General features: G+C 35.1%; 50 protein-coding genes and 1 riboswitch (1 of these 51 running past the window's edge). Of the genes, 15 read left to right on the top strand and 35 right to left on the bottom strand.

Annotation, left to right across the window (positions count from 1 at the left end):
• Positions 1-578: 578 nt before the first annotated feature.
• The 9 genes from J3U27_RS08695 to plsB all read right to left on the bottom strand — a co-directional run bounded on the left by J3U27_RS08695 (position 579) and on the right by plsB (position 13,129).
• On the bottom strand, positions 579-1,373 hold the full coding sequence (locus J3U27_RS08695) for an ABC transporter ATP-binding protein (RefSeq protein ID WP_065561755.1): 795 nt from the start codon (positions 1,371-1,373) through the stop codon (positions 579-581).
• Between the two features lie 2 nt (positions 1,374-1,375).
• On the bottom strand, positions 1,376-2,320 hold the full coding sequence (locus tag J3U27_RS08700) for an ABC transporter permease (protein WP_065561756.1): 945 nt from the start codon (positions 2,318-2,320) through the stop codon (positions 1,376-1,378).
• A 66-nt stretch (positions 2,321-2,386) separates the two neighbouring features.
• A complete protein-coding gene (locus J3U27_RS08705; protein ID WP_065561757.1) occupies positions 2,387-3,364 on the bottom strand; it encodes an ABC transporter substrate-binding protein in 978 nt (325 codons plus the stop codon).
• 251 nt (positions 3,365-3,615) lie between these two features.
• Entirely contained in the window at positions 3,616-4,581 is a 966-nt protein-coding gene (locus J3U27_RS08710; protein ID WP_267377273.1) for an ABC transporter substrate-binding protein, read from the bottom strand.
• A gap of 85 nt (positions 4,582-4,666) precedes the next feature.
• On the bottom strand, positions 4,667-5,560 hold the full coding sequence (gene fdhE / locus J3U27_RS08715; protein ID WP_065735257.1) for a formate dehydrogenase accessory protein FdhE: 894 nt from the start codon (positions 5,558-5,560) through the stop codon (positions 4,667-4,669).
• A gap of 88 nt (positions 5,561-5,648) precedes the next feature.
• On the bottom strand, positions 5,649-6,347 hold the full coding sequence (locus J3U27_RS08720; RefSeq protein WP_065561760.1) for a formate dehydrogenase subunit gamma: 699 nt from the start codon (positions 6,345-6,347) through the stop codon (positions 5,649-5,651).
• Positions 6,340-7,314, bottom strand: a complete 975-nt coding sequence (gene fdxH / locus J3U27_RS08725) for a formate dehydrogenase subunit beta (protein ID WP_081303434.1) — start codon at positions 7,312-7,314, stop codon at positions 6,340-6,342. The genes J3U27_RS08720 and fdxH overlap by 8 nt, the downstream gene beginning before the upstream one ends.
• Positions 7,315-7,329: 15 nt before the next feature.
• Positions 7,330-10,398: a formate dehydrogenase-N subunit alpha gene (gene fdnG, locus J3U27_RS08730; protein WP_267377274.1), complete on the bottom strand. Its 3,069-nt coding sequence runs from the start codon at positions 10,396-10,398 to the stop codon at positions 7,330-7,332.
• A 298-nt stretch (positions 10,399-10,696) separates the two neighbouring features.
• Complete coding sequence (plsB, locus tag J3U27_RS08735) at positions 10,697-13,129, bottom strand: glycerol-3-phosphate 1-O-acyltransferase PlsB (protein WP_267342583.1); 2,433 nt, start codon at positions 13,127-13,129, stop codon at positions 10,697-10,699.
• Positions 13,130-13,573: 444 nt separating this feature from the next.
• Between plsB and J3U27_RS08740 the strand changes: the two genes are divergently transcribed.
• Positions 13,574-14,917 carry a Na+/H+ antiporter family protein gene (locus J3U27_RS08740; protein WP_065561762.1) on the top strand — a complete coding sequence of 448 codons (1,344 nt, stop codon included), beginning with the start codon at positions 13,574-13,576 and terminating at the stop codon, positions 14,915-14,917.
• A gap of 35 nt (positions 14,918-14,952) precedes the next feature.
• Entirely contained in the window at positions 14,953-16,239 is a 1,287-nt protein-coding gene (gene rsmB / locus J3U27_RS08745; RefSeq protein ID WP_267337686.1) for a 16S rRNA (cytosine(967)-C(5))-methyltransferase RsmB, read from the top strand.
• A gap of 54 nt (positions 16,240-16,293) precedes the next feature.
• On the opposite strand, the gene J3U27_RS08750 is transcribed toward rsmB, so the two are convergent.
• Entirely contained in the window at positions 16,294-16,836 is a 543-nt protein-coding gene (locus J3U27_RS08750) for an NAD(P)H-dependent oxidoreductase (protein ID WP_065735254.1), read from the bottom strand.
• Positions 16,837-16,941: 105 nt separating this feature from the next.
• Here J3U27_RS08750 and J3U27_RS08755 point away from each other — a divergent pair, with 105 nt between their 5' ends.
• The 3 genes from J3U27_RS08755 to radA all read left to right on the top strand — a co-directional run bounded on the left by J3U27_RS08755 (position 16,942) and on the right by radA (position 19,836).
• Positions 16,942-17,283: a winged helix-turn-helix transcriptional regulator gene (locus J3U27_RS08755; protein ID WP_065735253.1), complete on the top strand. Its 342-nt coding sequence runs from the start codon at positions 16,942-16,944 to the stop codon at positions 17,281-17,283.
• 192 nt (positions 17,284-17,475) lie between these two features.
• Complete coding sequence (serB, locus tag J3U27_RS08760; protein ID WP_065561764.1) at positions 17,476-18,450, top strand: phosphoserine phosphatase; 975 nt, start codon at positions 17,476-17,478, stop codon at positions 18,448-18,450.
• A gap of 9 nt (positions 18,451-18,459) precedes the next feature.
• Positions 18,460-19,836, top strand: a complete 1,377-nt coding sequence (radA, locus tag J3U27_RS08765) for a DNA repair protein RadA (RefSeq protein ID WP_065735252.1) — start codon at positions 18,460-18,462, stop codon at positions 19,834-19,836.
• A gap of 73 nt (positions 19,837-19,909) precedes the next feature.
• On the opposite strand, the gene ppnN is transcribed toward radA, so the two are convergent.
• Entirely contained in the window at positions 19,910-21,286 is a 1,377-nt protein-coding gene (ppnN, locus tag J3U27_RS08770; protein WP_220225506.1) for a nucleotide 5'-monophosphate nucleosidase PpnN, read from the bottom strand.
• A gap of 434 nt (positions 21,287-21,720) precedes the next feature.
• Positions 21,721-21,840: riboswitch (molybdenum cofactor riboswitch) on the top strand.
• Between ppnN and moaA the strand changes: the two genes are divergently transcribed.
• Positions 21,833-22,807 carry a GTP 3',8-cyclase MoaA gene (gene moaA, locus J3U27_RS08775; RefSeq protein WP_220225508.1) on the top strand — a complete coding sequence of 325 codons (975 nt, stop codon included), beginning with the start codon at positions 21,833-21,835 and terminating at the stop codon, positions 22,805-22,807. It overlaps the preceding riboswitch by 8 nt.
• On the opposite strand, the gene gluQRS is transcribed toward moaA, so the two are convergent.
• The 3 genes from gluQRS to folK all read right to left on the bottom strand — a co-directional run bounded on the left by gluQRS (position 22,787) and on the right by folK (position 24,780).
• Positions 22,787-23,668, bottom strand: a complete 882-nt coding sequence (gene gluQRS / locus J3U27_RS08780) for a tRNA glutamyl-Q(34) synthetase GluQRS (RefSeq protein ID WP_267377275.1) — start codon at positions 23,666-23,668, stop codon at positions 22,787-22,789. The genes moaA and gluQRS overlap by 21 nt on opposite strands.
• 35 nt (positions 23,669-23,703) lie before the next feature.
• Complete coding sequence (gene dksA, locus J3U27_RS08785; protein WP_065561769.1) at positions 23,704-24,159, bottom strand: RNA polymerase-binding protein DksA; 456 nt, start codon at positions 24,157-24,159, stop codon at positions 23,704-23,706.
• 135 nt (positions 24,160-24,294) lie between these two features.
• Positions 24,295-24,780: a 2-amino-4-hydroxy-6-hydroxymethyldihydropteridine diphosphokinase gene (gene folK, locus J3U27_RS08790; RefSeq protein WP_267339183.1), complete on the bottom strand. Its 486-nt coding sequence runs from the start codon at positions 24,778-24,780 to the stop codon at positions 24,295-24,297.
• 186 nt (positions 24,781-24,966) lie between these two features.
• Here folK and J3U27_RS08795 point away from each other — a divergent pair, with 186 nt between their 5' ends.
• Positions 24,967-26,325: an MmgE/PrpD family protein gene (locus J3U27_RS08795; RefSeq protein WP_267339182.1), complete on the top strand. Its 1,359-nt coding sequence runs from the start codon at positions 24,967-24,969 to the stop codon at positions 26,323-26,325.
• 39 nt (positions 26,326-26,364) lie between these two features.
• Here J3U27_RS08795 and J3U27_RS08800 read toward each other — a convergent pair whose 3' ends face one another.
• From J3U27_RS08800 to syd, 8 genes are all read right to left on the bottom strand, one after another.
• Positions 26,365-27,117, bottom strand: a complete 753-nt coding sequence (locus J3U27_RS08800; RefSeq protein ID WP_065735247.1) for an amino acid ABC transporter ATP-binding protein — start codon at positions 27,115-27,117, stop codon at positions 26,365-26,367.
• A gap of 10 nt (positions 27,118-27,127) precedes the next feature.
• A complete protein-coding gene (locus tag J3U27_RS08805; RefSeq protein WP_065735246.1) occupies positions 27,128-27,799 on the bottom strand; it encodes an amino acid ABC transporter permease in 672 nt (223 codons plus the stop codon).
• Entirely contained in the window at positions 27,796-28,572 is a 777-nt protein-coding gene (locus tag J3U27_RS08810; RefSeq protein ID WP_141673889.1) for an amino acid ABC transporter substrate-binding protein, read from the bottom strand. Before J3U27_RS08810 ends, J3U27_RS08805 begins: the two co-directional genes overlap by 4 nt.
• On the bottom strand, positions 28,572-29,093 hold the full coding sequence (locus J3U27_RS08815) for a GNAT family N-acetyltransferase (RefSeq protein WP_267377276.1): 522 nt from the start codon (positions 29,091-29,093) through the stop codon (positions 28,572-28,574). The genes J3U27_RS08810 and J3U27_RS08815 overlap by 1 nt, the downstream gene beginning before the upstream one ends.
• Positions 29,090-30,451: an adenylosuccinate lyase gene (purB, locus tag J3U27_RS08820; protein ID WP_267377277.1), complete on the bottom strand. Its 1,362-nt coding sequence runs from the start codon at positions 30,449-30,451 to the stop codon at positions 29,090-29,092. Before purB ends, J3U27_RS08815 begins: the two co-directional genes overlap by 4 nt.
• Before the next feature lie 482 nt (positions 30,452-30,933).
• Positions 30,934-31,521 carry a hypothetical protein gene (locus tag J3U27_RS08825; RefSeq protein ID WP_267330995.1) on the bottom strand — a complete coding sequence of 196 codons (588 nt, stop codon included), beginning with the start codon at positions 31,519-31,521 and terminating at the stop codon, positions 30,934-30,936.
• Positions 31,522-31,620: 99 nt separating this feature from the next.
• The gene (locus tag J3U27_RS08830; RefSeq protein ID WP_267337678.1) at positions 31,621-32,796 is read right to left on the bottom strand and encodes an aromatic amino acid transaminase; all 1,176 of its coding nucleotides are present in this window, start codon (positions 32,794-32,796) and stop codon (positions 31,621-31,623) included.
• Positions 32,797-32,924: 128 nt separating this feature from the next.
• Complete coding sequence (syd, locus tag J3U27_RS08835; RefSeq protein WP_267337677.1) at positions 32,925-33,476, bottom strand: SecY-interacting protein; 552 nt, start codon at positions 33,474-33,476, stop codon at positions 32,925-32,927.
• 700 nt (positions 33,477-34,176) lie between these two features.
• On the opposite strand from syd, the gene rne reads away from it, so the two are divergent.
• From rne to metA, 6 genes are all read left to right on the top strand, one after another.
• Entirely contained in the window at positions 34,177-36,813 is a 2,637-nt protein-coding gene (gene rne / locus J3U27_RS08840; RefSeq protein WP_267337676.1) for a ribonuclease E, read from the top strand.
• A 62-nt stretch (positions 36,814-36,875) separates the two neighbouring features.
• Entirely contained in the window at positions 36,876-37,805 is a 930-nt protein-coding gene (locus J3U27_RS08845; RefSeq protein WP_267377278.1) for an ABC transporter permease subunit, read from the top strand.
• The gene (locus J3U27_RS08850; protein ID WP_065735240.1) at positions 37,798-38,658 is read left to right on the top strand and encodes an ABC transporter permease subunit; all 861 of its coding nucleotides are present in this window, start codon (positions 37,798-37,800) and stop codon (positions 38,656-38,658) included. The genes J3U27_RS08845 and J3U27_RS08850 overlap by 8 nt, the downstream gene beginning before the upstream one ends.
• A gap of 2 nt (positions 38,659-38,660) precedes the next feature.
• Entirely contained in the window at positions 38,661-39,650 is a 990-nt protein-coding gene (gene sapD, locus J3U27_RS08855) for a putrescine export ABC transporter ATP-binding protein SapD (RefSeq protein WP_065561781.1), read from the top strand.
• A 15-nt stretch (positions 39,651-39,665) separates the two neighbouring features.
• Positions 39,666-40,478, top strand: coding sequence for an ATP-binding cassette domain-containing protein (locus J3U27_RS08860; RefSeq protein ID WP_065561782.1), 813 nt, complete (start codon positions 39,666-39,668; stop codon positions 40,476-40,478).
• A gap of 208 nt (positions 40,479-40,686) precedes the next feature.
• Positions 40,687-41,619 (top strand): homoserine O-acetyltransferase MetA, encoded by a 933-nt coding sequence (gene metA / locus J3U27_RS08865; protein ID WP_267377279.1) that lies wholly within the window; start codon positions 40,687-40,689, stop codon positions 41,617-41,619.
• A gap of 625 nt (positions 41,620-42,244) precedes the next feature.
• On the opposite strand, the gene J3U27_RS08870 is transcribed toward metA, so the two are convergent.
• From J3U27_RS08870 to J3U27_RS08915, 10 genes are all read right to left on the bottom strand, one after another.
• Positions 42,245-42,478, bottom strand: coding sequence for a hypothetical protein (locus tag J3U27_RS08870; protein ID WP_267377282.1), 234 nt, complete (start codon positions 42,476-42,478; stop codon positions 42,245-42,247).
• A gap of 14 nt (positions 42,479-42,492) precedes the next feature.
• Positions 42,493-43,272: a class I SAM-dependent methyltransferase gene (locus tag J3U27_RS08875; RefSeq protein WP_065735237.1), complete on the bottom strand. Its 780-nt coding sequence runs from the start codon at positions 43,270-43,272 to the stop codon at positions 42,493-42,495.
• A gap of 15 nt (positions 43,273-43,287) precedes the next feature.
• Positions 43,288-43,965, bottom strand: coding sequence for a nickel pincer cofactor biosynthesis protein LarB (gene larB, locus J3U27_RS08880; protein WP_065735236.1), 678 nt, complete (start codon positions 43,963-43,965; stop codon positions 43,288-43,290).
• A 25-nt stretch (positions 43,966-43,990) separates the two neighbouring features.
• A complete protein-coding gene (locus tag J3U27_RS08885) occupies positions 43,991-44,812 on the bottom strand; it encodes a hypothetical protein (RefSeq protein ID WP_081303431.1) in 822 nt (273 codons plus the stop codon).
• Entirely contained in the window at positions 44,809-46,128 is a 1,320-nt protein-coding gene (locus J3U27_RS08890) for a LarC family nickel insertion protein (RefSeq protein WP_065735235.1), read from the bottom strand. The genes J3U27_RS08885 and J3U27_RS08890 overlap by 4 nt, the downstream gene beginning before the upstream one ends.
• Positions 46,129-46,254: 126 nt before the next feature.
• On the bottom strand, positions 46,255-47,532 hold the full coding sequence (locus tag J3U27_RS08895; protein WP_065735234.1) for an MFS transporter: 1,278 nt from the start codon (positions 47,530-47,532) through the stop codon (positions 46,255-46,257).
• Between the two features lie 80 nt (positions 47,533-47,612).
• Positions 47,613-48,911, bottom strand: a complete 1,299-nt coding sequence (locus J3U27_RS08900) for a lactate racemase domain-containing protein (protein ID WP_065735233.1) — start codon at positions 48,909-48,911, stop codon at positions 47,613-47,615.
• Between the two features lie 45 nt (positions 48,912-48,956).
• Positions 48,957-50,474, bottom strand: a complete 1,518-nt coding sequence (locus tag J3U27_RS08905; RefSeq protein WP_267377284.1) for a UxaA family hydrolase — start codon at positions 50,472-50,474, stop codon at positions 48,957-48,959.
• 51 nt (positions 50,475-50,525) lie between these two features.
• Positions 50,526-52,046, bottom strand: a complete 1,521-nt coding sequence (locus J3U27_RS08910) for a UxaA family hydrolase (protein ID WP_065735232.1) — start codon at positions 52,044-52,046, stop codon at positions 50,526-50,528.
• 33 nt (positions 52,047-52,079) lie between these two features.
• Positions 52,080-52,985, bottom strand: a complete 906-nt coding sequence (locus tag J3U27_RS08915) for a dihydrodipicolinate synthase family protein (RefSeq protein WP_065735231.1) — start codon at positions 52,983-52,985, stop codon at positions 52,080-52,082.
• Positions 52,986-53,206: 221 nt separating this feature from the next.
• On the opposite strand from J3U27_RS08915, the gene J3U27_RS08920 reads away from it, so the two are divergent.
• A complete protein-coding gene (locus J3U27_RS08920; RefSeq protein WP_267377285.1) occupies positions 53,207-54,349 on the top strand; it encodes an iron-containing alcohol dehydrogenase in 1,143 nt (380 codons plus the stop codon).
• 57 nt (positions 54,350-54,406) lie between these two features.
• Here the strand turns inward: J3U27_RS08920 and J3U27_RS08925 are convergent, their stop codons facing one another.
• On the bottom strand, positions 54,407-55,156 hold the full coding sequence (locus J3U27_RS08925) for an IclR family transcriptional regulator (RefSeq protein ID WP_065735229.1): 750 nt from the start codon (positions 55,154-55,156) through the stop codon (positions 54,407-54,409).
• 256 nt (positions 55,157-55,412) lie between these two features.
• Here J3U27_RS08925 and pgi point away from each other — a divergent pair, with 256 nt between their 5' ends.
• Positions 55,413-57,062 carry a glucose-6-phosphate isomerase gene (gene pgi / locus J3U27_RS08930; RefSeq protein WP_065735228.1) on the top strand — a complete coding sequence of 550 codons (1,650 nt, stop codon included), beginning with the start codon at positions 55,413-55,415 and terminating at the stop codon, positions 57,060-57,062.
• A 93-nt stretch (positions 57,063-57,155) separates the two neighbouring features.
• Here pgi and crr read toward each other — a convergent pair whose 3' ends face one another.
• Entirely contained in the window at positions 57,156-57,659 is a 504-nt protein-coding gene (gene crr, locus J3U27_RS08935) for a PTS glucose transporter subunit IIA (protein ID WP_065561785.1), read from the bottom strand.
• Between the two features lie 9 nt (positions 57,660-57,668).
• Positions 57,669-57,671, bottom strand: the 3' portion of a protein-coding gene (gene ptsI, locus J3U27_RS08940; RefSeq protein ID WP_220225519.1) for a phosphoenolpyruvate-protein phosphotransferase PtsI. Its footprint extends 1,725 nt past the window's final position; 3 of the gene's 1,728 nt are visible here — the last part of the coding sequence; the start codon falls outside the window, past its right edge; its stop codon occupies positions 57,669-57,671.

Here is a 57,671-nt window from a genome sequence, read left to right on the forward strand (position 1 = left end):
GGGTATTACCCATGTGAGAGTAGGGTGCCGCCAGACTTTTAAATTAGAGCGAAAGCCCAGCAGCAATGCTGGGCTTTTTTGCATTTAGGGATCAGTATTTTTAATACTATTGAGCAAATAAACTCCTATCTCTCTCTAATATTTTAAGCAACTTAATAATCAACGAAAATAAAAGAATAGAACAAAGCACTTTTTTTAAATGATTAATACGTTAAATGCTACTTGCCTATAACTTAAAAACATCATAATTTCTTTCATATTATCTTTAGTAACAAGATAATTTGGGGAAAAAGTAATTTTTTCTAAAATACTAAATACATCCAAATTAACAAAATTATTAAATTAATAATTGAAGGGTTTAATGACTTCATGATTGGATGAATAACGCTTAAATGAAACGAAAGTTAATTTAGTAGATAAAATATGGATTTTGAGATGAGAATGCTCACAAAATCAATAACCATTAATAGTGAGTGATAAAAGCTTGTTAGATTTTGTGTTAATGGAGATTGAATAAATGAACAATAGATTGAAAAAAGCAATATTCATTAAATAAATATTGCTTTAAATTTTTATTATTAGCCTAAAAGTAGGGCATCATCTGTTACTTTTTCACCGCGAGTTTTTTCGAACATCTCTAATAAATCATTGACGGTTAATTTATCTCGCTTTTCCCCTGAAACATCAAGCACCACTTGCCCTTGATGAAGCATGACTGTTCTTGTGCCGTATTCTAAAGCTTGTTTCATTGAATGGGTAACCATCATTGTGGTTAACTTATTTTTTAAAACAATTTCATTAGTGAGATCCAAAACGAATTGTGCTGTTTTGGGATCAAGTGCAGCAGTGTGTTCATCAAGTAATAAAATCTTAGATGGTTGTAATGTCGACATTAATAGACTTACTGCTTGTCTTTGTCCTCCTGATAATAATCCCATCATATCTGATAAGCGATTCTCAAGGCCTAAATTGAGTGTTGCTAGTTTTTCTTTAAATAAGGCCCTCAGCTTGCGATTTAATGCTGGTAGTAAAGTGAAACTATTACCTCGGTTATAAGCAATCGCTAAGTTTTCTTCAATAGTAAGATTTTCACATGTCCCTACCATAGGATCTTGGAATACTCGTGCAACCATACCGGCTCTTTTCCAAGCAGGCCAACGAGTCACATCTTTATTATTAATAATCACATGTCCCGAATCAGCAATCAAATCACCACTAATCACATTAAGTAAAGAACTCTTTCCTGCGCCATTACTACCGATTATAGTAACAAACTCACCTTCACTGATATTGAGATTTAAACCTCGTAATACATGATTTTCAATTGGTGTTCCTTGATTAAACGTCAATTGCAATTGCCCAACATTGATCATGCTTACTTCCCTCTTCTTTTTGAGTATTTTTTCAGTTGTTTTGGTAAGACTAAAGCTAAAACAACCAATATTGCCGTGATAAGATTTAAATCTTCTGTACCGACACCGATCTCTTGTAAAAATTCATTGCTAAGTGCAAAGGCAATAAATAAACGGTATAAGATAGCGCCGAAAATAACAGCAATCATAACCGCCCAAATGCGTTTTGTTGGGAAAATACTTTCACCTATAATGATTGATGCAAGGCCGATAACAATAGTTCCCACCCCAATAGTAATGTCAGCACCGCCTTGAGTTTGAACAAATAATGAACCACCAAGTGCGATTAATCCGTTTGAAATTGCCATACCTAAAATAGTGATACCACCTGTTGGAATTCCTTGGGATTTAGCCATTCGTTGGTTAGTACCAGTCGCTCTTAAAGCCAATCCGATTTGGGTATTTAAAAATAGGTTAAGTAGCAACCAAAATACAACAACAAAAGCTAAAACCATAAGTGGTTGTACTAAATATTGATTACTATAATCTTCATTAATAAATGGAGAGAAAATAGTTTTTGCATCGAGTAAAGATAGATTAGGCGAACCAGCCATTCTTGGTGTTTCATCCATGAGATAAGGTCCTAAACCTAAAATTCTTAGATTAATTGAATAAAGGCCTATCATCACGATAATACTTGATAGTAATTGTAATATGTTAAGTTTAACATATAACAGTCCAGTCATTGCACCGGCAATACAACCTGCAAACATACCTAGAAAAGTTGCAATCCATGGATCAATACCGACATACATACACAAACCACATACTGCCCCACCAAGTGGGAAACTCGCATCAGCGGTTAGATCGGGGAAGTCAAGTAGTCGAAACGATATAAACACGCCTAAGCTAACTAATGCGTAAATAAGTCCTATTCCAACTGAGCCTAATAAAAATTCAAATGACATGAAAATATCCACTAAAAAAAGCAACCGCCAAAGTAGGCGGTTTAGTTATTAAAACGGTTTAATAAATTATTTTTCAACAATTTTTGCTGCTGATTTTAAAACCTCTTCAGATAGAGTGACACCTTGGCGTTCAGCAGCCTTTTTATTAATAGTTAATTGTGTGATGTTACCAACTTGTGGTGGAATATCACCTGGTTTTTCACCATTAAGAATTCGAATAACAATTTTACCTGCTTGGCGACCAAGGTCATAATAACTCATTCCCAAAGCAGCAATTGCACCTCGTTCAGCTGAATCAGGATCTGATGCAAGAAGAGGAATTTTGTTTTCATTGGCAACCTTCGCTAATGCTTCATAAGCTGAAACGACGTTATTATCGGTTGTTGTGTAGATCAGATCAACTTTTCCTTTTAAACTTATTGCGGCGGTTGAAATATCAGATGTTCGTTGTGCTGGTGCAGCAATAATTTTCATGCCGCGTTTTCCAAGTGCAACTTGTAATTCTTTAAGCACAATTGTGGAATTTACTTCACTTGGGCTATAAACATAACCAATATTTTTTGCATCAGGTTTAATTTTTAACATCATATCGATTTGTGATTCTAAAGATAATGCATCTGATACACCAGTTACATTGGTTTTAGAAGCTTCCCAACTAGGTGTTAATTTAGCAGCAACGGGATCAGTGACAGCAGTGAATACAATAGGAATCGTTTTGGTTGTTGCCACTAAAGCTTGGGTGCTAGGTGTTGCAATACCAACGATAACATTGGGCTTATTAGCAACAAATTGTTTTGCTATTTGGGCAGCATTAGCGCTACTACCTTGAGCACTAGCAAACTGTAATTTTAAATTTTGACCAACAATATAGCCATTATCTTTTAATTCATCTTCAACACCTTTGCGAACATTATCTAATGCAGGATGTTCTACAATTGCTGTTATCGCGACATATTTTTGCTCAGATTTATTATCTGCTAATGAAAAAAATGTTACTACAGATAAACTAAGTAACATAAAAAGCTTGATGATTAAATTCCGCATGTGGTGCTCCTGTAATATTTATTTTACAACCAACCTAAATATACGTTTACTATAAAGCAAAAACAGATAATTTTCTAGATTTAATGAAAAGTATATGTGTAAATATTTTAATACACCTTATTGCAGGGAATTATGAATAAAATAGGCTTATCAATAATACTTTAAAAAATTTTGCGGTGAGGAACGGGGTTTTTGAACATTCTTTGCCCATTAAAATGGACAAAGAATTGATTTTATTTAGATATATGATTTTATTTTTGACCAATAACTTTATAGGCAGACCCGATAACGTCAGGAGGTAAAGAGATTCCTTGTTTTTTGGCTGCATCAGTATTGACTACAAGGCGTAATGTTTGTCCGATTTCGGGTTTAATATTGCCAGGATCTTCTCCATTTAAAACTCTTACCACCAGCTTACCTGATTGACGACCTACATCGTAATAGCTCATTCCATAAGCAGCAACAGCTCCTCGCTCAATGGCATCAGGAAACGATGCTAACAGTGGGATTTTATTTTCATTGGCAAATTTAACTAATGATTCATAAGCTGAAACAACGTTGTTATCTGTTGTGGTGTAGATCAGATCAACTTTTCCTTTCAATGTATTGGCTGCGGTTGAAATATCCGCTGTACGTTGGGCAGGCACCGCCACCAATGAAATATTTTGTTGGCTAAGTTCATTTTGAAGATTTTTTAACACTACAGTGGAATTAATTTCGCTAGGACTATAAATATAACCAACAGATTTTACATTAGGCACAACTTTTTTCATAAATTCAATTTGAGGGCCTATTTCTTGATAGTCTGAAACGCCAGTGACATTGTTATGAGAGGGATTCCAATCTTTAATTAATTTTGCTGCAATTGGATCAGTAATTCCTGCAAAAACAACGGGTATTTGTTTAGTTGCGGCAACTGTTGCTTGAGCACTTGGTGTTGCAATTGCAACGATGACGTCTGGTTTAGCTGCAACGAACTGTCTGGCAATTTGTGCGGCTGTTGCACTACTACCTTGGGCACTTCGATATTGGACATTTAAATTATCGTTTAACTTAAATCCATTTGCTGTTAACTCATCTTTTACTCCATCACGGATTTGGTCTAATGAAGGGTGTTCAACAATTGCTGTTATCGCAACATTTTTTACCGCATTAGCCAAACAGAAAAATGGCGTAATTACTAACATCAATATTAAAATTATAGCGCGTTTCATCATAAAGAACTCGTAAACTAGTACAGTGATATGATTCTAATCTCAATATTACAAAATGTTAAGTAATATTTTTAACTTTTGTAATTTCTTATTGGGCAAAGACAAAAGGATTTAACCCACTTTTTGCAAATCCTTCTTCTTCAGTCTTGATATCCAATATTAATGAGGCAATATCATCAGCAATGATTTCGATATGAGGATCTTTATCTTGGTCTAAGATTTTCAAATAGCTATGGCAAGCATCACAGCACTCGGTTTTTATTGCAGCTAATTCTTTATCCAAAGAGAAGTATTGAATATCTTGCATATTATCACAACAAGTACATTTCACTCGTGGTACATACCATTCGCTTTCACATAAGCTACAATGAAGGTATCTTAATCCATTATTTGCACCAAGCTGAATAATACTCGCAGCTGGCATACTATTACACACTGGGCATAGCCAGCTTTCATTGGTATTTTCAGCGACGGCTTTGCCTTTAATTTGACTAGCTAGTTGGCAATAATAGACTGATAAAGCTGACCAAATAAATATGGATTCATTACCGTCAACCAAAGTAAATTTACCATTGAGTAAGTTGAGTGCTTTCTCTTGAAGTTGATTGGAATCGTTTTGTTTTAATTGTTCAATAACAGATTGAATTTGATAGGTTGTATTTGAAAATGAATTTAATAATGTTAATAAATAATCTTGCCAAATATCATTTAATGGTAAGTTTTCCAAACTTAATGGCGGAAAATCATTATTAAGTGATGGAGAGATATCAATAGGTTTTTTGATTAAAATAGCCTGTTGCTCGACAATCTTAGCGCAGAAATTTAAATAATCACTTAAAGAATTGTTTCGTGCTAGCGTTTTTAAACGCTCGGCGCGATGAATATAAAGTGTTTTCGGTGATGGATAAAAGAGTAAGGGAATCTGTCTAATTACGGTGTTTTGTTGTTCAAGCTGCTCTCGTGGGATGATTTTTATACTCATTCTTGATTACCAATTTTGTTATTTTTTCCATCATTAATCTAATAGGCTAAGAATTCCGCTGATTTATATCAGCGGAGATTAATTATTCTTATAAAGCAGGTTTTTGTTCTGTTTGAGATGATGGCTCAATATCGTTCTTTTGATTGTCTTTAAGTTCTTGCTGATAGACTTTTTTCATTTCTTCTTCGTACCATGAGGAGTGGTTTTTAAATGCCCACGCTCGTGATACATATCCAGTTATCATTCCTTTTATAGACCCTTTAACCCAAATTGCCATATAAGCATGACCAATAGCCAGTAAAATAAGACAAATAGCAGCAAAAGAGTGGAAAAATATTGCGATTCGGACTATTTGAATAGGAAAATAATCAGATACATATCGGCGCCACATTATCAAGCCCGTAACGAATAGCACAAAGATTAAGCTCATAATGCACCAGAATAAAAACTTTTGGCCAACATTATATTTACCAATTGGGATACCTTCTTCTTTTCCCATAATCACGTTTTTAAAGTTTTTAATCCATAAAAGGTCATTTTTATTTGGAATATTGTGATGAGCTAATTTGATAAACATGAACATTAATAAAATGAATACCACACAACCAATTATAGGATGTAAAGCTCTCACCAATTGTGGTGTGCCAAGAAATAATCCAAATAACTTGATTGATGGAAAAAATAAAGATAAACCTGATAACGCAGTTAATATAAACAAACAGACCATACACCAATGACAGAAGCGTACAATAAGTGGTGTTCTTAATATCATTCCTTTCTTATTCATGACGAGCCTCCGATTGTGTTGAATTAGGACTATTTTTTCGACCTAAAATAGGTAATCCTAAACGTTTTCTTGCTTGTTTGTCCGCTTCTTTTTCGTGTTCAATATCTTCGTCATCGACTTCAACTGCACCTACCCCCATGTAGTGGAAGAGTAATCCGCCGAAAGTAGCAACAAAAGCAGCAGCTGATAGTGGTTTCCATGCGCCTTTCCAGAATTTAACGATTTCGCTAATTTGAGGATCTTTAGGTAATCCATGGTAAAGTTCAGGTTGATCAGCATGATGGAGTACATACATAACATGAGTACCGCCGACACCTTCTGGATTGTAGAGTCCTGCGTTTTCAAATCCACGTTTTTTTAAATCAACAATTCGGTGTTCGGCATGGCGAATCATATCTTGTTTGGTGCCAAAATGAATTGCTCCAGTAGGGCAGGTTTTTACGCAAGCAGGTTCTTGACCAACAGCAACTCGATCAACACATAATGTGCATTTATAAGAGTGGTTATCTTCTTTGCTAACACGTGGAATATTAAATGGACATCCTGCGACGCAATAACCACATCCAATACAGTGTTCTGATTGGAAATCGACAATCCCATTAGCATATTGAATGATTGCTCCTTCAGATGGGCACGCTTTTAAGCAACCAGGATCTGCACAATGCATACAACCATCTTTACGTATAAGCCATTCGAATTTGCCATTGATTTCAACTTCTGAATAACGCATTACGGTCCATGCTTTTGGTTCTAAGTCAGCTGGATTATCATAAACGCCGACGGTATTTCCTACTTCTGCTCGCAGATCATTCCATTCGCTACAAGCTACCTGACAAGCTTTACAACCGATACAGGTGGTCACGTCAATTAATTTAGCTACTTCCTGCTGATAATCTCTTGCCCTAGGTGCAGGTGTTAGGGCATTAGTTGCTGAGCGGCGAATAATATCTTGAGTTTGTAATGACATAATCTATCCTCCTTCTTATGCCGCTGTGGTAACTTTTTCGATGTTGACTAAGAAGGACTTGTATTCTGGGGTTTGTGAATTAGCATCACCTAAATGCGGTGTTAATTCATTAACCAAAAAGCCTTTTTTAGTTTGACCTGTGAATCCCCAAACAATTGGAATTCCTATGGTTTCGATCTCTTTACCATCAACTGTCAAAGTAGGTAAACGTTTTGTCACAACTGCTTTGGCTTTGATATAACCTCGATATGACGTTACTTTCACTGTATCGCCCAATTTTATGCCTTTTTTATTCGCAAGATTTTCACTAAGCTCAATGAATTGTTCTGGTTGTGTTATTGAAGCTAATCTTGCATGTTGCGTCCAAAAGTGGAAGTGCTCAGTAATACTGTATGTTGTACCAACATAAGGAAATTCATCTGCTTTACCTAAGCGAGCTAAATCTTCTTTAAATGCTCGAGCTACTGGACTATTTATTTGTTTAGGGTGCATTGGGTTATTTGAAATTGGTGTTTCAAATGGTTCATAATGTTCAGGAAATGGTCCATCAACTAAACGATTCAAACAGAACAGCCCACCTAATCCATCATTGTTCATGATGAAGGCTCCCGCTCCAGAATCAGGTGATAACGTGGCAGTAAAATCTGGTACGTCATTGCCGACCCAACTTGTTCCGTTCCATTTGATTAACATCCGATTTGGATCCCATGGTTTTCCATTTTCATCAGTAGAAGCACGATTATAGAGTACACGTCGATTCATCGGCCAAGCCCAAGCCCAGCCAGCATGAATACCCTTACCTGATGGGTCACTAGGATCTCGGCGAGCCATTTGGTTACCTTGTTCAGTCCAAGAACCACAAAATATCCAAATTCCAGATGAGGTCGTTCCGTCGGCTTTTAATTGAGAAAAACCACTTAATAGTTGGCCTTTTTTAAGGATGATGTTGCCATTAGTGTCCGTTATGTCAGCCAATGCTCGACCATTACACTCTTTTGCTAACTCTTCGGCTGCCGGACCTTCAGGATCTTGATAATCCCAAGTTAAATTATTAATTGGTTCGTGATAAGCGCCGCCTTCTTCTTCATAAAGCTCTTTAATTCTTAAATAGATTCGCGCAATAATCTCTGGGTCGTAAAGTGATTCATAAGGTGGTCTAGCTGCTGCCCAATGCCATTGTAATAAACGTGATGAGTTAACAATTGTCCCATTTTCCTCTGCAAAACAGTTGGTCGGAAGTCTAAAGACTTCTGTTTGTATTTTACTTGGATCAACATCATTTGATTCACCATGATTTTTCCAAAACTCGGCTGTTTCAGTTGGCAATGGATCGATATTTACCAAGAATTTGAGTTTGGATAATCCCTCACGAATACTATTTTTATCAGGTAAGGCAGCCAGTGGGTTAAACCCTTGGCAAATAAAACCATTAGCTTGTCCGTCACGCATCATTTTACTAAAACGTAAAATATCATAGGTTTTATCCCATTTTGGTAACCAATCAAATCCCCAATTATTATCCCCAGTTGCCTTATCACCATACATTGCTTTCATAAAACTAATAAAGAATTTAGGGTAATTACCCCAAAAATTAACCTCATTTGGACCAAGAGGTTTTGGTGTTTTTTCTGCTAAGTATTGTTCAAGCGATGTTTGAGAATCTTTTGGTAGATCAAGATAAGCAGGTAATCGATTAGACAGTAAACCTACATCAGTTAATCCTTGAATATTTGAGTGACCACGCAAAGCATTTATACCACCACCCATGACACCAATATTACCAAGAATCAGTTGAATCATTGCTGCAGTGCGGATGATTTGTGTACCATAAGTATGTTGAGTCCAACCTAATGCATATAGGAAAGTTGCCGCACGATCATTGGTTTTAGTACTGGCGAGTGAACGACAAACATGTAAAAAGCCATCTACAGGACTACCCGTTATTTTATTTACAATTTCTGGCGTATAGCGACTAACATGTTGTTTTAGTAAATTCCAAACACAGCGCGGATGACTTAATGTTTTATCTCTTAATGCAAAACCATTTTCATCTTTTTGATATGCCCAACTGGTTTGATCGTATTGACGGTTTTCTGCATCGTAACCACTAAACAATCCACTATTATTATCAAAGTTGAAATCGTCACGCACAATTAAGCTAGCATTAGAGTGTGTTATAAGATATTCAAAGTTGACTTCGTTATTAGTGATAAGGTAATTAATGATACCAAGTAGAAAAGCGATATCTGAACCTGCACGAATAGGTACATAATGATCAGCTACCGAAGCGGTTCGATGAAAGCGTGGATCAATCGCTATGAGTTCTGCACCGTTAGTAATTTTGGCTTCAATTGCCCATTTAAAACCAACTGGATGGGCTTCAGCTGCGTTACCGCCCATAACAATAACCACATTAGCATTTTTAATATCGTTCCAGTTATTGGTCATGGCGCCTCGACCAAAGGTCGCACCTAAACTAGATACTGAGGGCCCATGGCAAACTCTAGCTTGAGTTTCAAGGCTTAGCATTCCTAAAGAACGGGCAACTTTAAATGCTAACCAACCAGTTTCATTACTCGCAGCAGAAGTCACAAGCCAGCCAGTAGTTGTCCAGCGGTTAACCGTCGTTCCTTGTTCATTTTTTTCTTGAAAATTTTTATCACGGTCAGCTTTCATTAAGCGAGCTATGCGGTCAATTGCTTCATCCCAGCTGATTCGTTGCCATTTGTCAGAACCTGGCGCACGATACTCAGGGTATTTAACTCGTTGTTCGCTTTTAATATAGTCGAGTACGCCAGCACCTTTCGGACAAAGTGAACCACGACTAACAGGATGGTCAGGATCGCCTTCGATATGAAAAATAGACGATTCGGCATTCTTAGCGCCATCTCCTCGGCTATAAAGGAGCATTCCACATCCAACAGAACAGTAAGTACAATTATTTCGCGTTTCTTTTGATTTTAACAATTTATATTGGCGAGTTTGTGCAAGCGCTACATTCGGCATTAATCCTAAAGTAGCGACAGTTGTTCCTGCCATGCCACCAGCACAGATCTTAAAGAACTGTCTACGGTTAAATAGCATATGAACTCCTTAAAAAGCTGACATTACATTTTATTATCTAATTTTTTCGATGTTATAAACATCCTTACTAATTGTAATGATAATATTTAATTGAATGGAAATAAAGGTATACTTTCACAAAAGTTTGACATATGTCAAAAAAACAATAGTGCTATTTATTAAATTTGTTAATGAAGACTATAAAGAATAAAATTATTTAGAAAACAGTGATAAAGCATAAAAAAAGATACTTTATTTAATGATTGAAGTTTATTCGGCTTACCCAAAATAATCAAGTAAGCCCAAGATAATTTAATTTTTAAGGATTGATTTCATCAATTGTTTGCATTACACGGTTAGTAATTAATGGTTTAAGTATATTATTCATAGTTTCGATTTTCGGTAAATTTGCATCACCTTTATCATCTAAATAACCTTGTTCCCGAAGCGAAGCAACTAGTGTTGAAAAAACACCTTTATCAAAAAATTCAGGGGCATTTATACCATGTAATATTGAAAGCCGTTCTGCAATTAAACGTCCTTCTTTTTCTAAGGTTGCACGACTAATTGTCGGATCTTTTTGCAACAATGAAAATGCAATGACATAGCGTTGTAATGTATCTCTTGATGATGACGCTAACAACTGTAATCCTGACATTTTTAAGTAGTTCAATGTTAATTTATCAGGTGAATAACTTATTAGATTCAAATCAGCATAAGTTGCAATAATTTTATTAACATATTCAGTTAATTGATCTTCATTATGATATAAAAATAGCTCTGATTTTATTAAAGGGAAGAGCAATTTAACCTGCATAAGTACTTCATCAATTGAAATGCGATTATGTTTAAGTAAAATTCTAGCCACAATTGCTGGTATAATCAGTAAATGCTGAATATTATTGCGATAATAGGTCATCAATACTGCTTGTTCGGTCGTTAACCCCACCATTTCACCAACTTCATCAGTAGTAATGACAAATTTACCCATTTCTTTGGCATGTTCAAACATCTCTTCGGCAGTTTGATCGGGAATGGTAATCAAATCAGAGTAAGGAATGTTTTTCAATAATTTTAAAAGATAATCTAAATGCTCTAATAATTTTACTTTTGTTAATGTGCATTGATCAGCGGCTAATAATATTGAACAACATAAATTCATAGCATTAATCGCAGCCGAAGAATTGATGTGCTCCATAATTTGTTTCGCAAGCAAATTAGTTGTTGGTGTTAACCAATTAGGGCGCTGTGTTCCTGTAGGATCAATAGCATCTCGCCATTCAGGTATATGCTGATTTAAAAATTGATTTAAAGGTATTGGGCTACCAAAGTTAACGTAGCCAAAGCCTAGTTTTTTTAATTTGAAGAAGGCTTTAATTGTGCTCCACAAGCTTTCTTTTTCTTTTTTAGCGCCACGCAGCTCGTTAGCATAAGTGGCAACTTCTAAAACATGTTCATAACCAATATAGACCGGGACAATTGTGATTGGGCGTGTATCACCCCGTAATAAAGTTTGGATTGTCATCAACAACATTCCGGTTTTAGGGTCGAGTAGTCTTCCTGTGCGTGAGCGCCCACCTTCAATGAAATATTCGACGGCATAACCGCGGATAAATAACTCTGCTAAATACTCTCTAAATACGGCGGTATAGAGTTTGTTACCTTTAAATGAACGGCGGATAAAAAATGCCCCTAAGCGCCTAAAGATAGGGCCTGCTGGCCAGAAATTTAAATTGATACCAGCTGCAATATGTGGTGGAACTAATCCTTGCCGATAAAGTACATAAGACAATAACAAATAGTCCATATGACTTCGATGACATGGTGCATAAACGATTTCGTGTCCATTTTCAGCAAGCTCTCGAACTGGATCAGCGTTTGTTACTTTTAAACCTTGATAAAGTCTGTTCCAAGCCCAAGTAAGAACAAAGTCAGTCACTCTTAGCATGCGGTAAGAAAAATTAGCCGCGATTTCATTTAGAAGTGATAAAGCATTTTTCTTGGCTTTATCTAGCCCAATATGTTTACTTTTAGCTTCTTCTTGTATTGCCTCAGCAAGAGCTGGGTTAGTTAATAATTTATTAAGCATTTCCTGTCTAACAGGCAATTTAGGACCAACAGAAGCCGCTCTTTGTTTAGCAAAGTGAATACGTGCTACACGTGCAAGCTTATGAGCTAAAACAGAAATATCTTGTTTATCGTCGACTTTAATATCTTTAAAAGATACGGTCCGAGAAAATCGAGTATAGCAGTCACGACCAGAAATTAAGATTTTATAAAGTTTATAGGTAGCACCTAACACTTGCAGTGAAGGCATTTTTTTGCCTTCTTTATCTGGTTTACGACCAAACATGACAGATACAGGCAACATTTGAACATCAAGTTCATCATTTTGTTGATGCGCTGAAATGTATTCCCTTAAAATTTCGATAGATTTATTTTTTTGTTTACTTGAAGCAAAAATTCCTGGCCCTTTATCGATATAAATATAAGCAGGTACAGTTTTATCATTAATATCAATTCCTAATAAAGGATCTGGTAAATGATATTTTAGACAAAGCGACCTAACTACCATTAAATCAATTTGAGAGTTATAAGGAAGCACATACAAAATTGGACGATGGATATCGAGGTCCAGTTCAGTAATGGGATCGGTAGGAATTGGTTTACTTTTAACAAAAAGCTTAACAGGAATTTGAATTAGTGAAAAATAAATTTTTGTCCACCAAGAAAACATAAAAATAAACCTCATACTTTGTTGCTAACTATATACTTAAATCATTTTAAGTTATTTATTTACCAACCTAATAATGAATGTTTAAGCTGTAAATTGATATGATACTCTAATATAAAAAACATTAATCCAAGTATATATGCGTTACAGTATAGCAAATTTGCATAATCTTGTAGTGATTACATTATGATAATGACAACGTATTATAAAGGTTTATTTCTATCAGCACCATATCAGCATGAATTGAATATTACCGTTAATTAAAGCAAGTTATTCACACAATTTTCATTAAGGATACAAATCGGTTATTCTTTATTTGCAATGTTAGCATTAAATTTATTATAAGTTTTCTTTAGTCTTACCTAAAAAATAATTTACGCTAGTAAGCGTATACTAACAATTGCACTTTATATATCTATCGCCTAGAATAACTATCTTTATTTTGCTACGAAGAATCTATTTATGAATACTATTCTTGAGCTGTTTTCCTCGGTAAATGCAGTGGTTGTTGCAGTTATTTTAATGTTAGTCCTTTCGCTTTGCCGTGTTCATGTGGTGATTAGCTTAATCATTGGTGCTTTTGTCGGTGGTTTATGTAGCCATTTAACATTAAAAGAAACAATTGACGCTTTTAATACTGGGATTAGCAACGGGGCTAATATTGCGCTTTCTTATGCTATGCTTGGTGCGTTTGCAGTAGCAATTTCAAAATCAGGATTACCAGAATTGTTAGCTGACAAAGCCATTAAGCAGTTAACGACTAATGATGCTAAAACTCGAATTAAATGGTTGTTAATTATCATAATCGGGTTAGTTAGTATTTCCTCACAAAATATCATCCCAATTCATATTGCTTTTATACCGTTGTTAATTCCGCCACTATTATATGTAATGTCGAGATTGCAACTAGATAGACGAATGATTGCTTGTATCATGACATTTGGTTTGATTACACCATATATGTTTTTACCTGTCGGATTCGGTAATATTTTCTTAAATCAAATCTTATTAAAAAATATTATTTCATCGGGGATGGATGTTAGCCATGTTAATGTTATGCATGCTATGGCTATTCCGGCTTTTGGTATGTTTGTTGGTCTACTTTGGGCTATTTTCGTTAGTTATCGTAAACCGAGACAATATAAACTGATTCATGAAGAAAGCCATGCCGAAGAGTTTAGTAATGTAAGTACTCGTTCACTTGTCGTCTCATTATTAGCAATTATTCTCTCTTTTACTGTCCAACTTTATACTGGATCGATGATTTTAGGTGCTTTAATTGGCTTTATCTGTTTTATTGCTTCAGGCTCAATTAAATGGGGTGAGGCAGACGGAATCTTTACCGATGGTATCAAAATGATGGCGATGATCGGCTTTGTGATGATATCAGCTCAAGGCTTTGCTGAAGTATTAAAACAGACTCATGAAATAGAACCTTTAGTTGTTAATAGTGCCTCATTATTCGCGGGGAATAAAGTAGTAGCATCTTTTATGATGATGTTAGTTGGCTTGATCATTACACTTGGTATTGGTTCATCTTTCTCTACTGTACCAATTATTGCAGCTATCTATGTTCCTTTATGTGTTCAGTTGGGCTTTTCACCAATAGCAACCGTTTGTTTAATTGGTGCGTCAGGAGCGATTGGCGATGCAGGTTCACCTCCTTCAGATACTATTTTAGCAACATCTGCTGGTTTAAACAGTGATGGTCAGCATGATCATATAAGAGATAGTGTTATTCCAACCTTTACCCATTTTAATATTCCATTGTTTATAGCTGGTTGGGTGGGATCATTAATTTTATAAATATTTAGATTGATGAGTTAAGGTCATTATTGGTTATGAATAAAAAGTCACACTCAAATATTCGAGCTATTTGTGCTCAAGCGATTTTTAACGTACTTGAAGAGGGGCAATCGCTTAGTACGGCCTTAACGTTATTTAGCCATAAAGTAGCAGAAAAAGATCGCGCGCTAATGCAAGAAATCTGTTTTGGTGTGATGCGTGTTTTACCTGAACTTAATTTTTATATTCATACTTTGATGAATAAAGTTCTTACCGGGAAAAATCGAGTTCTACACTATTTATTGTTAGTGGGTATTTACCAAATTTTATATACCAGAATACCTGAACATGCAGCTGTAGGTGAAACAGTTAATGCAGTAAATGATTTAAAAAAATCAGCGCTCAAAGGATTAGTAAATGGCGTATTGCGTGAATTTTTACGCCAACAAGAATCATTACAACGAAAATTTGTACAGGATGATAAAGCACCTCAAACCTTGCATCCAAGTTGGTTAGTTAATCGTCTTACGCAAGCTTACCCCGAGAAATGGCAAGCAATCATTTCTGCCAATAACCAAAAACCACCAATGTGGTTACGCGTTAATCTTAATCACTATTCTGTTAGTGAGTATCAACAATTGTTAACTGAACGGCAAATTGAATCAGAAGCTTTTGCTGATTTGCCTTGTGCTATCAGGTTATTATCGCCTGTAAATGTAACGAAATTACCTTATTTTGCTGAAGGAGCCGTTACCGTACAGGACTTATCTGCTCAATATGCTGCATATTTGTTAGAACCCCAAAATGGTGAGCAAATTTTGGATATGTGTGCCGCTCCAGGTGGAAAAACAACCCATATCTTAGAAATTGCACCTAAAGCAAATTTATTAGCGGTAGATGTTGATGCAGGTCGTGCTAAACGTATTGAAGAAAATCTGGCTCGCCTAAAACAAGTAGCAGAAGTTAAAGTGGGTGATGGTCTTACACCTGAAAAATGGTGCTCGGGTAAACAATTTGACCGAATTTTGCTTGACGCACCATGCTCGGCAACAGGCGTAATTCGTCGCCATCCTGATATCAAGTGGTTACGGCGAGATAGTGATATTGCGCAACTCACTGAATTGCAACATGGAATCTTAACCAATATTTGGTCTTATTTAAAAACAGGTGGCACTTTAGTCTATGCTACCTGTTCAATCCTACCTGATGAAAATAGATTACAAATTGAGCGGTTTTTACAAGAAAACAGCAATGCCCAACTTGTGGGTGATACGAAACAATTTTTACCAACTGTACACGGTGGTGATGGTTTTTTCTATGCTGTTTTAAAAAAAAGTAGTTAGTACATTTTTACAATGCCAGCTCTGTTTAAAAATGATTAATGTATTAACATTGCGCTACTTACTGTAATTTTCAATCAATTGAACTAATTGCTGACTATGCTTTAATGCTTTTGCTTTTATTGTCGTTTTTTCTCCCTCAATAACAGGCGACACGCCATATAAAATGGCAGGGGAAAGGTATTTCATTTGCGTGTAGAGTGCTGAAGTTTTTACGGATTGAAGTAAATGATTCATTAATTCAGGGGAATATTTTTGAAAATTTTGCTCTGTTTGTCCTACAGTTAAACTTTGCAATAACTTTTTATCTTTTAATTTATCGCCTTTCGAGCCATAAGCAAATTGATAGGTTAATACCTCATCAAACCATATTTTAAGTATTGCTGGCATGTTGAACCAATACATAGGGTATTGTAGAACGATAAGATCATGTCTAAGTAAAGCAGCTTGTTCTTCTTGTACATTGATTTTGTAATCTGGATAAAGTTGGTGAATATTACGAATTTCAATATCCTTAACTTTATCTTGTAATGTTTCAATAATCGTTTTATTGGCAATTGATTGTTCAATATTAGGGTGACCTAAAATAATTAATGGCATAATTGTTCCTTTGTTTTTATACTATAAAAAATTTAGTTACTCTCTTTAGTTTAGTGATTAATATTTTTTCAGCAATATCTATCTAATTTGATAGTAGGAATGTGTATGCAAAGCAGTGAACATCGATCATCAATACGATATAAGAATAAAATCTATTATTGCCCAATAAGTTTAGCTATGGATTTAATCGGTGGAAAATGGAAAGGTGTTATCCTTTATTATTTGCTTTCTGGTGAAAAACGATTTAGTGAGTTAAAAGTGGTGATCCCTGAAATCACTGATATGACGCTGAGCATCCAGCTTAAAAAGTTGGAGGAAGATGAACTTATCACTCGTAGTGTATATGGTGAAAAACCACCACTTAAAGTGTTATACAAATTAACCCCTTTGGGTGAAAAAATTGGCCCAGCACTTGAACAGCTTTGTATGTGGGGACTATCTGTTTAGTCTTCTTTCTTCATTTCTAAACTGAAGCTAATTACTATTGATTAACAATGAAATTTCTTGCAAAAAAAGTTGAGGAACGGGGTTTTTGAGCCGTAAAATTTAAGAAATAACTTCTTATAATCCTTACTTGGACAATCTTTAGTAGATATGGTAAATTCCGAATCTGTTTTACATTTTTAAGACTTTCGATATATGGCTTATACATTAACCTATAATGATCTCCCAGAAAATATTCAATATTGGCAAGGTTTACCTTTGTCTTTAAATGGTTGTGAAGTTGTTCCATTGGATTACAATGCGGGTAAAACGGGTTGGATTATTTATGGGAAAAAGTTAAATAAAACACTACTTTCAAAATTTCAAAGACAGCTTGCAATGCCAATGGTTGTGGTTTCGTCTTGGAAAATTAAAACCTATCAAATAGTACGTATTGCTGGCGTAATGCCGAAAAAAGCCAAATCGATTTCGCTAACATTAGGTATTGATGTTTCACCAATTGATAATTTACCTACATTGCATTCCCCAGGTTTATTAGTCATGGATATGGACTCGACCGCAATTGGTATTGAGTGTATTGATGAACTAGCAAAATTACACGGTGTCGGAGAACAAGTTGCTGCAGTGACTGAGCTTGCTATGCGTGGTGAACTTGATTTTGCTACCAGCTTACGTAAACGAGTTGCTACATTAAAAGGCGCACAGCAAGATATTTTAGAACAAGTAAAAGAGAGTCTACCATTAACACCAGGATTAACTTATTTAGTTAAAGAGTTGCATAAAAAAAATTGGCATGTTGCCATTGTTTCGGGTGGATTTACCTATTTTGCAAATCATTTAAAACAGAAGTTAAAACTAATTGATGCTCACGCTAATGAATTAGAAATTAAAAACGGTAAGCTGACAGGTAAAGTTAATGGGCAAATTGTTGATGCTAAATATAAAGCGCGGATGTTACAACAATTAGCCACCTCTTTAGATATTCCTATTGAGCAAACTGTTGCGATTGGTGATGGGGCAAATGATTTAATGATGATTAGAATAGCGGGGCTTGGTGTTGCTTATCATGGAAAGCCTAAAGTCGTTGAAAAAGCAAGAATCAGCATCAATTATGCTGATTTAACCGGTTTATGGTGCATCTTATCTACCAGTTTATTAAGTGAAGGCTAGGAGAAGAATTTGGCAAAAACAGTAAAGCGCGCTTATGTCTGTAATGATTGTGGTGCTGACTATCCTCGTTGGCAAGGTCAATGTAGCGCTTGTCATGCATGGAATACTATTACTGAAGTTAGGTTAGCTAGTAGTTCATCACGCAATGACCGATTAACCGGCTATGCCGGTGGTGCAGGGCAAACTAAAATCCAAAAATTATCTGAAATTAGTCTGGAAGCCTTACCCAGATTTTCAACTGGATTTTCTGAATTTGACCGTGTGCTTGGTGGTGGTGTAGTACCAGGTAGTGCTATCTTAATTGGTGGTAACCCCGGTGCAGGTAAAAGTACTTTGCTACTGCAAACCATGAGTAAACTGTCAGCACAAATGAATACGCTTTATGTTACTGGTGAGGAATCATTACAACAAGTAGCGATGCGTGCACATCGTTTAGGTTTACCGACGGATAATATTAATATGTTGTCTGAAACCAGTATTGAGCAGATCTGTTTACTTGCTGAGCAGTCACAGCCAAAGTTAATGGTTATTGATTCAATTCAAGTTATGCATCTTGCTGATATTCAATCTTCGCCAGGTAGTGTGGCTCAAGTTCGTGAAACTGCAGCTTATTTAACGCGTTTTGCGAAAACCAAAGGCATAGCCATTATTATGGTTGGCCATGTGACTAAAGATGGGTCACTAGCTGGCCCTAAAGTACTTGAACACTGTATTGATTGCTCAATTTTACTTGATGGTGATGCTGACTCTCGATTTCGAACTTTACGTAGCCATAAAAATCGTTTTGGCGCAGTCAATGAGTTAGGTGTGTTTGCTATGACTGAACAAGGATTGAAAGAAGTCAGTAATCCATCTGCAATCTTTTTAAGTCGTGGTGAAGAGATGTTATCGGGCAGTTCGGTAATGGTGTTATGGGAAGGTACTCGTCCATTACTGGTTGAAATTCAAGCGTTAGTTGATCATTCTGTATATGGCAATCCAAGGCGAGTGACTGTCGGGCTTGATCAAAATCGGCTGGCACTTTTACTCGCGGTTTTGCATCGCCATGGTGGTTTACAAATGGCTGATCAGGATATTTTTGTTAACGTTGTTGGCGGGGTAAAAGTGACCGAAACTAGTGTCGATTTAGCATTGATTGCGGCATTGGTATCCAGTTTTCGAAATCGCCCTTTACCACAAGATGTGGTTATTTTTGGTGAAATAGGTCTAGGAGGAGAAATACGACCAGTACCAAGTGGTCAAGAGCGTATTTCTGAAGCCGCTAAACATGGTTTCAAAAAGGCAATAGTGCCTATAGCTAATATGCCAAAGAAAAAGCCAGAAAATATGCAGATCTTTGCTGTTAAGAAAGTGTCGGAAGCGTTAGATATTTTAAGTGATCTTTAGAGTGTTCAAATATTGCTAAATACTCCGCCGATTTTTGTATCGGCGAAGTATAACTGGCTAATATTAAGGTTAATTAATAACAAATTTCATAACAAGGTTGATAGGCACTACCGCCAGGAAGCTTCATGCGATCTTGTTTTACATAGCTAAGCAGTAAATTATCTAATTGCTTCATGATTTCAGGATCACCTTGCAATTTATAGCGACCATGTTCAGCAATTTGCTTCATACCAAACTCTTTAACATTACCAGCAACAATTCCAGAAAAAGCACGACGTAAATCAGCAGCTAATAATTCAACTGGCTGATCTTTATGTAGATTAAGTGATGCCATGTTTTCATGGGTTGGTTCAAATGGGTGCTGTAATGCTTCATCAATTTTGAGTAACCAGTTAAACCCATAAGCATCACCAGTTGCTAACCGTGATGATTTAACCTGTTTTACCCCATGTTTCATTATGCGAGCAACTTGTTCAGGTGAATCAATGATAATTTCATACAATTTAGTCGCTTCTTCGCCTAAAGTATTACGAATAAATTGATCAATCGCGTCAAAATAATCTTCACACTCTTTTGGGCCTGTTAAAATAATTGGTAAAGTCTGATTTTTATTAGCAGGATTGAGCATAATCCCCAAAATATAAAGTAATTCTTCAGCAGTACCAGGTCCGCCAGGAAAGATAACTATACCATGCGCCATTCGAACAAACGCTTCAAGTCGTTTTTCGATATCTGGCATAATGATAAGTTCATTAACTAATGCATTTGGTGGTTCGGCTGCAATTATCGATGGCTCAGTCATACCAATAAAGCGACTATCTTTTATACGTTGTTGTGCATGACCAACAGCAGCGCCTTTCATTGGTGCTTCCATTATTCCCGGACCGCAGCCTGTACAGATATTAAGTTCTCGTAATCCAAGTTGCATACCAACTTGACGAGCATAATAATATTCACTTTCGTTAATTGAATGTCCACCCCAACAAACAATTAGATTAGGCTCTTCGCCAACGTGTAGGGCATTGGCATTACGCAGAATAGAAAAAACAAGATTGGTGATGTAATAGGAGTGCTCTTTTTCAAGCTTCTCGTTAGGTACCAAGTGTTTAATTGCCGTAATTTGGCCATTTAAAAAAAGAATATCACGTAAAACCGCAAACAGATTGGCTTGTATGGAGCGAATAATGCGTTTGTCGACAAAAGCACTTTCAGGTGCATCAATAAGCTCTAATTTAACTCCACGCTCTTTACTGATAACGTTAATTTCGAACGATTTAAATCTATCTAGTAATTCTTTAGTGTTATCCGTTTTACTACCCGCATTAAGGGTAGCTAATGAGCAATTTCTAAATAATTGATAAAGTTCGCTATTTGCTGATTTTTTTAAAATATCAACTTCAGCCTGCGCAAGTAAATCCATTGATCCTAACGGGCTTATATGGGTAATCATCACAACCTCCATTTGACGGTTTTATCGACAAGGAAATCATTATATACTGAAATATGATGAATACTAAGCAAAGCTGTAGATAAGCTAAAAATATGAGGTAATAGGGTGAATTAAAAAATTTTTTCTAGTTATGAAATAAATACCTCATAATAAGAAAAAAAGATAAAAAATTAGAATATTATACAATCTTCAAGGAGTTTGTCAGGTTAGTGAGTTATCAATGAAAAAGGAATTTATTTGCTTAAAGGGGGAGGGCAGTAAGTTAAAAAAGAGAGAAAAGGGAGACCGAACGCTTTTATTAATCTTGTCGAAGGGAAACTTACTTAATTACATCACGGTTATTTATACTTAAAAGAACAATGATGAAATTGAATCATCTAATCAATCATCGAATAGTGATAATTGTCCGTAGTCAATAAATAGTGTCTATGCTAGACTTAAACAAACTCTGAAGCTTTTTCACCTAAGTGAGTTTCATATGGTGGACTAGCCGCGGTATAGCGCAGAAATGGCTATGCTTCCCGATTTGGATAAGGTGTTTGTGATATGCAATTAATGGATAATTTTCAGCGTCGATTTCAATATCTACGCTTGTCGATTACCGAGCAGTGTAATTTTCAGTGCCAATACTGTTTACCTAATGGTTATCGACCTAATAAAGATCATCGCTTTTTATCGTTAAATGAAATTGACAATGTTGTGTCAACGTTTACTGAACTTGGTGTACATAAAATTCGGCTAACGGGCGGTGAACCGACTTTGCGTCGAGACTTTATTGATATTTTGTCAATAATTTCTGCTTATCCCAGCATCAAACAACTCGCTATCACAACCAATGGTTCACGGTTATTAAAAAATGTGCATTATTGGCAACAAGCAGGACTTAATGCTATTAATATTAGTATTGATAGTTTTTCTCCTTACATTTTTAAACAAATAACAGGCCAAGATAAATTACGTGAGTTGATTCAAGGCGTTGAAAAATCATTAGAAGTAGGTATTAGGAAAGTTAAAATTAATACCGTTTTGATGAAAAATATGAACGACCATCTGGCTGATTATTTAACTTGGATTAAAGATCGTTCAGTTGAGTTACGTTTTATAGAATTGATGGAAACAACAGAAAGCCGTGAATTATTTAATCGTTATCATTTAGCTGGTCATGTGATGGAATCACAACTTATTGAACAAGGTTGGCAATTACAGTCAAAAGAGGCGTTCTCTGGACCTGCTAAAGTTTATGCGCATAGTGATTATCGAGGTAAGATTGGTCTGATTATGCCGTATTCAAAGGATTTTTGTAAAAGTTGCAATCGATTACGTGTCTCGTCGATCGGTAAATTACATTATTGCTTGTTTGGTGATGCAGCGGTTGATTTACGGGATTTACTACAAAGCTCTGAGCAAAAAGCGCAACTTAAAGCTAGAATTTTATCTTCACTATTAATAAAACCTGAAAAACATTTATTACATACCCACCATTTAGGTATCACACCTAATTTATCTTATATTGGTGGTTAACATACAGTCTTGTTTGGGAATATGATTAATGTCCCAGTGTGATATCGCCCAATCTAATAACGCTTTCTGTGTGGCATCTTGCCAATTTTTGGGTATTTGTTGACCTAAAAATTGTAATGCTTGCACCGTTAATAATTTGGTTTTTTTTATATCAATTGGAGAGGCATGATTTTGCTTCGAGAGTTTATGACCATGACTATCTAAAGCTAATGGTAAGTGACAGTAATTTGGGATTGTAAAATTAAATAATTGATAAAGTGAAATCTGTTTAGCGGTCACAGGTAATAGATCTGCACCACGAACAATTTCGGTTATTCCTTGATAATTATCATCTAATACAACAACTAGATTATAAGCAAATAATCCATCTTTTCGATGAATAATAAAATCTTCTAGTGCATTGATATGATCAATGCTTTGTTGACCTCGAATTTTATCATCAAAAGAGAAAATCGGATGATTCTGCTTTAAACGAATAGCAACGTTATTTAATGTTAAATGTCGCTCACGACAAAATCCATCATAAATATTGTTTTTAAGGCTATGGATCCGTTGTCTGGTACAATCACAATAGTAAGCTTTTTGCTCAGAAATTAATGATGCTAACACTGATCGATAACGTTCACTACAGTTAGACTGATATAAAACTTGATCATCCCAATAGAGATTAAAAGCTTCTAATGTTTTTAATATTAAAGATGATGCGCCTTTGACTTCCCTTGGGGGATCAATATCTTCAATACGAACAAGCCATTTACCATTGCTGGCCTTGGCTTGTAAGTAGCTACCAAGAGCTGTCACCAACGAACCAAAATGTAATGGTCCAGAAGGTGACGGAGCAAAACGACCAATATATTGCATGGGCGTATAGGATAGAAAGAATAGTTAAATGAGAATCACATACCCATTTGTTTTTCACGAAGTTCAGCTAATGTTTTACAATCGATACATAAATCAGCGGTAGGTCTTGCTTCTAAACGACGGATACCAATTTCAACACCACATGATTCACAATAGCCAAAATCATCGGTTTCAATTTTCTTTAATGTTTTTTCAATTTTTTTGATAAGTTTGCGTTCTCTATCACGCGCTCTTAGTTCTAAACTGAACTCTTCTTCTTGAGTTGCGCGGTCGGCTGGATCTGGGAAATTAGCAGCCTCATCTTGCATATGAGAGACAGTTTTACCCATTTCACCTTGTAATTGTGAAAGCCACGCTTCTAAGATTAGTTTAAAATGTTTCAATTGCTTAGGATTCATATACTCCTCACCTTTCGCCTCTTTATAAGGCTCAAGCCCAGCAATTGATAGCAGACTAAGAGAAGATGTATTTACTTTTTGTTCCTTTTTCACAGCAATCCCCTTAAATACACATTATTTTCAAGCGCTAAACTATAGCAATAAATTAGCCTTTGGCAAATTTTTTTTACTATTTTTTTTGTGCTAAAAGTGCAGAATATTACAACTATATGTTATTAATAAGATTAATTATTCATCCCATTTTTTTAAATTATTCAAAGGACATTTTTTAATTAAATCAAACAGCTTATCGTTATCAGGTAAGATGAGTTCTGGTGAAATATCAAATAAAGGATAGAGTACAAATTCTCTATTTTTCATATGATAATGAGGAATTGTTAGTCTATCGTTGTCTATTATTAAGTCATCGTATAATAATATATCTAAGTCTAATGTCCTTGCTCCCCATCGATTATCTTTGCGTACCCGACCTTGTGATTTTTCTATTGCTTGTAGTCCATCTAATAAAGCTATAGGTTTAAGTGAGGTGGTTAACTTTATAACTGCATTGAGGTAATCATTTTGATCTTGTGGACCGAGCGGTTTACTGCGATAAAATGGTGAAATGTCAGTAACTACGGTATAGGGTAATTGTTTTAGGGCTGCAATAGCTTGATTAGCTTGAGCTAGTGGATCGTTAAGATTACTGCCTAAGGCAATATAACATATTGACATAATTGGATGTATTTTTTCGTGATGTTTAAGCGTAGAGATATTTTAGCACATATAAAGTGTTATCAAGCTAGATTGCTAAATAATGATTATTTCTAGTTATTAAGATATAGCGATATAATCTTTTAAACGCATATGTAGCATCCACTATTTGCTCAATATTTATTGAGATTTGTATGAGAGTTTAGAATGCATCTAGGTCAACAATTGAGTTTGTTAATAAAAAATACGCCAATTATTGAGCAACAATCAGTCCTTGAATGTGCAATTAATGGTGTTATTGATTATTTTGCGAGTAGCTTACAGGCATCTAATGAAACTAATGTTCAGCAATTACTGGCTTGGATAAATGATGAAGGTGGCAACAATCGAGCTTGGCTTATTGGTCAAAAAAAGTTAGCAACCAGTCGGCAAGCAGCATTATTTAATGGTTTTCAAGCACATTGTTTAGATTATGATGATGTACATATTGATGTACGTGGTCATCCATCAGCGGTTATCTTATCAGCCTTATTTTCTAGTATCCGCTTAGATGATTCATTAACGCGTTTAGATGGTCGTCGTTTTTTAACTGCCTATGTAATAGGTATTGAAGTTATGGCCTTATTGGGACGATGTGTCAATCCTGAACATTATGAAAAAGGTTGGCATACAACAATCACTTTAGGTGGTATTGCCGCAACGGCTGCTATTTGTTATTTATATGATGAACCATTTCTTGTTCAAGCATTAACTTTAGCTGCGACGCAAGCGTCAGGTCTGCGATTAATGATGGGGACACCAATAAAATTTTTGCATGCGGGATTGGCTGCACAACATGCTATACAATCGGTTGAATGGTTAAGAGCTGGGATTTCAGCAGATAAGGATTTTCTTGATGATAACCTCGGTTTTTTATCAATATATGGACAAGGCAATGATAATTTAGATTTAACTGTCTGGGCTAAGCCATGGAAGATTGTTGAACCAGGGTTATGGTTTAAGACTTATTCATATTGTTCTGCCGCTTCATATATTGCTGATGCGGGTAAGTTAATTTATAAGCATCCTAAGTTTAATGTAGATAATATTGATTATATTACTCTTTTCTTTGCTCCAATTAATAGTGATGCAGCACTGATCTATAAAAAGCCATTATTAGCTGAGCAAGGACGTTTTTCAGCAGAATATATTTTGGCATTGATTTTACTCGGTATACCTATCGATTTTGAACAATTTGCTTCAAAGCCAATAGCTGACAATATCCTACAATTAATCCAAAAAATGCAGCGTAGTTATGATATACAATTAACCCCTCATCCTGATGCATATAATAAGCGCTATGTCGTTATTGAAATAGTATTAAATGATGGACAAAAAATTAGCCAACGACTGGATATTCCTAAAGGATCACCTAAAAATCCTTATAGCCAACAAGAATTGGCCGCTAAGTTATTTGGAGCATTGCAAAATGAAATTAAAGCACAACAATTATTGTCTGATATCTATGCTCTAGCCAATGGTATGGATATTAAACAATTACTCATATCGCATTGGAAAATGCTTTGATATCTACTATAAACAGTTAATTATTTTATAAATATAAGCTTAAATTTCAAAATCAATATCATCATTGAGTTGCCGTAAAAAGCGTTGAGTTAACTCGTGTTGTGGGTTATCAATTAATGATTTTGCTGGCCCTTCCTCAACAATAATACCATTAGCCATAAAGATGATGCGGTCGGCCACATACTTTGCAAACTCCATTTCATGGGTTACGATTAGCATAGTTATCTTTTCTTTGGCTAGTTTCAGCATCACTTGTAAAACTTCATGAACTCTCTCAGGATCTAACGCAGAAGTTGGTTCATCAAATAATAATACTTTTGGTCTTACAGCTAATGCCCTAGCAATTGCAACACGTTGTTGTTGCCCTCCCGATAATGTTACAGGATATTGATCAGCATAAGCTAACATTCCAACTCGCTCTAACAATGATATTCCGTACTGTTGTGCCTCACTTTTCTTCATTTTCTGTGCAACAATTAATGGATAAGTAATGTTTTCTAAAGCTGTTTTATTTCTAAATAAATTGTAGTGTTGAAAAACCATTGCTGATTGTTTGCGTAAATTGGTCTCTTGCTTATGGTTGTAATGTTCACTATTGAGTATTACTTTATCAATACGAATCGTTCCTGTATTAGGTTTTTCAAGTAAATTAAGACAACGCAATAAGGTTGATTTTCCCGATCCGGAAGGTCCAATAATGGCAACTACTTCACCTTCTTTGATATTAAGATTTATTTCTTTTAAAACTTCATTATTTCCAAATCGTTTTGATAAATGAGATACACTAATCATCATACTCTCCTTAACGATGATATGGTTTAGTTAGTTTACGTTCTAACTGCTTTTGTAACCATGAATAGGCGACAACAGTTAGCCAGTAAACAATACCGACGGCTAAGTAAGTTTCAAAATAGAGAAAAGAATTAGCAGTTAACATTTTTCCTGCTGCTAATAATTCTTGTACCCCGACAAAAAATGCTACAGAAGAGTCTTTGAGTAGTGAAATAAACATATTCCCCGCATTCGGTAAAGCATTAATCATCGCTTGAGGTAATATAATTCCTCGATAAACCTGAATTGTACTTAATCCTGAGGTTAATCCTGCTTCTTTTTGTCCAAGATCAACCGAAGTTAAGCCAGCACGAAATATCTCGGCTAAATAAGCTGAATATTTTAAACTAAAACAGATAATAGCCGCCGTGGTTGCGCCTACCTGTTTCATAATTGGAAATATTTGTGGTAGGCCATAGTAAATAATAAACAGTAAAACGACAGATGGAATTCCACGAAATAAAGAAATAAACAGCGCCAAAAAAGAATCAATTACAATAATTTTATTGTTTCTAATCAAAGCAATAGCAAGCCCTAATATAGTGGCAAACACAAATGATATAATGGCAATAAAAAGTGTAACTGGCAGATAAGGTAATATCTGCGGGAATACACTAAAGAAATAGTTTATATTAAAATTCATGAGGTAATATCTTCACCAAAATATTTAATTGAAAGATTTTTCAATGTTCCATTAACACGTAATTTTTCGATGGCTTGGTTAAATTTTTCTCGTAAAGCTTTACCTTTTTCATCCTTACTAAATGGGAAGGCAACTTGTTCAATAGTAATTGGTTCGCCCACTAATTTGAATGGTAGATTTTTTCGTTTAATTTCTGCCAATAAAATTGGTTTTGAATTGACATAACCATCGACTCTTTGAAATTCTGTATCATGCATTGCTCCATCTCGAGTTTCATAGGTTTTGATCGTAATTTCGTTATTAGGAAATGCTTTTTTAAGATTATTAATATGGTTTGAACCAAGTACCCCTGCAATAGTTTTACCATTAAAATCAGTTAACTGATTAATATTGTTATTATCTTTGTGTGTAACAATTTGACTACCATAAAAACTATACGGCTGAGAAAAATCATATTTAGCTTGACGAGTTGGTGTAACTGCCACTGCATTTGCTACCGTATCTAAACGACCTGAGTCAAATTGGCCCATTAATCCACCAAATTCAGCAATTACCCATTCAACTTTAAAACCTAACTCATTGGCAATTGCTTCTGTGACTTCGACATCAAATCCAACTAACTTTCCATCTTGTTTATAACCATTCGGGTAACTTTGACCGGTTGAGCCTACTTTTATAATGTTTTGTTCCGCCGCCTGATTGTTTGATTGATTATCACAACCACTCAGGGTAATTAATAAAATAGCAGAAAACCATGTTATTATTTTTTTCATTATTGATGACTCCTCTTTTTCCATTCGGAATAGTTTTTGTGATTTAATATTTTTTCAAAATAAAGGGTAGTGTGATCACTGGTTAAATTTACTTGCCCTATTTGTTGATATCCTTTTTTGCGATATATATTGGCTAACCATGGATGATTGGCTGCTGTACCTAAAGTTACGGCGGGAAGCTTAAGTTGGTTAATTAAAACTTCTTTTTCAACCCAATCCCATAAAGCATTACCATAGCCTTTTCCTTTATAAATTGGATCTGTTGCAAACCAGCCTAAATGTGGTAATCCATAAGGTCCTGGGTTATTTCCCCATGGAAAACGTATGCTTAAGGTTGATATTAATTTATTGTCCTTTTCTATTATATAAACTGCATTCGAATCAATATGATGAATTATTTCTTTAGGTTCGACAGTAGCTGCTGCAAAATGAATGCCTAACTGTGACGTAGCTTGATATGCTCGGTGCAATAATTGTTGATATGCTGGAATATCGGAACAGCTGATTAAGCGAAAATTCATAATAATACTCCGCTTTGCTCCGCATATTTGATTACTTGGTCGACTTTTTGTGGTGCAGACCCCAGATAATTAATTGGATTTAACCAATTATCAAGTTCAGACTCGGTAAATTGTTCACTTAAACGTGGATCATCCAATAGGAGTGATTTAAATGGCCGGTTTTGTTCAAATGCTTGCATAGCATTTTCATAAATTAAATGGTGAGCAGTTTGTTTTCCTAATCGCTTGCCAATTTCGAACATTATTTTTTCTGATAACAGTAAGCCATTTTGTTTTTTTAAATTAGCTAACATTTGATCAGCATTGACTTTTAGTCCTTTTAAAACAGCTAAAGCGGTTTGAAGTTGTGCTGAAATATAAAGATTAATTTCTGGCAGGGCAATCCATTCTGCCCGCCAGCTCATGGCATCGCGTTCATGTTCAACTTTCATTGATTCATGAATAAGTGCTACACTTTTTAATAAAGGAGCGGTAAGACTCGCTAAACCTTCTAAGGCGGCTGGGTTACGCTTATGTGGCATGGTAGTTGAGCCAATTTTACCATCTGAAAAGGGTTCTTCCACTTCATTAATTTCCGTTCGCATAAGGTTGTAAAATTCGTTACCAATTTTGCCAAGCGAACCGCTAATAAGAGCAATAATCGAAGCGTATTCGGAAAAACGATCACGCGCAGCTTGCCAGCCAATATTGGGTGTATTAAGTCCAAGTAAAGTTAATGCTCGCTTTTCTACTTCAGGGCCCAACTCTCCCATTGAAGCGTAAGTACAAACTGCGCCACTAATATTGCCGACTAATACCCGTTGTTTGATTTCAGATAAACGTTGTAAATGACGAACAAACTCGTCTAACCAAACCGCTAATTTAAAACCAAATGTCGTCGGTAATGCTTGCATACCATGGGTGCGGCCTACCATCGGTAAAAATTGATATTTTTTTGCTAACCGTTTGAGTTCATTTGCGATCAGTTTGGTATCACGTTCAATTATTGCAAATGATTGTTTTAGTTGTAAGACTGTCGCCGTATCAACAATATCTTGGGTCGTTGCACCATAATGAATAAATTGACCCGCTTCACCCACTTGTTTTTGCAGTGCATTAATGGTTGACATTAAGGAGTGTTTGGCTTTAGCTGCTTCATCGGCTATTTGTTCAATAGATAGTTGAGATGCATCGGCTTTTTCAATAATTGCATCGGCAACCTCGCGTGGAATCACACCTAGTTCACCTTGTGCTTGCGCTAGGGCAACCTCAACTTGTATTTGTTTTTCTAAACGATGTTGTTCTGACCAAATGGCGCGCATTTCACTCGTGCCAAAATTATTACCTAAAATCAAAAAATCTATAACGTGTGATGCCACTAAATCACCCTCAATAATTATTCTCTACTCTGTTTAATAATTATTCATAATAATTCAATCATCGTCTAATAATCAGTTTGTCTATTGATATAACAAAATGGAATAAAAACGTTGAGTTTTAGCTCATTTTGGTTTCAACCGAACCATTATTGCCAATTATTGATGAACTGATTGGATTTTGGGTTGATACTCCATATCAATTTATATATTTGCTATCAGACGACTACTTAAGTGGGGATTTATAAAAGTGAATAAAAATAAGAATTAGACTTTATATAATTAAAAGATAATCGATAATTATTTGTGTTAGCTCAGTATGTTTAAATTCATTTTGTTACACTTATTTATCTTTGCATTAAAATAATTTAGCACGGATAATATTCAGGCTACTGCTTGATGAATCGGTAAATAGTATGATTCACTGTTTTTGATGATGATTCTTGACAGCAATAGAATAGACGATATTGCTGTCATACTTAGTTCTATGGTGCAATATGCAATTCTAATTTTGCTTTCCAGTTTCTGGCATCATTGCCATTTTTTATCGGAATTGAAATTCTTGGCATATTAAAATCATTGGTAAAAAGTATTAAACTATAATATTCTTTTTCTTTATAATGCGTTTTTGCTGAATTTCTATTACCCTCTGTTTTAGCTACCGTTTTTGTCGTTACTTCCAGTTCAACATTTCTGAAAAAATCATGAGGAACGCTAGCATATATATTTGCAACTGGATTCACAAAATAAAAAGTCTTACTATTGGGATAATATATAACAGAAGTTGCATTTATTTTTCCTATAGTAAGATCAGGCGTCCAACTCATATTTAAATTTTTTGCTAAAAATTTTATTTTATTTGAGTTTTTTAGATTTATATAAATACTAAGTATGAAAGTCACGACAAAAATCACAAAGAAAAGATAACCGATATTCCTTAGTATATTTGAACTAACAAAGAGATTAACGAATAATATAATTAGAGAGATAAAAAAATAAAAAAATTTTGCGTTAATTAAACCAATAATTATCGAACCCGCATTTAAAACTGAGCGTAAATCTTTACTAATCATTTTACAATCCTTGATGCTTTAAATAAAAAATGCCTATATATCATGATACAGCCCTTGCAACTACAAATTAAATCGTCCAAAATTTTGCTAATAATATTTTTATAACACTTCAACTATTGATTCACAAAGTCTAGACATATTATCAATAGTCATTCCCGCAACATTGATACGACCTGAATTGACCATATAGATGCCATACTCATCACGCAATTTTATTACCTGTTCTTCACTTAAACCACTAAATGAGAACATACCATTTTGTTTAGCAATAAAGCTGAAGTCTTGGTTAGCACTTTTATCTTGTAGTGTTTTTACAAATAACTGTCGCATACGATGAATTCGTTGTCGCATACTGGTTAATTCGTCAATCCACTCTTCTTTTAGCTCATCATTATTTAAAATATAAGAGACAATTTTGGCGCCATGTGCTGGTGGATTAGAGTAATTGGCTCTAATAATAGTTTTTACTTGACTAAATGCTCGATCGGCAATTTCGCTATCAGCAGCAATTAAAGTAAATGCCCCAACACGTTCATTATAAAGTCCAAAGTTTTTTGAGTAAGAACTAGCAATTAGGAGTTCTGGTTGGTTATTGGCAAATAGTCTAAGTCCATATACATCTTCTTCTATTCCTTGTCCAAATCCTTGATAAGCTAAGTCGAATAGTGGTAACCAACCGTTTTTTAACGCTAATTCCGAAATAGCTTGCCATTGTTCAGGCGTTGGATCGATACCAGTTGGGTTGTGGCAGCAGCCATGAAATAGTACCGCATCACCAGCGACAACTTGACTTAAATCAGTCATTAAACCATCAAAATCTAGGTCTCGCGTTAATGGATTGTAGTAACGATATTCACGAACTTCTAAGCCTGCGGTTTGAAATACGCTACGATGATTAGGCCAAGATGGATTACTTATCCATACTCGTTTTACTTTGGTACGTCGAGATAAAAAATCAGCCATAATTCGTAATGCACCAGTGCCTCCAGGTGCTTGAGCTGTTCTAGCTCGTTGATTTTCAGTACCAAATAGTAGAATTTGGGTAGCATTATTAAATGAGTTAAGACCATCAATTGGTAAATAACTTTTTGTGATTTCATCATTTAAAATCAGATGCTCAGCTTTTTTTACACTTTCTAAAATAGGTGTTTTGGTCGTCTCGTCTTTATAAACACCAACACTTAAATTGATTTTGTTAGTGCGTTCGTCCTTGTTATAAAGATCCGCTAAACCTAAAATGGGATCTGCAGGCGCTGCTAATAAATATTCAAACATAATATACCTATTTCTTTTTTTGAGCTTCAATGCATTATATACACATTGTTTGGCAAGTTACAATTTCGTTAACAATCAGGCTTCGAAGCAATAATTTTACCACTATTGGTGTTTTCAAATACAAATTGTTAACTTTCAATTTCAAGTTTTTCAAGAAATGATTTTAAATCAGGTGCCAATGTGATTAATTGTCCTGTTATTAAATCTTCTTTAACAATTTCAGCAGTTAAATTATTTATTGCAATAATTTCAGTGTCCTTATTAGTTGAGCCAATAAAAAGAGTCGGATGGCGTTTTAATTTTTTTTGCTGTGATAAATGCGCAATTAAATTCTGCTCTAAATTAGAGAAGTCGTCATCACTCCATGGTTGAAGTAAAATTACATCAATATCGGCAAACTTTGCAGCCATATTAGCCGCATATTGTGTGCCATAATAAATATGAGCGCTTTGATGTATTTTTATATTAATTACTTGTTCAACGATGGTTAAATTTCTTGGTGGAATAAGTAAATAAGGCTGCCAATAAACAGTAAGATTTTCGGTTTTTGTAATACAAGGAGAAGGTAATGAATGTAACTCTTCACTTTTGGGTGCACCATCAAATTGAGCAATCCAACGATGGGTAAAATCAATTAAGGCAATTTTTTCAGGTAATTCCATAGATAAATATTCGTTCATTTTGTAAGCAAATCTAAATTATATTATACGGATAAAATTGGGATATGCACCTGTGTTAATGTTAGGTTTGTAAATTACTAAAATAGGTCATAAATCTATCAGTAATGATGTAGAAAATTTAGACAAAATCAAATTTAGAAAACTAGCGACTAATGCTGCATTTTATTATACTTTTAACCTATTTTATTGAGCGCTCAAAATTAATACTTAATTGTTTATAAAATAATCACTTTAATTTACTTGCTATCCTCTGCTGAAACGTGAATAATAGACAAGGATAATTTATCCTTGTAATGCAGCAATGGCGTTAGACATTACAGTTTGTCAAAATAAAATAGCGTAAGTAGAATTATTATAATTAATTAATATGTTTATTTTAAACAATCATATAAAGATTTAGTGGTTTGTTAAATTGTAGAAATTTGCAAACTCATCATTGAAATAATATCAATAATTGTATGTTTAGTGGTGTTCAAAAAGTATATAAGTGTTTTGAATGTAATATTACCTCTAAAAATGTATTGATGTTGTATATACGGATTTCACATAAAATAATAACAAAAATAACATAAATAAAATAATGAAATACTGTATACAAAATATTAAGTTAAGTACTATTGTTTATCATTGTTAAAATAAGCATTTATTAATAATAAGATTCTACCTACAGTTAATTTAGATTAATGAAGAGTGTAGAATAATGAAAAGAATGCTAATCAATGCAACCCAGCAAGAAGAGCTGCGAGTTGCCCTTGTTGATGGCCAACGCTTGTATGATTTAGATATCGAAAGCCTTGGTCACGAACAAAAAAAAGCCAATATTTATAAAGGCAAAATCACTAAAATCAATCCTAGTTTAGAAGCCGCTTTTGTTTCATATGGTGGTGAGCGAGATGGTTTTTTACCATTAAAAGAGATCGCAGAAAGCTATTTCCCTTCAAATATTTCTGGCCGGCGTAGTATTAAACATCTGCAAGAAGGCCAAGAAGTCCTTATCCAAATTGAAAAAGAGATTCGTGGTAAAAAAGGTGCTGCTTTAACGACTTATATTAGTTTAGCCGGTAGCTATTTAGTATTAATGCCAAATGACCCAAGAGCAGGTGGGGTTTCGCGCCGTATTGAGGGAGAAGAGCGTGCAGATCTAAAAAGAGTTATCGATGCGCTAGAAAAACCAAAGGGCATGGGTGTAATAGCTAGAACAGCGGGTGTGGGTAAAAGCCAAGAAGAGTTACAACAGGATTTAAATGCGTTAGTTAATTATTGGACAGCGATTCAAAATGAGTCAAAAAATCATCCAGCACCAAGCTTAATTCATAAAGAAAGTGACATTATTACTCGAGCATTTCGTGATTATTTACGTGATGATGTGGGTGATATTCTTATTGATAATCCTAAAGTACTGGAAATTGCAAAAAAACGATTAGCTGATTTAGGTCGTGTTGAGTATGTTAGTCGTCTTAAACTTTATGAAGGTGATGTACCATTATTTAATCATTTTCAAATCGAAGGTCAGATTGAATCGGCATTCCAACGGGAAGTTCGCTTACCATCTGGTGGTTCGATTGTTATTGATGCAACTGAAGCATTAACTGCGATCGATATTAACTCAGCTAAATCTATTCGTGGTAGCGATATTGAAGAGACTGCATTTAATACTAATCTTGAAGCGGCAGAAGAGATTGCTCGCCAATTGCGGTTACGTGATTTAGGTGGCTTAATTGTTATTGACTTTATTGATATGACGCCAATTCGTAATCAACGCGAAGTGGAAAATCGCTTAAAAGAAGCGATGAAAACCGATCGAGCAAGAATCCAAACCACTCGTATTTCCCGTTTTGGTTTGCTTGAAATGTCTCGTCAACGTTTAAGCCCATCTCTACGTGAAGCAACTCATCATATATGTCCTCGTTGTCAAGGAACGGGTACAGTTCGTGATAATAATTCATTATCGCTTTCAATTCTTCGCTTAATTCAAGAAGAGGCGATGAAAGATAATACGGTTCAAATTGATGTGATTGTGCCAGTACCAATTGCTAGTTATTTGCTTAATGAAAAGCGTCGTGCGATTAATAATATCGAAAGAATGCATCCGGATGTTAAAATCGTCATTGCTGGCGATGAAGAAATGGAAACACCACTTTATAAAGTGATTCGTAAACGTAGTGGTGAAGAGACAGATGTATTAAGCTACAATTTACCTAAACTAATCCGTGAGCTTGAAGAGGAAGAAGAAGATCAAGTCGCTGAATTAGTGGTAGAGCAAGCTGTATTATCAGGTCCTAAAGTAGAAGCGAGTAAAGCATCTAAAGCGAAAAGTGAACCGAAAAAAGTTGAAAAATCTAGTGGCTTATTTGGTGGTTTATTTAAGAAAATTCGTCAGTTATTTGTTTCCGAAAAGGTAGAACCTAAACCAGAAGTTAAGCCTCAATCAAATAAAAAACGAGATAATCAACGCTCAAATAATCGACGTCAGCGTAATAATCGTAACAATTCAGCTGCAAATAATAATGTTGCAACTGATGAAGTTAAAGAGACTACACGCTCTAATCGTCGTACAAAACAAAATAATAATTCATCTAATGCTGCGAATAATATAAAAGCTGATAAAGTCGTTAATGAGGCGGCACAACCACCTAAGCAAAAAGAAGCGAAACCAAGACGTCAACAGCGTGCATTAACGAAGAGTGTTCGTGTTAAAAATAGTGATGTACCTGCTCAAGCTGAAAAAGTGTGTATCCCTACTTTATTATTGCCGGTTATTGTTCCTGAAACAGGCGATAATGCTGTAACTAACGATTCACAACCGAAGCGTCAACGAAGAACATCTCGTCATTTGCGTATGAATACACCACGGACTAAACGACGCGGTAAAAATAGCGAATTAAAACAGTCTGCAATGCCATTGCAATTTGCTGCTGCGTCATTAGAGCTTGCATTAGGCCGTGTATCGGTTGATTATAGTCAAGTTAGCCATGATGAATCGCTTAATGCTGTTCCAGTGATCCCTTCACTTTTATTACCAATCGTAATTAAAGATGATGTAGACATCGCTAAAAACGTAGTTGCTAGTGAATCTCAATCAAATATCACAACTCAAGCAAATATTGAGAAATCACCTACAACTCAGGTAACAACAGAATCTACAGCAGATCCTGCAGCGGGTTATTCATCATCAATAATGACTAAGGCTCCAGCTCCGGACTATGTGGAATCTGATAGTGGAATAAAAACACGAGAAGAGTTGGATTATCGTTATGACGGTAAAGGTAATGCTGGTGGATTAAGTGCTCAAGATCATGCTTATGCCGCAGCAAGTAAACCGGTCATACCTGAATAGCTGATAACTAAAACAACAGTGATGGATATCACTGTTGTTTTTACTCATAATAAAGATAAACAATGATTATCTATATTTTAAAAAAAATAGTGACGTTTTCATTTATTATCTGCGTACTTGCTCAGATCAGCTTTTGTCTGGTCTATTTTGATCCTCAATCTATTTTTAGTGATTTAACTTTTGTTGATGCCTATAATGCTTTTTTTAAACAATTACTACAAGGTCAATTTAGGTTAGCATCAGGTGAAACTTTACCATTTTTAGATACCTTATTAACAACGTTTGAACTTTGTATTTTAGCATTGCTTGTAGCTTTACTTATTGGATTACCTTTGGGTATTTTTCTAGGTTTAAGTAATATAAATTGGTTGAATACTACCATTCGTTTAGGCTGTTTAATCTTTTATTCTTGCCCGATTGTTATGCTCGCAACAATTGTAATGTTTTATCTTTCCTCGACAATGCCGATTTCAATGAACTTTGATATCGCACCATCAGTAACCGGTAGTTCTTTGCTAGATATTTTAATTTCATCAAGGCCAGATAAATTCACTGCATTGTTAGATCAGCTTCACTATTTATTTTTGCCAACAATTATTTTAGCTATTCAACCAAGTATTATGACCATTCAACTAGTCAGTGAAAATGTCAAAAATACTTCAAGACAAAATTATATTAAAATGGCAATTATCCGTGAACGTTCACCGTTTAAAGTGTTACGTCGACATTTATTACCAAATTCAATTCCGGCAACAATTCCACAATTGACATATAACACCACGACTTTATTATTTTTAACTATGGTTATTGAAATTTTATTCAATCGAGTTGGTTTAGGCCAATGGGTGATGATGGCTTATCGTAACCATAATTATTTTATTATTGCGATAGCAATTCTTGCGTGTGGAACAGTAATTAGTTTATTAACTTTATTAGGTGAGATAACAGCTATCGCTATTTATCCATTACGTCATAAGGAACATAATGTCTAGGATAATTTTGTTAGGTAAGCGAATAAATTCATGTTTCCAAAGACTTCATAGCAATTTATACCTGATCATAAGTTTTTATGGGGTTTTAGCAATTGCTTTTATTGCATTATCAACCAAATGGCTTTTTCATGCTCACTTGAACCCTATCTATGCAACTTCATTGCCTCCTGCTTGGTGGCCTAATGGAGATATTAATCATATATTAGGAACAACTGATCAAGGGCAAGATATTTTTGATTACTTATTAATTGGTTATCGGTCAACCATTTCAATGACTTTAAAAGCGGTTTTTTATGTCATCATTATCGGTGGAGTGATTAACTATTTAATGTTTTTTGTTTCATTTATTAGGCCTTTTATTTTATTTATTTTTAGATTTTTTATGGTCGTTCCGCCATTACTTGGTGTAATTGTTATTAGCTTGTTATTGGAAGATGATATTACCAATATTTTAATTGTGATTGGTTTATCCTATTCACCGCGCTTCATTTATAATATCCATCAACGTGTTATTAAGGAATGGAATAAAACCTATATTACTGCGTATCGACTCGATGGATTATCCTCATTTTCTATCTTAAATCATTATATTATCCCTAATATTTTACCCGTTTATTTGGCTGAAATTGTTTCATTATTTGGTTCAGTTATTTTAGCGATAACAACAATTACCTTTTTGGGTTTTGCTAATGATTTTTCTCGGCCAGATTTAGGCATGATGATGTTTAAGATGAAAGATATGATGGATGTTAATTTGCTTGCTTTTTTAGCTCCGGGTATTGCTGTGTCTACTACAATTACTTTGGTTTATTTATTCAATTTTGGATTATTTGGCCAGCGAGTGGGACATTAATTATGGCATTATTAGACATTCGTAATTTAACTATTGAGTTTATTACTCCTGATGGCCTTTTACGCGCAATTGACCGCGTGAATTTGAAGCTGTCTGAAGGCGAAATTCGAGGTCTAGTTGGCGAGTCTGGTTCTGGTAAAAGCCTTATTGCTAAAGCTATATTGGGTGTGACAAATCATAATTGGAAAATATCTGCTGATCGTTTTCATTTTAATGATATCGATTTACTTAAATTGACACCAAAGCAACGTCGAAAAGTCATCAGTGACCATATTTCGATGATTTTCCAAGAACCGCAGTCTTGCTTGGATCCCTCAATGAAAATAGGGCAACAGTTAATCGAGGCTATCCCACGAAGAACCTTTAAAGGACATTGGTGGCAGCGTCTATTTTGGCGTAAACATCGAGCTGTTGAATTATTACATCGCGTTGGAATTAAAGATCATAAAGAAATCCTTAAATCATATCCTTTTGAATTAACGGAAGGTGAATGTCAAAAAGTGATGATTGCAATTGCATTAGCAAACCAACCTAAGTTACTTATTGCAGATGAACCAACTAATGCTATGGAAGCAACAACTGAAGCGCAAATCTTCAGGTTATTAGCGAGTATGAATCAGAATATGGGGACGACTATTTTACTTATTAGTCATGATTTACAAATGGTTACTCGCTGGACAGATCGTATCAATGTCCTTTATTGTGGACAAACCGTTGAGGTTGCGGATAGTGAAGATTTAATAAAATCGCCTTATCATCCTTATACTCAGGCATTGATTTATGCTATACCTGATTTTGGTAAAGCCATGCCACATAAAAGTCCATTGAACACGTTACCAGGGGTTATCCCTTCATTGGAGCATTTACCTATTGGTTGTCGATTAGGGCCACGTTGTCCTTATGCTCAAAAAAAATGTATTCAAGCACCTGAACTTATTCTGATAAAGGATCATTCTGTGGCTTGCCATTTTCCATTAAATACTGATGAGTAAATATAGGAATAGTTAATGAACCCAATATTAAAAGTCCGAAATTTATCAAAACGATTTAAAATTCCTAAAGGGCTCTTTGGTCATTTACAAATTGATGCAGTTAAACCATTGTCGTTCTCGCTCAACGAAGGTAAAACACTCGCCATTATAGGACAAAATGGTTCAGGAAAATCGACACTAGCCAAAATGCTGGTTGGTATGATAAAACCAGATAGTGGGGATATTTGGATTGACGGTAATAAAGTTGAATATGGTGATTTTGTCCATCGGTCACAACTTATTAGAATGATATTTCAACATGTTGAAAGCTCTTTTGACCCAAGACTTCGTATTGGTCAATTACTTGAAATTCCACTTAAACGCAATAGCAATTATAGCGCTCTTGAACGAGAAAAATTGATTAGTGATGTTTTAAAACAAGTAGGCTTACTGCCTGAACATGCTTCTTATTATCCATCAGTGATGGCAGCGGGGCAAAAACAACGCGTCGCATTGGCTAGGGCCTTAATTCTGAAACCCAAAGTTATTATTCTCGATGAAGCTTTAGCTGCGTTAGATATTTCAATGCGTTCACAGATTGTTAATTTGATGTTGTCTTTACAAGAAGAACAGAATATTTCTTATGTCTATGTAACACAAGATATTGGTATGATGAAACATATCAGTGACCAAATTTTAGTTATGCATAATGGTGATTTAGTTGAATATGGTAATACTGCTGAAGTCTTAGCTTCGCCATTAAGCGAAATCACACAAAAACTGATTAATAGCTATTTTGGTGAGGCTTTAACCGCAGATACTTGGCGGACCGATACTCGAATCATTTAAATTTTATTTTTACTATTTATATTACTATCATCACACTTATTTGTTAATTCATATAATCTGCTATTGTTCTGATTTTGTTTAAAATATTATATCTATTTTTTCTAACAAAACGCTCGACAATCTTTCTAAAAAACACTATATTTAGCTATATGGATTTCTAGACGTCTATTTAAAATGTTATAAAAAGTAATTAATAGGAGCTTTTAATATGCCTATATGTATTCCAGATTCATTACCGGCAGTAGATGTGTTACGTAATGAAAATGTATTTGTGATGACTTCAACTCGTGCTAATACTCAAGAAATTCGTCCACTAAAGCTTCTCTTCTTAAATTTAATGCCTAAAAAGATCGAAACTGAAAATCAGTTTTTACGTTTGCTTTCCAATTCATCTTTACAAGTCAATATTCAACTCTTGCGTATTGATCAACGTGAATCCAAAAATACCCCTGTAGAGCATTTAAATAGCTTTTATTGTGATTTTGAAGATATTCGTGAGCAGAATTTTGATGGTTTTATCATAACTGGAGCACCATTAGGTAAAGTCGCATTTTCAGATGTAGTGTATTGGCCAAAATTAGCTGAAATAATTACTTGGGCAAAAGATCATGTTACTTCAACAATGTTTGTTTGCTGGGCTGTACAAGCTGCATTAAATGTACTCTATGATATGCCAAAATTTACTCGCTCACAAAAATTGTCAGGCGTCTATCAACATCAAATCATACAACCTAATGCACTTTTAACTCGAGGTTTTGACGATACTTTTTTAGCGCCACATTCACGTAATGCTGATTTTCCAATAGATAAAATTAAAAGTTATACTGATTTGACGATTTTAGCTGAATCAGATTTAACCGGTCCATATTTGATGGCAACTGCGGATAAACGTATGGCTTTTGTAACAGGGCATCCAGAATATGACTCCTTCACCTTAGCTAATGAATATAATCGAGATTTGAAAGCTGGAATAAATCCGGAAATTCCTTACAACTATTTTCCTGAAAATAACCCAAATTTAACACCAAAAGCCACATGGCGAAGCCATGCTTATTTATTATTTAGTAACTGGCTCAATTATTATGTTTATCAATTAACACCATTTGATTTAACAACTCGCAATTTGACAATTGATGATTAAATGATGGGATAACTGACTTAGTAAATCTCCAAATTGAGCTTGAGTACCAAATTTATCTTTTATATTGAAATTATGTTAACCGTTACAAGCCTACTAAAATAGTGTGTTAAAATTCATTGAGTAGGCTTTTAGTGTAATCACTGGTACTTGTGATAGTTGCGTTGTAGGGATTTGTTTAATCAGCTCGTCTTGATATAAAAAGCATAGATTGACTAAGATAAGTTACAGCGTGTAGATCATGCGAGAGAAATAACTCAGTCAAAACTCTTGTAGTAGTGATTTCAGTAGATCTAAGCTCTTGAGTTGATGAACAACATCAAGGGAGCGGATAGGTTCATAAAGAACAATTAATGATGGATAGCTGTTAAATTCTACACCATTTAATTGTTTATTAAATAATGCGTTAATTATTGTATATAAACTACTTCGTTTGCTAGCGTGGTTAATACCTGTTTATATGATTGTTAGTGTAAATTATCATCTGGCGTAATGAATAAAGTTGAAATCCATTTATCCAACTTTTTTGGGGTAATCCAAGTTGGACATGATAATTAGCATAAGTAGGTACTCAAAATGGTGAAACATAAGATTGAGGGGCATAAGGTTTACTTCAAGATACAATATATTAAATATCAAAACCACTGGCGCGTTGCAAATCTAAGTAAATCTGTTTTTCTTCACCTTGTAATATAAGCTCAGCACCAATGGCTTTTAAATCAGTTTGTATTGCTTGAGACAAGGTTTTATTAATCGCATTTTTAATAATAAAATTAAGTGTAATTTGTAGTCTTTGTCCGTTTTTTTTCGCTATAAAGAGTATGAAGCATTTTATATAGTATGAATTAATAAAAATTTTCATAGTTATTATGCCTATTACTCTTTTTCTGCTCTGATCATAAACATTGGGGTAGAATGATAATTGATCTGCTCAATTTTATCCCAAACATTTTTTGATATATCAGTATCAATAAAGACTTTTTTATAACCAATTGACAGTAAGGTATTAACATCCCATTGCGGTCTAATCTCTTGGCTTAATGGTAGTAATCTTGCAATGCGTTCCATCTCTTCGGTATCTGTTTGTACATAATGATCGTCTATATCTTGATTAGCCGTATTACGTCTGTCTCGTTTATATTGAAAATAGCGGTATTTATCAAACAAAAATAGATACCAGTTCGCATCAAAATTAAGTAATCGACCTCCTGAATTTAATACCCGATACCACTCTTGATAAGCTAATGTAGGGTTATTTAAGTTCCATGTGACATTCCGTAATACAATTAAATCAAAACTATTATCCTCGAATGGCAAGCATTGTACATCAGATAACACAAAATTAACCTCCACGCCATATTGTGTGGCGTTGTTTTGTGCTTGAACTAACATAGCTTCAGTCACATCAACTGCCGTTACATTATGATCGGCTAACGCTAGTATGATAGCCAAAAAACCAGGACCAGTTCCTACATCTAAAATGCGTAATTTTTCTTTTTTAGGGGCATGAGTTAAAATTAAATTTTGCCAAATAGTTCTTTTTTGTGTTGCCAGTTCTTCTTGATTAGTTTGACTATATCCTAGGGCTCGATTGGTCCAATAAATGATAAGATCTTTTACAATGTCCTCATCGCTATTGTTATATGGTTGTAACACTCGCTTTTCTCGCTTCTATATATTGTTTTTAATTATTTTTTTGTAAATTTTGATTGCTGCACAAGCAGCACCATATCCATTATCGATATTCATTGTCATAATTCCTCCGGTACAACTTGATAAACAAGCGTTAAGAGCAACATGACCTCCTGCGGCAACACCATAACCAATAGAGGTAGGAACGGCAATAATAGGGGTATCAATTAAACCAGCTAAAACAGTAGGTAAAGCTGCCTCCATACCTGCAATAGCAATAATTATATTGTAGGTTTGTAATTGGGGTAATTGTTGTTGCAGGCGCCATAATCCCGCAACACCAATATCTTGAAATAGATCGACTTTTATTCCGTGATAATTTAACGTCAGTTTTGTTTCTTCACAAATTGGGGCATCAGATGAGCCGGCAGAAACAATGGCAATATGGGTTGATTCCTCTTCAATTAATGGTTTTGGTGAACCAAATACAGCACATTGACAATTTTCATGATAATTGATTTTTGCTTGCCAATTGGGTTTTAAACGCTGATATTTTTGACTCGTTAAACGAGTAAACAGTAATGATTGTTGATTTTGCTTAGCAAGTGATAATATCGTTTCGAGTTGTTCAACTGTTTTATACTGGCAAAATACAGCTTCTGAGATGCCACATCGTTGAGGACGCTCAAAGTCCATGATAATATCCGGTGTTTTCATTTTTTATTGCTTCCTTTAATAATTATTAGATATTTTTTACCCCGATAAAAGCACTACCTTTTTTATAGGTTGAAATTTGAACATTATGAGAGATAGCTAGAGGTTCTATAATCAGTTTTATTTTGTTAACCAGTGAATCTTTTTGATGATCGGATAACTGATTAAAAAGGAGGGGTTCTAGCTCAAGTTCAACTTTATCATTACGTATTCTAAAACGAACAAGATCCGTTTTTAGTTCTGAACGAACAAAGTTTTCAACGTGATCGACCGCTTGTAGATAATCCGGGTAGATTTTAATCCCTGTCTCAATTCGGCTTGATAGGCAAGGGGATGCTGGAATATCTTTTAAATCATTGAGTTGTAGATGCTCAACCATCTTACGTATCATTATTTTATCAATCTTGAGTTCAACATAAGGTTGTCTTACATTTTGTTCTTTAGCAGCAATTAAACCCGGTCGATAATCGCCTAAATCATCTTGATTGGTTCCAGTGATTAGCACTCCATGATGTAACTTTTTAAGACGATCAAACAAACAACTTTTACAGTAATAACACCGATTCACCGGATTGTTTTGGTAAGATTCATTATCTAGCTCCCCTGCTTTTATAAATTCGATATGCCAACGATATTTTTGTGCATAATTTCTAACTCGTTTAGCATCTAATGTTGGAACCGAAAGCGAAGTTGAATGTGCAATAAGTGCATTTTGTCCCAATGTATTGTGAGCAATATAAGCAAGTAACATACTATCTATACCACCACTGGTCGCAATGGTACATTTTTTTATTTTTTTAAACCATGATGTAAGAATTAAAATAGTTTCTTCAATATCTTGATTAGTCATGATTTGATATCCTTCTCATTCGGCTTTTCATGATGACTTAATTGCTTGGTATAGGTATTTAGCGCAGATTGTTCAAATTTATATTTTATATTTTGACGCTCGGCATAGGATGTTTCTAGTAATTGAATACAGTCAGACTCTAATTTTGCAGTGAAGTTGTGATTGGGTCGGGCAGCAATTTTAATCGGCCAGGATTGTTGATCTGCATTTATCGTGATTTGTTCTCTTGGTAGTTTAGAACGCTTAACTTGCCAATACCTTACACCTAGAGTTGTTGTTTCAGTAAATAGTTGAAGACATATATCAGTTAATTTATCTGGCTGGCACAGTATTTCTATTCTGCTCATCCAACGTCCTTTTTTGCCTTTTATTTGTTGACTGACTAAATCAAGTACCCCCGATGATAATCTTAATTTATCTTCAGATATTGCCAGGCTTTCAGCGGTCATATCATCAATATCACACTGAATAATATAGACACTATCATGTTCTAAATTTGTTTGGGGGTTAGTGGTAAAAACGTTTGCCCTCATTATATTAGGTTTTTGTTTAAAAGACCGATTACCACAACCATAACCACTTTTAATGAACGTACCATTTATAGGGCCAGGACAATGTTGCATAATCCAAGCTAGAATAGCAGCCCCAGTTGGTGTAATTCGTTCACCGATTTCATCATCATAAGTCCACTGAAAATTGGTGAGTATCTTTAAAGTTGCTGGCGCGGGTACAGGTAAAGTGCCATGTGAGCACTTTATTGTGCCTTGCCCCCAAGGTAGGGCAGAGCAAGACCAACTCGATACGTTGCTCTGAGTGATCAGAAATGCCGCTGCAATAATATCGATAATAGCATCATCCGCGCCGACTTCATGTAATCCTATATTTTCTAGTGTAATGCCGTGTACTTCGCTTTCAGCTTTAGCCAAAATGGTATAAATTGCTTTAGTGCATTGGTAAATCTTATCATTATCTTTAATTTGATCTAATTTTGTTAAAATCTCTTGCCAGCTATAATGTTCATGCTGATCGTTCATTAATAATCTATTTTTTATTATTGAGTGAGATTGATCGTTTAATGGCTTCAAAATGAGATGTTGGGTATCCTCGATTGCTTGTTGATTTTTCAAGATAATAAATTGTTTACCCAAGATCTCTTTTTGTCGTGTAGCCTTTATTTCGAGTTGATATTTTTTAAAAATAGCTAATGAAGATAAAAATGTACGTAATGGGGTTTCCAGTTCAGGAAATGCATCTAGCATTGCTGAACAGAACATATCTCCAGCTATACCGCCCACTATGTCTAGATGAATATGCATTATGTAACCTTTCAGATTTTTCTAAAATACAATGTACTTAACATTAATTCTAAATACATTGTATTAGTTATACTAGTTACTTCGATCGTATATTAATTAATTTATTGATTATTTTACTAATAGTTTCTACTCACTTGTACCCACATTTTTCGGTAAAATGAAAATCAGGATTGAACCAATTACCACAACTAGACCGATTGACAATAAACCAGCTGCAGGAGTACCTACAACATTTTCAGAGTGTTGTCTTAAAATAGGGGCTCCAAAACTAAACAGTGCACCAAACATATTGACAAATCCAATACCAGCAGCTAACGCGTTACCCGTTAAAATTGATGAAGGCATGATCCAGAAAATAGGTTGGCAGGCAAAATAAGCCGTACCGGCAATGCATAAGGCAATAATGGCTGGTATAGGGCCAACGTAAGCAGATAAACCTAATGCAACTCCGCCTACTAATAATGTGACTGCACAGGTATTACGTCTCTCTTGAACTCTATCTGAGTATCGAGGTATAAAAAATGTCCCTAATAATGCACATAACCATGGTAGTGAAGTGACGAGAGAAGTCATAAAGTTAACTTTACTTGACATAATACTGGCCACTTGGCTTGGTAAAAAGAAGATAAGTCCATATACACCACATTGAATACAACCATAAATAATAGCAAAGTGCCATATTCTTGGGTTTTTCAATGCATCCATAAGTTTAGCTGACGCTGCTTTTTTATTGTTCTCTTCTGATAGCATTTGATTAGCTAGTAAGGTTTTTTCTTCTTTAGAGAGGAATCTAGCGGTTGCAGGAGTGTCATCTAAATAGAAGAATGTCCAAATACCTGCAATAAATGCTAATGCACCTTCAATTACAAACATCCAAAACCATCCCGGATGACCAAGGAAACCATGTAATTCTAAAAGAGCACCAGAAAGCGGTGAACCAAATGCCATTGCCAAAGGCGCTCCCATATAAAACAATCCCATTACTGCTGCACGATTGGCTTGCGGGAACCATTGTGATGTTAAATAGATCATACCAGGAAAGAAACCAGCCTCGGTGATACCTAATAAAATACGAATGGTTAAGAATTTCGCTTCACTGTCGGCAAATCCCATACCAGCAGATAAAAGCCCCCAAGCTAAGGTTGTTGCACCGATCCAGTATCTGGCGCCAAACTTTTTTAAACATAAATTAGCTGGTGCACCTAAAAATGCGTATACTACGAAGAATAATCCAGCACCTAAAGCATAAGCTTCATTGCTTAAACCAATGTCAATTTGATAACTCTCTTTGGCGAAGCCGATATTTGAACGATCCAAAAATGCTAAGACGTAAAGTATTAACATAAAAGGAATTAAGCGAAGTTTTGTCTTTTTTATTACCGACAATAATGTAATATTACTCATAAGGGGACTCCCTAGCCTCGTTATATAGACTATATTAATTTTGTTATAATTTGATTGTTAAGCTGTTAGAAATTACATATCTATAAGTTAATTCCTATATCAGTTACATTGTTATTTTCATCAAATGCAATATATTCAGGCTCACTTAAAATCTCGATTTGTGCATTTGCTTTTGCATCTTCAAGCATATTTTCTGAGATATATAATTCATCGATATGTAAAGTGTTGGCAATCCTGATAATACGTGCTTCTTTTCGTCCATCTAAAATAATGCAGGTTTTAACAGCAGCTTGTATGGCTTGCTTATCATTAGCTAGTATTACCGGAACGTAACCGTCCTGGCTTAAGCGTGATGTAAGTACATTTGGGTATGTTTCAGGAAAATCGACTTTATCAAGTAAACGTTTTGTAGAGAAATCAGCAAATCCCATACCGGTTGCATTGCCGCCGCTTTTTTCATGAAGATCGAGTACCACTATTCTATCTGGGCGTATTGAGGCAATGGGTTGCATAAATGGTGTACAGGCTCTGCCTGTAACATGGCAATCCATACCTCCACCAGAGTAAATTTTACCCATTAAATCAACAATACAGATATCAACGTTATCAAACATTACTTTAGGAAAGTAAGTTTTTGATTTTGCCAGTAAGGCTTTTTCGCGTTCTTCAAGTTTATTAGCGGGGATAGCTTCAATGTCAACGACCTGATCAAAGGCATTTTCAATAGTGCCAATACCAAACAGGAAAGGAGTATTAGCGACTTTAATTCTTGCCATATTGACGATATTTTGCGCCATACAGCCAAAACCATAAGTGTGGCAGGAATCAGCACCTTTTTGTTTCGCAAATCCAATAGATAGCATTTTGATAATGCCACTTTCAATAGGTGCAGTAAATGCGTTGTGAGCTTTGATTCGGTTGATACAAATAATGCCATCAGCTTGCATCGCATTTTTATCCATTAATACTTCTAACCCGTTAGGTAGCTCTCCTACTTTTACTGTTTCCATCGAGGAACGTATTTCACAACCAAGAAACTCTTCTGTCATGCCTAATTTTTCTAAAACATGGATTTGTCCTTCAGCAGTGGCTCCTCCATGACTTCCCATTGCTGGTACACCATAAGGTTTAGCCCCTAAGGCTTTTAATTCATTAATTACAGCTCTTGCAATTAAGTCTATTTTAGCAACACCACGGCTACCTAAACCCACTGCAATCACCATATCTTTTTTTATTGTATTTTTTATTTCTGGTTTAGAAAATTCAATGTGAATTTTTTCATCAATATCCTGAATTTCAGCAGGCGATTCGAAGCGCTGTCTGATCCTTACCATTCTTGGTAGTTTTATATCATTGAGTAGTTCATCAACAAATGACATAGTTTTCTCCTAACTTGGAATATCATTAAAATTTAAAGCAATACATTACATAAAAGCGCCCATTTGCCATGGCACAAATTCCAAACTTCCATAACCAAATTTTTCACTTTTACTTTTTTCCCCTGATGCAAATTCAAGGAGCATTGAATATAGGCGTTCTCCTGCCTGAGCAATTGATTCATTTCCTTCGATAATATCTCCGCAATTCATATCCATATCTTCCTGTTGTCTGTTCCATAAGAAATTATTTGAAGCGACTTTTAGGGTGGGTGTTGGAGATGAACCTAGTGCTGAGCCTCGTCCAGTTGTAAAACAAAGAATATTAGCTCCACCTGCAATTTGGCCCGTTACAGCCATAGGATCAAATCCGGGCGTGTCCATAAACACTAATCCTTTACTTGTGACAGGTTCTGCATATTCATAAACAGCGACTAAATTTGATGTTCCTCCTTTTGTGATTGCTCCAAGTGATTTTTCTAAAATTGTGGTCAAACCACCGGCTTTATTTCCTACAGAAGGATTATTGTTAATTTCACTTTTATTTTGTTTACAATGCTCTTCCCACCATTTGATTCGTTGAATCAGTTTTTCACCAACTTGTTGAGATACGGCTCGTCGGGTGAGTAGATGCTCTGCGCCGTATATTTCGGGAGTTTCAGATAAAATAGCCGTTCCACCTTGTTGAATAATTTTATCTGCTACATAACCCAAAGTAGGGTTGGCTGATATACCCGAATAACCATCAGAACCACCACACTCTAAAGCGAGGATAAGTTCTGATACAGGGGTTTCTTTGCGTTGAACTTGATTGGCTATAGGTAACATTTCCTCAATAATTGATATAATTTTATCAATTGTTTTTTTGGAACCGCCTGTTTCTTGGATAGTTAGTGTGTGTAAATTTTCATTTTCAGTTAAATGAGCAAAATTCATCATATCTTTTATTTGTGATGATTCGCATCCGAGGCCAACAATAATCATACCTGCAAAATTAGGATGTGTTGCGTAACCTGATAAAGTTCTTCTCATATTCGTCATGGAAGGTCCGTCTTGTCCAATACCGCAACCAAAACTTTGAGGTAAAGCGATGACACCATCAACATTGGGGTAATTGACTAGTCCAACTTTGTTATAGTAAATTTCAACTGCCTTAGCTACAGTTGCACTACAATTTACTGACGACATTACCCCAATATAATTACGGGTAGCGATTTTGCCATTTTTTCTTCTGATACCTAAAAAAGTATCAATTTTATCTGTAGGGGGGAGTGTATGTACGTCTTTACCAAACGCATAGTCTTTATCAAAATTACCTACGCCAACGTTGTGAACATGGACATGTTCGCCTTTTAGAATCGGTTTTGTTGCAAATCCAAAGGTTTGTCCATAACGTTTGATTTGTGCTCCTTGTTCAATATTGCGAATAGCAATTTTATGACCTTCGGGTATGTTATTTAATACTACAAGTTCATTGGATAAACACGTTCCTTTGCTAATAGGAATTCTGGCTATAACAACGTCATCTTTCTCATTTAATTTAATTATAGGACTTATATTGCTCATTCATTACTTCTCTTTAATATGCACTGCTAATAGAGGTAAGATTATTCATATTTACATAATTGCACCCGGTTGCCATGGGACAAATTCAAGTGATCCATATCCAAATTTTTCACTTTTTGTTTTCTCACCAGAAGCGACAGCTAATATCTTTTCAAAAATACGTTTACCTGCTTGCTCCAATGTTTCTTGTCCTTCGGCTACATCACCACAATTAATATCCATATCTTCTTCTTGGCGCCGCCATAAAAAATTATTAGATGCAATTTTTATACACGGTGTCGGTTTTGAACCATAGGCTGACCCCCTCCCTGTGGTAAAACACATAATGTTTGCACCACCAGCAATTTGACCTGTACATGCAAATGCGTCATATCCTGGAGTGTCCATAAATACTAAACCTTTTGCGGTTACTGGTTCTGCATATTCATATACATCCATAAGATTTGTACTTCCTGCTTTACAAATAGCACCAAGCGATTTTTCAAGAATAGTTGTAAGTCCACCTTCTTTATTGCCTGCGGATGGATTGTTATTTAATTCTGCGTGGCATCTTTTGGCATAATCCTCCCACCATAAAATTCGATTAATAAGTTTTTCACCTACTTCTTTCGAGTCTGCTCGGCGAGTAAGGATATATTCAGCACCATAAATTTCAGGAGTTTCGGCGAGTATTGCTGTTCCACCTTGTTGTACAAGTAAATCAACAGCTACGCCAAGGGCTGGATTAGCAGAAATACCTGAGTAACTATCAGAACCACCACATTCAAGGGCTAAGACTAATTCCGATGCAGGTACCTCCTCTCTGGTGTATTGGTTTGCTTCATTTAACATGCTTTCAATAATAGAAATTCCCTTATCGAAAGTTTTTTGTGATCCACCAGTTTCTTGAATAGTCATATGTTGTAACATAGGACCTTCATTTAATTCTTTTACTTGGATAAGATCTTTGATTTGATTAGATTCACATCCAAGGCCAATTATTAAAATGCCAGCGAAATTTGGATGATTTGCATAACCACTCATTGTGCGTTGCATAATCTTCATCAAATCACCTTTCATATCCATGGCACAGCCAAAACTTTGTGGAAGCGCTACGATGCCATCTATATTTGGATAATCATCTAATCCTTTTGCTTTAAAGTGATCTTCAAGGCGGCGTGCAACTGTTGCACTGCAGTTAACCGATGTCAATATGCCGATATAGTTACGAGTTGCTACTTTTCCATTTTTACGCTTATAGCCCATGAAAGTCCTTTTTTCACTGGCTTTTGGGGTTTCATTTTTATCTGCACAAAAGTCATATTCATGTCCATAATCACCCATTTTTAGATTATGTAAATGTATGTGTTCTCCTGCTTGGATATTGCAAATTGCATAACCTATAATTTGATTATAGCGTTTGATTGGTTGATTTTTTTCAATATTGTGTAGTGCTATTTTATGGCCTTCTTTAATATCAGCTAATACTGAAATATTTTTTTCTTGAATTACATACCCTTTGGTTACCGGAAAACGAGCTATGGCAACATCATCATTAGGATGAAGTATAATTACTTTAGATACTTCGCTCATAATTTGCTCCTAAAACTAATTAATAATAAATTCTTATAAAATTTTTGAATCAGATAATAATTTTTTAAGTATTTTCTTTTTATCGGAAGTTAATGGCATTACTGGAGCTAAAACTTCAGTTGATATATTCACACCTGTTAGTTTGATTGCTTGTTTAATCACACCAAAGAAAGGGGTTTCAATGGCATAGATAGGCATCAATTTTGCTAATTGACGTTGTAATTTAAATGCTGTTTCATAATCTTTTTGTATGAACGCTTTATAAATTCCCTTAGTAATTTTAGGTGCAAAATTAAACGTTGCCGGAATACCACCATGACCACCTAAAATCAGCGTGTCTAGCATATATTCGTCAAAACCACTAAAGATGATAAAATCGGGTCGGAAAGAATGGACTTTGTTGATCACTTCTCGTGTATGGCTAATGTTATCAATAGTATCTTTTAGCCCGATGATATTTGGCAGATCCTTTGCCAACCGGGTAATTACATCAATACCAATGTCTTGACCAGTTAGTGCAGGAAAATTGTAAAGTAGGATCGGTATACTAATATTTTCAGCGACAGTTTTATAATGGTGATAAATTGCATCACTATTCAATAAGGCATAGTAAGGATTCACAACTAAAACAGCGTCCGCACCTATTTGAGCAGCATGTTGACCATATTCAATCGTTTCTTTGGTACTTGGGCTTGATATTCCAATCATAACGGGAATACGTTTATTGATATGCCTCACCGCAAATTCAGCGACTTCGAGCCTTAGTTTAGGTGGCATATGACAAAACTCACCACCGCTACCTAAAATCAAAACGCCATCCGCTTCATTTTTAATAAGATGATCTAATAGGTTGGCCATTCCTTTTTTATCTAGTTTTCCTTGTTTATTTACGATTGTCGGAACGGGAGGGAATATCCCTTTAAATTTTTCTATATTCATCTTTTCTCCTTGTTCACTGAGTAGAACATAATTTCTTTGTTGTGAACAAATTATTGGTGAAAAAATTTCGAATTGCAATCAATTAATACAAAAGAAAATTAATTTTGTGATCATTCTCTCATTGTAAAGATTATTTTTTTTGGAAGTTTATTTTTTCCGTATAATGAAATTAAGTTCTTTTCTGGGAATTTTTTAAAGTGTTATTAATTTAAGAGGTAAATATGATTTATTACATTCCACCCGTTAATTTATTAGGTAAAGGTTGCCTGTCTGAGTTAGGCGTACCAGTGAAAAAATTAAATTGCAAAAAAGCATTCGTTGTTAGTGATAAGTTTTTAATTGGTAATGGCGCTGTAGATAGAGTGGTTGATATCTTAAAAAAAGAGGGTATTGAATCAGTTATTTTTTATGATGTGAAACCAAATCCAACGGTTGCCAATGTTGAAAATGCATTAAAATTATGTCAAGAATCAGAGTGTGATTTTATTGTATCAATCGGTGGAGGTTCACCTCAAGATTGTGGTAAAGCCGTTGCTGTTTTGGCCACCAACGGTGGCAAAATTACCGATTATGAAGGGATGCATAAAAGTAAACAAAAATGTTTACCTATTGTGGCAATAGCAACCACTGCAGGTACTTCTGCTGAAGTTACCATTAATTATGTTATTACCGATGAAAGTAGACATGTAAAAATGATTATGGTCGATCCCAATACGCTGGCATCAATAACCGTTAGCGATCCTGATTTAATGATTTCCAAACCTGCCAATTTAACCGCTGCAACAGGTATGGATGCGTTAACTCATGCAATTGAAGCGGTAGTTGCTAAAGGTGCGATGGATGTTACTGATTCAACCGCATTATATGCCATAGCTCAAACTTTTAAATATTTAGCCAGAGCAGTTAAAAACGGTAATGACATTCAAGCCAGAGAACAGATGAGTTATGCCTGCTTTTTAAATGGTATCGCTTTTAGTAATGCTGGGCTAGGTAATGTGCATGCTATGGCACATCAATTAGGTGGGCTTTATGATTTACCTCATGGTGTTTGTAATGCGATGCTATTGTCGGTAGTCGAAAAAGAAAATGCTAAACATGCACCACAAAAATTTAGAGTGATTGCTGAAACAATCGGGTTTGATACAAAAGATAGAAGTGATCAAGAATGTGTTGATTATGTGATAAAAAGAATTGAAGATTTAGCGCAAGAAGTCGGTATTCCTAAATCATTAAAGGAATTGGGGGTTAATAATCCTGATTTTGAATTATTGGCGGAAAATTCAATGAAAGATGCCTGTGCTGGCGCCAATCCCGTATTTTTTGATAAACAAAAACTTATTGAGCTATTTAAACAGATCGCTTAATAACTTATTGAATAAAATAGTTAAAATAATATTGAATTATAATTATTCAATATTATTTTAAAACTTATTGGTTAACTGTTGGCAGGCTTTACGGACTAGCTCTGAGTATTTTTCGATTTTCTCTACCGGTAGCTGAAAAAGAACGCCGGAAATACTTATAGCCGCAATTGGTTCATGATTTTTATTAAATATCGGTGCTGCGATACAATGTACGCCTTTTACATCTTCCTGATTATCATAAGCCCAACCTTGCGACCGGATTTTAGCTAGCTCTTTTTTTAACTGTTTTTTGCTGGTTATAGTGGTATCGGTATATTTGGGCAATTTGTCTTCGGGTATCAGTTGATCGATTTTCTCATCAGGTAACCAAGCTATTAATGCTTTACCAATACCAGAACTATGTAATGGTAATTTTTTGCCAATCCAAGTACGAATACCAATAGCTTGGTCATTTTCAATTTTTGCAATATAGACAGAGTAAAGCCCATCAAGAACACCTAGATGACAGGTTAAGTTGGTCTGATCTCTTAATTTAGTCATCAATGGTTCTGCGATTTTTGTGATATCGAACTGTTCTAACGATTTGTCTCCCCATTCATGCAATTTTAGTCCAAGATAAAACTTATTTTGATCTTGACGTAAAATACCATGCATAACTAACGCATTAAGCAGTGTCGAAGTACTACTTTTAGGTAAATTAAGGTCTTGAAATATTTGACTAAAAGTTGCACCTTTATTTCCATCTAAATAATCACAAATGCGAACAATTTTATCCAAGGCTGGTACTAGAGTCTGAATATTTGGCATGAAATATCCTAATATAATAATGTAAGAAATTTATTTAGTTTATTGGTTCTAATTTATTAAAAAATCATTTTTTGAACGGTTATGTGTATCAAATATCTTATTTTTTACATTATATTCAAGTTATTTGATTTGGAAAAGAAAATAACTTCTATTATTTTTCTATCAACTCGATTTGAAAGGATAAATCCTTATCTTGCATCATGTTATCCATAGTTATATCATGGTTAATAGTGCTATATTAATTAAGGAATAAGTTATGTTAAAGTCAATAGATCCAACTACTACATCCGCTTGGAAGTCCCTTCAAGTTAGTTATCAGAAGCATTGCGATAAGACGATTGCTCAAATTCTAAAAGATGAACCTAAACGAGTTGAAAAGTTAAGTATTCCTTTTGAAGATGAGTTCTTGGTTGATCTGTCTAAAAACCGCATTACTGAGGAGACCTTAAAGCAACTTTATCAACTCGCTGACGAGTGTGATTTAAGCGGGGCTATTAATGCCATGTACAGTGGTGAAAAAATTAATCGGACCGAAAACCGAGCCGTTTTACATATTGCGCTTCGCAATGTATCAAATTCACCAATTTATGTTGATGGTAAAAATGTTATGGATGACGTCAATGCTGTGCTGGCGAAGATGGAATCCTTTAGTAAAAAAATTATTAGTGGTGAATGGAAAGGCTATACTGGTAAAGCGATTACTGATGTAGTTAATATCGGAATTGGAGGTTCAGATTTAGGACCAGTGATGATTACCGAAGCATTACGCCCTTATAAAAACCACCTAACTATGCACTTTGTTTCTAATGTCGATGGTACTCATATTGTTGAAGCTTTAAAAGGTTTAAATCCAGAAACAACGCTATTTTTAGTTGCATCGAAGACCTTTACAACTCAAGAAACTATGACTAATGCACAAACCGCTCGTCAATGGTTACTTGATGCTGCAAAAGATGATAAAGCTGTTGCGCTTCACTTTGTAGCTTTATCAACCAATGCCAAAGAAGTAGAAAAATTTGGTATTGATACTGCCAATATGTTTGAATTTTGGGATTGGGTTGGTGGTCGTTATTCTTCTTGGTCTGCAATCGGCTTATCAATTGTACTTTCAATTGGTTTTGAAAACTTTAAACAGTTTTTAGCTGGTGGACATGCGATGGATAAACATTTCCAAAGCACACCAATTGAAAAAAATATCCCAACATTACTTGCTTTAATTGGGATTTGGTACAATAACTTCTATGGTGCAGAAACCGAGGCAATTCTACCTTATGATCAATATATGCATCGCTTTGCAGCTTATTTTCAGCAAGGGAATATGGAATCAAATGGTAAAAGTGTTGATCGTAATGGCAACAAGACTACTTATACTACAGGTCCTATTATTTGGGGTGAACCTGGGACAAATGGTCAACATGCGTTTTATCAATTAATTCACCAAGGTACTAAACTTATTCCTTGTGATTTTATTGCACCGGCAATTAGTCATAATCCAGTTGGCGATCATCATCCTAAATTGCTTTCTAACTTTTTTGCTCAAACAGAAGCTTTAGCTTTTGGTAAGACTGCCCAACAAGTAGAACAAGAATTTCTTGCCGCTGGTAAAAAGCTTGATGAAGTTAAATCTATTGTTCCATTTAAAGTTTTTGAAGGCAATAAACCGACTAACTCTATTTTAGTGAAAAAAATCACACCGTACACTTTAGGCGCATTAGTGGCGATGTATGAGCACAAAATCTTCACGCAAGGCGTTATTTTAAATATCTTTAGCTTCGATCAGTGGGGGGTTGAATTGGGTAAACAGTTAGCTGGTCGCATTTTACCTGAACTTGCTGATGATAAACCAGTCAGCTCGCATGATGAATCAACCAACAGCTTGATTAATCAATACAAAAAATGGCGTTAAACGAATTATTTGAACTCTATGTTTGATTATTTTCAACAAAAAACCTTCAGTGAAAACTGAAGGTTTTTTTATGAGTAGTAACTTTGTGCGATGTTATTTTTTAACACGCATAATTGGTGTTTTACCTGCCTCAACTGAGCCGGATAACTTAGTTAATTCAACAACAGTTTCCATATTAGATATCACGACTGGTGTTAACACTGATTTGGCTTTACTTTCAAGTAAAGGCAGATCGATTTCGATGATAGTATCTCCAATTTTAACTTGTTGTCCTTCTTCGGCAACTCGTGTAAAACCTTCACCTTTTAATTCCACCGTATCTATACCGAAATGAACAAAAAGTTCGATACCTTCATCTGATTCAATAGCAAATGCATGATTGGTTTCAAAAATTTTACCAATTTTACCATTTAATGGTGCTACAATTTTATTACCAGAAGGTTTTATAGCAACACCATCACCAACGATTTTTTCTGCAAAAACTACATCTGGCACATCTTCGATCTTAACGATTTCACCACTAAGAGGTGCAATAATTTCGATGCTATTTTTGTTATCATCAGATACAAATTGCTTTATTTTATCGAATAAACCCATCATTGCCTCCTA

This window comes from Gilliamella sp. B2911, assembly GCF_026536965.1.
GTDB lineage: Bacteria > Pseudomonadota > Gammaproteobacteria > Enterobacterales > Orbaceae > Gilliamella > Gilliamella apicola_E.

What these genes read in the sequence shown, in the direction of transcription:
- J3U27_RS08695 (WP_065561755.1), bottom strand. Translation starts at nt 1,373, where the DNA reads ATGATCAATGTTGGGCAATTGCAATTGACGTTTAATCAAGGAACACCA.
- J3U27_RS08700 (WP_065561756.1), bottom strand. Translation starts at nt 2,320, where the DNA reads ATGTCATTTGAATTTTTATTAGGCTCAGTTGGAATAGGACTTATTTAC.
- J3U27_RS08705 (WP_065561757.1), bottom strand. Translation starts at nt 3,364, where the DNA reads ATGCGGAATTTAATCATCAAGCTTTTTATGTTACTTAGTTTATCTGTA.
- J3U27_RS08710 (WP_267377273.1), bottom strand. Translation starts at nt 4,581, where the DNA reads ATGATGAAACGCGCTATAATTTTAATATTGATGTTAGTAATTACGCCA.
- fdhE (WP_065735257.1), bottom strand. Translation starts at nt 5,560, where the DNA reads ATGAGTATAAAAATCATCCCACGAGAGCAGCTTGAACAACAAAACACC.
- J3U27_RS08720 (WP_065561760.1), bottom strand. Translation starts at nt 6,347, where the DNA reads ATGAATAAGAAAGGAATGATATTAAGAACACCACTTATTGTACGCTTC.
- fdxH (WP_081303434.1), bottom strand. Translation starts at nt 7,314, where the DNA reads ATGTCATTACAAACTCAAGATATTATTCGCCGCTCAGCAACTAATGCC.
- fdnG (WP_267377274.1), bottom strand. Translation starts at nt 10,398, where the DNA reads ATGCTATTTAACCGTAGACAGTTCTTTAAGATCTGTGCTGGTGGCATG.
- plsB (WP_267342583.1), bottom strand. Translation starts at nt 13,129, where the DNA reads ATGAGGTTTATTTTTATGTTTTCTTGGTGGACAAAAATTTATTTTTCA.
- J3U27_RS08740 (WP_065561762.1), top strand. Translation starts at nt 13,574, where the DNA reads ATGAATACTATTCTTGAGCTGTTTTCCTCGGTAAATGCAGTGGTTGTT.
- rsmB (WP_267337686.1), top strand. Translation starts at nt 14,953, where the DNA reads ATGAATAAAAAGTCACACTCAAATATTCGAGCTATTTGTGCTCAAGCG.
- J3U27_RS08750 (WP_065735254.1), bottom strand. Translation starts at nt 16,836, where the DNA reads ATGCCATTAATTATTTTAGGTCACCCTAATATTGAACAATCAATTGCC.
- J3U27_RS08755 (WP_065735253.1), top strand. Translation starts at nt 16,942, where the DNA reads ATGCAAAGCAGTGAACATCGATCATCAATACGATATAAGAATAAAATC.
- serB (WP_065561764.1), top strand. Translation starts at nt 17,476, where the DNA reads ATGGCTTATACATTAACCTATAATGATCTCCCAGAAAATATTCAATAT.
- ppnN (WP_220225506.1), bottom strand. Translation starts at nt 21,286, where the DNA reads ATGATTACCCATATAAGCCCGTTAGGATCAATGGATTTACTTGCGCAG.
- moaA (WP_220225508.1), top strand. Translation starts at nt 21,833, where the DNA reads ATGCAATTAATGGATAATTTTCAGCGTCGATTTCAATATCTACGCTTG.
- gluQRS (WP_267377275.1), bottom strand. Translation starts at nt 23,668, where the DNA reads ATGCAATATATTGGTCGTTTTGCTCCGTCACCTTCTGGACCATTACAT.
- folK (WP_267339183.1), bottom strand. Translation starts at nt 24,780, where the DNA reads ATGTCAATATGTTATATTGCCTTAGGCAGTAATCTTAACGATCCACTA.
- J3U27_RS08795 (WP_267339182.1), top strand. Translation starts at nt 24,967, where the DNA reads ATGCATCTAGGTCAACAATTGAGTTTGTTAATAAAAAATACGCCAATT.
- J3U27_RS08800 (WP_065735247.1), bottom strand. Translation starts at nt 27,117, where the DNA reads ATGATTAGTGTATCTCATTTATCAAAACGATTTGGAAATAATGAAGTT.
- J3U27_RS08805 (WP_065735246.1), bottom strand. Translation starts at nt 27,799, where the DNA reads ATGAATTTTAATATAAACTATTTCTTTAGTGTATTCCCGCAGATATTA.
- J3U27_RS08810 (WP_141673889.1), bottom strand. Translation starts at nt 28,572, where the DNA reads ATGAAAAAAATAATAACATGGTTTTCTGCTATTTTATTAATTACCCTG.
- J3U27_RS08815 (WP_267377276.1), bottom strand. Translation starts at nt 29,093, where the DNA reads ATGAATTTTCGCTTAATCAGCTGTTCCGATATTCCAGCATATCAACAA.
- J3U27_RS08825 (WP_267330995.1), bottom strand. Translation starts at nt 31,521, where the DNA reads ATGATTAGTAAAGATTTACGCTCAGTTTTAAATGCGGGTTCGATAATT.
- J3U27_RS08830 (WP_267337678.1), bottom strand. Translation starts at nt 32,796, where the DNA reads ATGTTTGAATATTTATTAGCAGCGCCTGCAGATCCCATTTTAGGTTTA.
- syd (WP_267337677.1), bottom strand. Translation starts at nt 33,476, where the DNA reads ATGAACGAATATTTATCTATGGAATTACCTGAAAAAATTGCCTTAATT.
- rne (WP_267337676.1), top strand. Translation starts at nt 34,177, where the DNA reads ATGAAAAGAATGCTAATCAATGCAACCCAGCAAGAAGAGCTGCGAGTT.
- J3U27_RS08845 (WP_267377278.1), top strand. Translation starts at nt 36,876, where the DNA reads ATGATTATCTATATTTTAAAAAAAATAGTGACGTTTTCATTTATTATC.
- J3U27_RS08850 (WP_065735240.1), top strand. Translation starts at nt 37,798, where the DNA reads ATGTCTAGGATAATTTTGTTAGGTAAGCGAATAAATTCATGTTTCCAA.
- sapD (WP_065561781.1), top strand. Translation starts at nt 38,661, where the DNA reads ATGGCATTATTAGACATTCGTAATTTAACTATTGAGTTTATTACTCCT.
- J3U27_RS08860 (WP_065561782.1), top strand. Translation starts at nt 39,666, where the DNA reads ATGAACCCAATATTAAAAGTCCGAAATTTATCAAAACGATTTAAAATT.
- metA (WP_267377279.1), top strand. Translation starts at nt 40,687, where the DNA reads ATGCCTATATGTATTCCAGATTCATTACCGGCAGTAGATGTGTTACGT.
- J3U27_RS08870 (WP_267377282.1), bottom strand. Translation starts at nt 42,478, where the DNA reads ATGAAAATTTTTATTAATTCATACTATATAAAATGCTTCATACTCTTT.
- larB (WP_065735236.1), bottom strand. Translation starts at nt 43,965, where the DNA reads ATGAAAACACCGGATATTATCATGGACTTTGAGCGTCCTCAACGATGT.
- J3U27_RS08885 (WP_081303431.1), bottom strand. Translation starts at nt 44,812, where the DNA reads ATGACTAATCAAGATATTGAAGAAACTATTTTAATTCTTACATCATGG.
- J3U27_RS08890 (WP_065735235.1), bottom strand. Translation starts at nt 46,128, where the DNA reads ATGCATATTCATCTAGACATAGTGGGCGGTATAGCTGGAGATATGTTC.
- J3U27_RS08895 (WP_065735234.1), bottom strand. Translation starts at nt 47,532, where the DNA reads ATGAGTAATATTACATTATTGTCGGTAATAAAAAAGACAAAACTTCGC.
- J3U27_RS08900 (WP_065735233.1), bottom strand. Translation starts at nt 48,911, where the DNA reads ATGTCATTTGTTGATGAACTACTCAATGATATAAAACTACCAAGAATG.
- J3U27_RS08905 (WP_267377284.1), bottom strand. Translation starts at nt 50,474, where the DNA reads ATGAGCAATATAAGTCCTATAATTAAATTAAATGAGAAAGATGACGTT.
- J3U27_RS08910 (WP_065735232.1), bottom strand. Translation starts at nt 52,046, where the DNA reads ATGAGCGAAGTATCTAAAGTAATTATACTTCATCCTAATGATGATGTT.
- J3U27_RS08915 (WP_065735231.1), bottom strand. Translation starts at nt 52,985, where the DNA reads ATGAATATAGAAAAATTTAAAGGGATATTCCCTCCCGTTCCGACAATC.
- J3U27_RS08920 (WP_267377285.1), top strand. Translation starts at nt 53,207, where the DNA reads ATGATTTATTACATTCCACCCGTTAATTTATTAGGTAAAGGTTGCCTG.
- J3U27_RS08925 (WP_065735229.1), bottom strand. Translation starts at nt 55,156, where the DNA reads ATGCCAAATATTCAGACTCTAGTACCAGCCTTGGATAAAATTGTTCGC.
- pgi (WP_065735228.1), top strand. Translation starts at nt 55,413, where the DNA reads ATGTTAAAGTCAATAGATCCAACTACTACATCCGCTTGGAAGTCCCTT.
- crr (WP_065561785.1), bottom strand. Translation starts at nt 57,659, where the DNA reads ATGGGTTTATTCGATAAAATAAAGCAATTTGTATCTGATGATAACAAA.